Annotated in this window: 54 protein-coding genes and 2 pseudogenes; 35 read left to right on the plus strand and 21 right to left on the minus strand. The window is 72.6% G+C overall.

What is annotated here, in order from left to right; all coding sequences use genetic code 11:
• Nucleotides 1-93: 93 nt before the first annotated feature.
• The 4 genes and pseudogenes from ABZ721_RS08465 to ABZ721_RS08480 all read right to left on the minus strand — a co-directional run bounded on the left by ABZ721_RS08465 (nucleotide 94) and on the right by ABZ721_RS08480 (nucleotide 3,144).
• The gene (locus ABZ721_RS08465; RefSeq protein WP_358787835.1) at nucleotides 94-777 is read right to left on the minus strand and encodes a pyridoxamine 5'-phosphate oxidase family protein; all 684 of its coding nucleotides are present in this window, start codon (nucleotides 775-777) and stop codon (nucleotides 94-96) included.
• Nucleotides 778-1,878: 1,101 nt separating this feature from the next.
• Complete coding sequence (locus tag ABZ721_RS08470) at nucleotides 1,879-2,049, minus strand: hypothetical protein (protein ID WP_358787836.1); 171 nt, start codon at nucleotides 2,047-2,049, stop codon at nucleotides 1,879-1,881.
• Between the two features lie 61 nt (nucleotides 2,050-2,110).
• Nucleotides 2,111-2,593, minus strand: a pseudogene (locus ABZ721_RS08475) (hypothetical protein); the annotation flags it as partial.
• The gene (locus tag ABZ721_RS08480; RefSeq protein ID WP_358787837.1) at nucleotides 2,476-3,144 is read right to left on the minus strand and encodes a Type 1 glutamine amidotransferase-like domain-containing protein; all 669 of its coding nucleotides are present in this window, start codon (nucleotides 3,142-3,144) and stop codon (nucleotides 2,476-2,478) included. The pseudogene ABZ721_RS08475 and the gene ABZ721_RS08480, both read right to left, overlap by 118 nt.
• Before the next feature lie 527 nt (nucleotides 3,145-3,671).
• On the opposite strand from ABZ721_RS08480, the gene ABZ721_RS08485 reads away from it, so the two are divergent.
• From ABZ721_RS08485 to ABZ721_RS08495, 3 genes and pseudogenes are all read left to right on the plus strand, one after another.
• Entirely contained in the window at nucleotides 3,672-4,022 is a 351-nt protein-coding gene (locus ABZ721_RS08485) for a PRC-barrel domain containing protein (RefSeq protein WP_358787838.1), read from the plus strand.
• Nucleotides 4,023-4,347: 325 nt separating this feature from the next.
• Nucleotides 4,348-4,449: pseudogene (locus ABZ721_RS08490) on the plus strand (MerR family transcriptional regulator); the annotation flags it as partial.
• Between the two features lie 97 nt (nucleotides 4,450-4,546).
• Nucleotides 4,547-4,888: a hypothetical protein gene (locus ABZ721_RS08495; protein WP_358787839.1), complete on the plus strand. Its 342-nt coding sequence runs from the start codon at nucleotides 4,547-4,549 to the stop codon at nucleotides 4,886-4,888.
• A 465-nt stretch (nucleotides 4,889-5,353) separates the two neighbouring features.
• Here ABZ721_RS08495 and ABZ721_RS08500 read toward each other — a convergent pair whose 3' ends face one another.
• The gene (locus tag ABZ721_RS08500; protein ID WP_358787840.1) at nucleotides 5,354-5,632 is read right to left on the minus strand and encodes a hypothetical protein; all 279 of its coding nucleotides are present in this window, start codon (nucleotides 5,630-5,632) and stop codon (nucleotides 5,354-5,356) included.
• A gap of 56 nt (nucleotides 5,633-5,688) precedes the next feature.
• Complete coding sequence (locus ABZ721_RS08505) at nucleotides 5,689-6,459, minus strand: PspA/IM30 family protein (RefSeq protein ID WP_358787841.1); 771 nt, start codon at nucleotides 6,457-6,459, stop codon at nucleotides 5,689-5,691.
• A 194-nt stretch (nucleotides 6,460-6,653) separates the two neighbouring features.
• Here ABZ721_RS08505 and ABZ721_RS08510 point away from each other — a divergent pair, with 194 nt between their 5' ends.
• The 3 genes from ABZ721_RS08510 to ABZ721_RS08520 all read left to right on the plus strand — a co-directional run bounded on the left by ABZ721_RS08510 (nucleotide 6,654) and on the right by ABZ721_RS08520 (nucleotide 9,259).
• Nucleotides 6,654-7,241, plus strand: a complete 588-nt coding sequence (locus ABZ721_RS08510) for a DUF3043 domain-containing protein (RefSeq protein WP_358787842.1) — start codon at nucleotides 6,654-6,656, stop codon at nucleotides 7,239-7,241.
• A gap of 86 nt (nucleotides 7,242-7,327) precedes the next feature.
• Nucleotides 7,328-8,029 carry a methyltransferase domain-containing protein gene (locus ABZ721_RS08515; RefSeq protein ID WP_358787843.1) on the plus strand — a complete coding sequence of 234 codons (702 nt, stop codon included), beginning with the start codon at nucleotides 7,328-7,330 and terminating at the stop codon, nucleotides 8,027-8,029.
• 144 nt (nucleotides 8,030-8,173) lie between these two features.
• Entirely contained in the window at nucleotides 8,174-9,259 is a 1,086-nt protein-coding gene (locus ABZ721_RS08520; RefSeq protein WP_358787844.1) for a trypsin-like peptidase domain-containing protein, read from the plus strand.
• A gap of 107 nt (nucleotides 9,260-9,366) precedes the next feature.
• Here ABZ721_RS08520 and ABZ721_RS08525 read toward each other — a convergent pair whose 3' ends face one another.
• Entirely contained in the window at nucleotides 9,367-9,576 is a 210-nt protein-coding gene (locus ABZ721_RS08525; RefSeq protein WP_358787845.1) for a hypothetical protein, read from the minus strand.
• Nucleotides 9,577-9,694: 118 nt separating this feature from the next.
• Between ABZ721_RS08525 and ABZ721_RS08530 the strand changes: the two genes are divergently transcribed.
• The 8 genes from ABZ721_RS08530 to ABZ721_RS08565 all read left to right on the plus strand — a co-directional run bounded on the left by ABZ721_RS08530 (nucleotide 9,695) and on the right by ABZ721_RS08565 (nucleotide 18,373).
• Entirely contained in the window at nucleotides 9,695-10,900 is a 1,206-nt protein-coding gene (locus ABZ721_RS08530) for a bifunctional adenosylcobinamide kinase/adenosylcobinamide-phosphate guanylyltransferase (protein ID WP_358787846.1), read from the plus strand.
• A 246-nt stretch (nucleotides 10,901-11,146) separates the two neighbouring features.
• Nucleotides 11,147-12,283 (plus strand): nicotinate-nucleotide--dimethylbenzimidazole phosphoribosyltransferase, encoded by a 1,137-nt coding sequence (gene cobT, locus ABZ721_RS08535; RefSeq protein WP_358787847.1) that lies wholly within the window; start codon nucleotides 11,147-11,149, stop codon nucleotides 12,281-12,283.
• A gap of 130 nt (nucleotides 12,284-12,413) precedes the next feature.
• Nucleotides 12,414-14,270 carry a phosphatidylglycerol lysyltransferase domain-containing protein gene (locus ABZ721_RS08540; protein WP_358787848.1) on the plus strand — a complete coding sequence of 619 codons (1,857 nt, stop codon included), beginning with the start codon at nucleotides 12,414-12,416 and terminating at the stop codon, nucleotides 14,268-14,270.
• A complete protein-coding gene (locus tag ABZ721_RS08545; protein ID WP_358787849.1) occupies nucleotides 14,267-14,956 on the plus strand; it encodes a hypothetical protein in 690 nt (229 codons plus the stop codon). Before ABZ721_RS08540 ends, ABZ721_RS08545 begins: the two co-directional genes overlap by 4 nt.
• A 9-nt stretch (nucleotides 14,957-14,965) precedes the next feature.
• A complete protein-coding gene (locus ABZ721_RS08550; protein ID WP_358787850.1) occupies nucleotides 14,966-15,793 on the plus strand; it encodes an adenosylcobinamide-GDP ribazoletransferase in 828 nt (275 codons plus the stop codon).
• Nucleotides 15,794-15,994: 201 nt separating this feature from the next.
• The gene (locus ABZ721_RS08555) at nucleotides 15,995-16,399 is read left to right on the plus strand and encodes a hypothetical protein (RefSeq protein ID WP_358787851.1); all 405 of its coding nucleotides are present in this window, start codon (nucleotides 15,995-15,997) and stop codon (nucleotides 16,397-16,399) included.
• Between the two features lie 106 nt (nucleotides 16,400-16,505).
• Nucleotides 16,506-17,381 (plus strand): hypothetical protein, encoded by an 876-nt coding sequence (locus tag ABZ721_RS08560; RefSeq protein ID WP_358787852.1) that lies wholly within the window; start codon nucleotides 16,506-16,508, stop codon nucleotides 17,379-17,381.
• Nucleotides 17,382-17,494: 113 nt separating this feature from the next.
• Nucleotides 17,495-18,373, plus strand: a complete 879-nt coding sequence (locus ABZ721_RS08565) for a helix-turn-helix domain-containing protein (protein WP_358787853.1) — start codon at nucleotides 17,495-17,497, stop codon at nucleotides 18,371-18,373.
• A gap of 138 nt (nucleotides 18,374-18,511) precedes the next feature.
• Here ABZ721_RS08565 and ABZ721_RS08570 read toward each other — a convergent pair whose 3' ends face one another.
• Nucleotides 18,512-18,949, minus strand: a complete 438-nt coding sequence (locus ABZ721_RS08570) for an ATP-binding protein (RefSeq protein ID WP_358787854.1) — start codon at nucleotides 18,947-18,949, stop codon at nucleotides 18,512-18,514.
• A gap of 146 nt (nucleotides 18,950-19,095) precedes the next feature.
• Here ABZ721_RS08570 and ABZ721_RS08575 point away from each other — a divergent pair, with 146 nt between their 5' ends.
• From ABZ721_RS08575 to ABZ721_RS08600, 6 genes are all read left to right on the plus strand, one after another.
• On the plus strand, nucleotides 19,096-19,947 hold the full coding sequence (locus ABZ721_RS08575) for a helix-turn-helix transcriptional regulator (protein ID WP_358787855.1): 852 nt from the start codon (nucleotides 19,096-19,098) through the stop codon (nucleotides 19,945-19,947).
• Nucleotides 19,948-19,959: 12 nt separating this feature from the next.
• Nucleotides 19,960-20,157, plus strand: coding sequence for a DUF397 domain-containing protein (locus tag ABZ721_RS08580; RefSeq protein WP_358787856.1), 198 nt, complete (start codon nucleotides 19,960-19,962; stop codon nucleotides 20,155-20,157).
• Between the two features lie 126 nt (nucleotides 20,158-20,283).
• The gene (locus ABZ721_RS08585; protein ID WP_358787857.1) at nucleotides 20,284-21,798 is read left to right on the plus strand and encodes a leucyl aminopeptidase; all 1,515 of its coding nucleotides are present in this window, start codon (nucleotides 20,284-20,286) and stop codon (nucleotides 21,796-21,798) included.
• Between the two features lie 353 nt (nucleotides 21,799-22,151).
• Nucleotides 22,152-23,540 (plus strand): dihydrolipoyl dehydrogenase, encoded by a 1,389-nt coding sequence (gene lpdA, locus ABZ721_RS08590; RefSeq protein WP_358787858.1) that lies wholly within the window; start codon nucleotides 22,152-22,154, stop codon nucleotides 23,538-23,540.
• A gap of 49 nt (nucleotides 23,541-23,589) precedes the next feature.
• Nucleotides 23,590-25,407 carry a 2-oxoglutarate dehydrogenase, E2 component, dihydrolipoamide succinyltransferase gene (sucB, locus tag ABZ721_RS08595; RefSeq protein WP_358787859.1) on the plus strand — a complete coding sequence of 606 codons (1,818 nt, stop codon included), beginning with the start codon at nucleotides 23,590-23,592 and terminating at the stop codon, nucleotides 25,405-25,407.
• Between the two features lie 153 nt (nucleotides 25,408-25,560).
• Nucleotides 25,561-26,670, plus strand: a complete 1,110-nt coding sequence (locus ABZ721_RS08600) for a WYL domain-containing protein (protein WP_358787860.1) — start codon at nucleotides 25,561-25,563, stop codon at nucleotides 26,668-26,670.
• Nucleotides 26,671-26,725: 55 nt separating this feature from the next.
• Here ABZ721_RS08600 and ABZ721_RS08605 read toward each other — a convergent pair whose 3' ends face one another.
• A complete protein-coding gene (locus tag ABZ721_RS08605) occupies nucleotides 26,726-27,703 on the minus strand; it encodes an SDR family oxidoreductase (RefSeq protein WP_358787861.1) in 978 nt (325 codons plus the stop codon).
• An 83-nt stretch (nucleotides 27,704-27,786) separates the two neighbouring features.
• On the opposite strand from ABZ721_RS08605, the gene ABZ721_RS08610 reads away from it, so the two are divergent.
• A complete protein-coding gene (locus ABZ721_RS08610) occupies nucleotides 27,787-28,782 on the plus strand; it encodes a GNAT family N-acetyltransferase (protein WP_358787862.1) in 996 nt (331 codons plus the stop codon).
• Between the two features lie 143 nt (nucleotides 28,783-28,925).
• Complete coding sequence (locus tag ABZ721_RS08615) at nucleotides 28,926-29,438, plus strand: DUF4240 domain-containing protein (protein WP_358788015.1); 513 nt, start codon at nucleotides 28,926-28,928, stop codon at nucleotides 29,436-29,438.
• A 129-nt stretch (nucleotides 29,439-29,567) separates the two neighbouring features.
• On the opposite strand, the gene ABZ721_RS08620 is transcribed toward ABZ721_RS08615, so the two are convergent.
• Entirely contained in the window at nucleotides 29,568-30,068 is a 501-nt protein-coding gene (locus ABZ721_RS08620; RefSeq protein ID WP_358787863.1) for a GNAT family N-acetyltransferase, read from the minus strand.
• Nucleotides 30,069-30,134: 66 nt separating this feature from the next.
• Here ABZ721_RS08620 and ABZ721_RS08625 point away from each other — a divergent pair, with 66 nt between their 5' ends.
• Together ABZ721_RS08625 and ABZ721_RS08630 are read left to right on the plus strand one after the other, a co-directional pair.
• Nucleotides 30,135-31,037, plus strand: coding sequence for a TIGR01777 family oxidoreductase (locus tag ABZ721_RS08625; RefSeq protein ID WP_358787864.1), 903 nt, complete (start codon nucleotides 30,135-30,137; stop codon nucleotides 31,035-31,037).
• A 199-nt stretch (nucleotides 31,038-31,236) separates the two neighbouring features.
• A complete protein-coding gene (locus ABZ721_RS08630) occupies nucleotides 31,237-32,589 on the plus strand; it encodes an NAD(P)/FAD-dependent oxidoreductase (RefSeq protein ID WP_358787865.1) in 1,353 nt (450 codons plus the stop codon).
• 115 nt (nucleotides 32,590-32,704) lie between these two features.
• On the opposite strand, the gene ABZ721_RS08635 is transcribed toward ABZ721_RS08630, so the two are convergent.
• The gene (locus tag ABZ721_RS08635) at nucleotides 32,705-34,237 is read right to left on the minus strand and encodes a regulator (protein ID WP_358787866.1); all 1,533 of its coding nucleotides are present in this window, start codon (nucleotides 34,235-34,237) and stop codon (nucleotides 32,705-32,707) included.
• A gap of 316 nt (nucleotides 34,238-34,553) precedes the next feature.
• Between ABZ721_RS08635 and lipB the strand changes: the two genes are divergently transcribed.
• The 4 genes from lipB (at nucleotide 34,554) to ABZ721_RS08655 (ending at nucleotide 37,695) form a co-directional block, all read left to right on the plus strand.
• Nucleotides 34,554-35,333: a lipoyl(octanoyl) transferase LipB gene (gene lipB, locus ABZ721_RS08640; RefSeq protein ID WP_358787867.1), complete on the plus strand. Its 780-nt coding sequence runs from the start codon at nucleotides 34,554-34,556 to the stop codon at nucleotides 35,331-35,333.
• 149 nt (nucleotides 35,334-35,482) lie between these two features.
• Complete coding sequence (lipA, locus tag ABZ721_RS08645; protein ID WP_358787868.1) at nucleotides 35,483-36,460, plus strand: lipoyl synthase; 978 nt, start codon at nucleotides 35,483-35,485, stop codon at nucleotides 36,458-36,460.
• A 243-nt stretch (nucleotides 36,461-36,703) separates the two neighbouring features.
• Complete coding sequence (locus ABZ721_RS08650) at nucleotides 36,704-36,946, plus strand: hypothetical protein (RefSeq protein ID WP_358787869.1); 243 nt, start codon at nucleotides 36,704-36,706, stop codon at nucleotides 36,944-36,946.
• A 68-nt stretch (nucleotides 36,947-37,014) separates the two neighbouring features.
• On the plus strand, nucleotides 37,015-37,695 hold the full coding sequence (locus tag ABZ721_RS08655; RefSeq protein WP_358788016.1) for a DUF4191 domain-containing protein: 681 nt from the start codon (nucleotides 37,015-37,017) through the stop codon (nucleotides 37,693-37,695).
• A 127-nt stretch (nucleotides 37,696-37,822) separates the two neighbouring features.
• On the opposite strand, the gene ABZ721_RS08660 is transcribed toward ABZ721_RS08655, so the two are convergent.
• A complete protein-coding gene (locus ABZ721_RS08660; RefSeq protein ID WP_358787870.1) occupies nucleotides 37,823-38,290 on the minus strand; it encodes an RDD family protein in 468 nt (155 codons plus the stop codon).
• A 213-nt stretch (nucleotides 38,291-38,503) separates the two neighbouring features.
• Between ABZ721_RS08660 and glnA the strand changes: the two genes are divergently transcribed.
• Complete coding sequence (gene glnA, locus ABZ721_RS08665) at nucleotides 38,504-39,913, plus strand: type I glutamate--ammonia ligase (protein WP_358787871.1); 1,410 nt, start codon at nucleotides 38,504-38,506, stop codon at nucleotides 39,911-39,913.
• 56 nt (nucleotides 39,914-39,969) lie between these two features.
• On the opposite strand, the gene ABZ721_RS08670 is transcribed toward glnA, so the two are convergent.
• On the minus strand, nucleotides 39,970-40,968 hold the full coding sequence (locus tag ABZ721_RS08670) for a DUF5937 family protein (protein ID WP_358787872.1): 999 nt from the start codon (nucleotides 40,966-40,968) through the stop codon (nucleotides 39,970-39,972).
• 66 nt (nucleotides 40,969-41,034) lie between these two features.
• On the opposite strand from ABZ721_RS08670, the gene ABZ721_RS08675 reads away from it, so the two are divergent.
• A complete protein-coding gene (locus ABZ721_RS08675) occupies nucleotides 41,035-42,279 on the plus strand; it encodes an MFS transporter (RefSeq protein WP_358787873.1) in 1,245 nt (414 codons plus the stop codon).
• Between the two features lie 4 nt (nucleotides 42,280-42,283).
• Here the strand turns inward: ABZ721_RS08675 and ABZ721_RS08680 are convergent, their stop codons facing one another.
• The 3 genes from ABZ721_RS08680 to ABZ721_RS08690 form a co-directional block, all read right to left on the minus strand.
• On the minus strand, nucleotides 42,284-43,573 hold the full coding sequence (locus ABZ721_RS08680; RefSeq protein ID WP_358787874.1) for a HAMP domain-containing sensor histidine kinase: 1,290 nt from the start codon (nucleotides 43,571-43,573) through the stop codon (nucleotides 42,284-42,286).
• Complete coding sequence (locus ABZ721_RS08685; protein ID WP_358787875.1) at nucleotides 43,570-44,313, minus strand: hypothetical protein; 744 nt, start codon at nucleotides 44,311-44,313, stop codon at nucleotides 43,570-43,572. The genes ABZ721_RS08680 and ABZ721_RS08685 overlap by 4 nt, the downstream gene beginning before the upstream one ends.
• 187 nt (nucleotides 44,314-44,500) lie before the next feature.
• Nucleotides 44,501-45,334 (minus strand): helix-turn-helix domain-containing protein, encoded by an 834-nt coding sequence (locus ABZ721_RS08690; protein WP_358787876.1) that lies wholly within the window; start codon nucleotides 45,332-45,334, stop codon nucleotides 44,501-44,503.
• 65 nt (nucleotides 45,335-45,399) lie between these two features.
• On the opposite strand from ABZ721_RS08690, the gene ABZ721_RS08695 reads away from it, so the two are divergent.
• Nucleotides 45,400-46,407, plus strand: coding sequence for a DMT family transporter (locus ABZ721_RS08695; RefSeq protein WP_358787877.1), 1,008 nt, complete (start codon nucleotides 45,400-45,402; stop codon nucleotides 46,405-46,407).
• Nucleotides 46,408-46,476: 69 nt separating this feature from the next.
• Here ABZ721_RS08695 and ABZ721_RS08700 read toward each other — a convergent pair whose 3' ends face one another.
• Nucleotides 46,477-47,502 (minus strand): NADPH:quinone reductase, encoded by a 1,026-nt coding sequence (locus ABZ721_RS08700; protein ID WP_358787878.1) that lies wholly within the window; start codon nucleotides 47,500-47,502, stop codon nucleotides 46,477-46,479.
• 279 nt (nucleotides 47,503-47,781) lie between these two features.
• On the opposite strand from ABZ721_RS08700, the gene ABZ721_RS08705 reads away from it, so the two are divergent.
• Both ABZ721_RS08705 and ABZ721_RS08710 read left to right on the plus strand, forming a co-directional pair.
• Nucleotides 47,782-48,096 (plus strand): antibiotic biosynthesis monooxygenase family protein, encoded by a 315-nt coding sequence (locus ABZ721_RS08705; protein ID WP_358787879.1) that lies wholly within the window; start codon nucleotides 47,782-47,784, stop codon nucleotides 48,094-48,096.
• Nucleotides 48,093-48,578: a group II truncated hemoglobin gene (locus tag ABZ721_RS08710; protein ID WP_358787880.1), complete on the plus strand. Its 486-nt coding sequence runs from the start codon at nucleotides 48,093-48,095 to the stop codon at nucleotides 48,576-48,578. Before ABZ721_RS08705 ends, ABZ721_RS08710 begins: the two co-directional genes overlap by 4 nt.
• A gap of 33 nt (nucleotides 48,579-48,611) precedes the next feature.
• On the opposite strand, the gene ABZ721_RS08715 is transcribed toward ABZ721_RS08710, so the two are convergent.
• The 3 genes from ABZ721_RS08715 to ABZ721_RS08725 form a co-directional block, all read right to left on the minus strand.
• On the minus strand, nucleotides 48,612-48,992 hold the full coding sequence (locus tag ABZ721_RS08715) for a hypothetical protein (protein WP_358787881.1): 381 nt from the start codon (nucleotides 48,990-48,992) through the stop codon (nucleotides 48,612-48,614).
• A 112-nt stretch (nucleotides 48,993-49,104) separates the two neighbouring features.
• Entirely contained in the window at nucleotides 49,105-49,992 is an 888-nt protein-coding gene (locus tag ABZ721_RS08720) for a Gfo/Idh/MocA family oxidoreductase (RefSeq protein WP_358787882.1), read from the minus strand.
• The gene (locus ABZ721_RS08725) at nucleotides 49,989-50,348 is read right to left on the minus strand and encodes a 5-carboxymethyl-2-hydroxymuconate Delta-isomerase (protein ID WP_358787883.1); all 360 of its coding nucleotides are present in this window, start codon (nucleotides 50,346-50,348) and stop codon (nucleotides 49,989-49,991) included. The genes ABZ721_RS08720 and ABZ721_RS08725 overlap by 4 nt, the downstream gene beginning before the upstream one ends.
• Before the next feature lie 30 nt (nucleotides 50,349-50,378).
• Between ABZ721_RS08725 and ABZ721_RS08730 the strand changes: the two genes are divergently transcribed.
• Nucleotides 50,379-51,002: a rhomboid-like protein gene (locus ABZ721_RS08730; protein WP_358787884.1), complete on the plus strand. Its 624-nt coding sequence runs from the start codon at nucleotides 50,379-50,381 to the stop codon at nucleotides 51,000-51,002.
• A gap of 132 nt (nucleotides 51,003-51,134) precedes the next feature.
• Nucleotides 51,135-52,154 carry a glutamine synthetase gene (glnII, locus tag ABZ721_RS08735; protein WP_358787885.1) on the plus strand — a complete coding sequence of 340 codons (1,020 nt, stop codon included), beginning with the start codon at nucleotides 51,135-51,137 and terminating at the stop codon, nucleotides 52,152-52,154.
• A gap of 102 nt (nucleotides 52,155-52,256) precedes the next feature.
• Here glnII and ABZ721_RS08740 read toward each other — a convergent pair whose 3' ends face one another.
• The gene (locus tag ABZ721_RS08740; protein ID WP_358787886.1) at nucleotides 52,257-54,461 is read right to left on the minus strand and encodes an MMPL family transporter; all 2,205 of its coding nucleotides are present in this window, start codon (nucleotides 54,459-54,461) and stop codon (nucleotides 52,257-52,259) included.
• Nucleotides 54,462-54,683: the final 222 nt, after the last annotated feature.

The raw sequence follows: 54,683 nt of genomic DNA on the forward strand, positions 1-54,683 counted from the left end.
CGGCTGGCTGGACCGCCGCACGTACGACCTGTCGGACCCGGCGGGGCTGGGGCTGGCGGCGTACGGCGTCATCGACCACGCGGCCCGGTTCACCTAGCCCATGACGATCCGGCGCCCGGTGATCCGGTCCGGTGCGATGCGCACCCACACGGCGCGCTCCCCACCGGCCCAGGGGCCGCTGTGGGCCCGCGCGATGAGGTGCTGGACGGTGTCCGGGTCCGCGACGCGCTCGGCATCACCGACCAGCAGCACGCTCCATCCCTGGCTCATCGCCTCGTCAAGATGATCCACTTCGAAGGGAACCCGGGTGCCGATCGACAGCGCGGGCGCGGATCCATCAGCGGTTCTGAAGTACAGCGCCCCGTCCACCATCTGGTAATTGACCGGGACGATCGCGGGACCGCTGCCTGCGGTCACGGCAATCCGGCCCACCCCGTGGGTCGACAGCCGTTCCCAGCACTCCGCGGGCGCCATCTCCACCAAGACAGCCTGGCGGGCCGCCTTCCCGAGACCGGGCGGCAGGTCTGTCCCGCCCCCGCGCAGCGCGTACACGGTGGTCTGCAGCGCGTCGGCGAGGCTCAGCAGGAGGACCGCGCTGGGCACGGCCGTCGGCTGCTGTTCCAGGTAGGTCAGATAGGGCGTGGCCATCCCGGCCATCTCGGCCACCTGGTCGAGTGTGAGACCGAGTTCCTCACGGCGCAACGTCACCCGTCGCCCCATGCTTCCGACGGGCTGGGGGCGGGCCGAGGCGGCGTCGGATTTCGTCTGCGGGTTCATGGCCCCACGCTTTCCTGGTGCTGTTGAGGGGTGCTGCGGGCCCAGCGGCTGCTGGGGCCCTGCGGGCCGGCCCCGCTGCGGGGGGCCACGGTCCGGGCCGACTGCGCCGCACCGGGGCCGCGTGCAGTGCAGTTGGCCGTCGATGCGGTCCTGCCGTGACGGCAGGAGGACCGTTGCCCCGGTGCGGTGTTGGCCGAACCAGCGTCGGCCGGCCGGGTCGACCGGGAGCGCGGAGGTCCCAAAGGCGCAGCGGCCCCACAGCAGACACCGCCCGTCGGGCTTGCCGGTCTGCTCATCCTCGCCCGGACGGTGCCGATCCGTGCAGGGGCCGAACGTCCTCGAAGGGGGGCAGGGCGGCCCGGGTCGGGACAGGCCGCAACGACGGCACAGGGGGGGACGTGCCGGAATGATCCGTCAGGGTGCGCCTCGCGGTGCCTGCTGCCCTGCGCAGCGGGCAGCAGGGCTATCGGGCAGCAGGCGGGGTGACGCAGGGCAGGATGCGCCGAGCCGAGCCGCAGGGACCGGGTGGTCCTGCCGGCGGCGCGGCGTGCAGCAGTACGGCGGTCACCGGGTGCCGCGACGCCTGCTGATCCCTCGACGCGTGCACGTCGGCGGAGTGGGTCCCGCGCCCGGCGAAGAAGGCCGCCGCCCGACTCACGCTCCAGTAGGCCGCGCTGGAACGCGTCATCGGCCGGGTGGGAGGGCAACCTGCGGCCGTTCTTCCGGTCGTCGCGCAGGAGAGGGGCTTCGGGTCCTCGGCTCACCCCGGGGTGCGGGCCTCTCGAGCTTGCGGGTCGGGTCGGCGTTGCTGGGGGCGGTAGCGGGGGCGAAGTGACCCGTGGTGCTCATCCCGGCCGGCGAGTCGGCGCAGGTGAGCGGCCCCTGACGCTGCTGGGCGGGCGTTGACCGCCACGCCGGAGCGCGATGTGCTTCTCGGCCGGGAGCGCGCGCGGCCCGGCGGCGAACTGAGAGTGGGCGCCTTCGACGCCGCCCGGCACCGCGCCGCCGGGGACGGGCAGGACGGGTGGGCAGCGAACCGTGCGCGCAGGCAGAAGAGGCCAGCGCGGCGCAGCGTGCCCATGCCCGCCGGGCCTGTGTCGGTCAGCCGGGTGCGGTGGCGAGGGGTCCCTGCTCGACGAAGCGGAGCAGGAGACGGGCGACGGTGCGGGCGTCGCCGTGCGGCCAGGTTGCGGGGGAGTCCTCGACGCCGTGCACGAGGCACTGCCGGGTGACGGCCACGATGGCGTGGCCGGCGTTGTTGAGGGTGAGCACGGTGGCGGCTGTCGCCCGGGTCCGGGTGGCGTTCGAGGAGGCCGGAGCGCTCCAAGCGGTCGGCGTGCCGGCTGACGGTGGTGCGGTCCCGCCCGACCTCGCGGCTGAGGTCGGCGGCGCTGCACGGGCCGGTGCGGGCCAAGGCGCTGAGGACCGGGTGGGTTCCGTCCACATCACCCAGCTCTGAGGTCTGAGGCGGGGGCGCGACGGGTCCATGGGGGACAGAAACGGTGCGCCGGCCCCCACACGGAGGGAAAACCAGTCCCTCCCTCACCTGCGTGGGGGCAGGCCGAACAACCTCCACTGCCCGTTGCGCCCAGCGGCGCGGCCCTCCGTCCGCGCGAGGATGGATCCGCGGCGCGGCTGGTGCGGGGCTGGCGCAGGCGATCGCAGCCCTCGATGACCAGAGGGGCCCCATGGCGCGGCCTAACGCTCGAAGAGCTTCCAGTGCCCTTCGGAGACGACCTCGAGGGCACCGTCCACCACTGTGAGGGCCGTGTCGTCGTCGAGCGCGTAGCCCGGCACGGGCACGCGCGCGGCCCATGTTTCGGCGTCGGCCATGGTGTTGTCCGGGCACAAGGGGTTGTCCAGATGCGGGAAGATCGAGAAGTCGATCAGGCCCAGTGCGCTGTCGCCGCCAGCGGCCGGCTTCCAGCCCACGAACTCTTCGCCGACGTGGGGGGCCATCACCATGCTGCCGGCGCTCAGCCCGACATAGACCGTCTCGCTGAGGGACGGAAGCAGATCCGCCAGGCCGGACTCCCGCATCCAGTGGTGCAGATACAGCACGTCGCCGCCGCACACCAGCAGGGCGTCGGTCTCCTGGACCAAAGGGACCCATTGCTCGCGGTCGATACTGGGCAGGGCCGTCAGCTCCAGCATGCCGACGGATTTCCACCCCAACTCGACCAGGGGCGTGGAGGTCTGCCCGGCGATCTGCTGCCACGTCGCGACCGCGGTCCGGGGCAGCATGCCGTACATCCCGGTGGGGATGCACAGGGCGGTCGATTCGGCGATGGGCTTGCCCAGGAGGTCGACGAGGGTGTCGCGGATGCTCTGGTTGCTGACGCCGCCGGAGGTGAGGAGAAGCTTCATCGCGCCTTCCTTGTCCATCGAGAGCCGGGACCGGCCATAGCGAGCGGTGGACGCCGTCGACCGCTCTACGGGTCTTCGGCGGACGAGTCAATCACGGCCCACTGACAGAGCGACCCGGGCACGGCCTGCGGGGCATGACAGCTCATCACCACGGGCGGCTGCGACGCGGTTGGGTGGAGGGTGGAGCCGCCATGCCCCCGAAGTCGGTGGGCGAGCGTTCGTCATCGGCCTCTTCGGTGGGTCTTCCTCCGACGGGGGAGGGCCTGCGCGCTCTCCTGTGCTCGTGCGGCAGCCGCGGAGCCGGCGCGTCTGTGCCAGGCCGTGGTGCTCGCCGAGAGTGCGGGACTGGCGGGGTAGCGGGGCATGTGGCTGCCAGTCGAGTGAACTGCTGCCGCCTGCTGGGCCCTGGGGGTGGGGCGGGTGTGTGCGGTCCGGTGTGCGGGGCAGGCGTCCCTGTGAGAGCAATCGCCGGGGGTTCCTGAAAGGGTTTTCCTCGGTGGCACGGGACGACGACGGAGGGCTTTCTGGTGAGTGACAGCATGTGGGGATACCCGGAAACTGCTGGGCACCTGGCGGACATGGATTTGACGGGCTTTACGGTCGAAGCGGTCGACGGAAGCATCGGCAAGGTCGACAAGCACTCCGACGAGGTCGGCTCCGCGTACATTGTGGTTGACACCGGCGTCTGGATCTTCGGCAAGCACGTCCTGCTGCCGGCCGGCACGATCCGGTCCATCGAGATCGATGAGCGGAAGGTCTATGTCTCCCGGACCAAGGACGAGATCAAAAACTCGCCGGAGTTCGACAAGGACAAGCACGCCGGCGACCTGAGCTATCACCAGCAGGTCGAGGGGTATTACGGCACCCACCGCGGCTGACCGCCAGCACGGCCACCCCATAGCGCCCCGCTCACCCAGGGAATTTCTCCCGGACAGGCGGGGCGCTGCCGTGTCACGGGGTCGGGGTCGCTCCAGGTTGGGGTCGTGTGGCGGCCCGAGTGCAGACGACCAGACGTGTGTTGAACTAGCTCGACCGCTCGGACGAAGCCGCGGAGATGGTGGTGGGCCACGGCAGGGGTTCAACTGAAGGCGGGTGTGCTCCCGGAGGTAGGCCCGGGCCCGCGCCTCGGCGGTCACGACCCGGCAACGGCGCGGCCTCGCAGGTTGCACCAAGAAGGATCCGCCCTGCCGGACGTTCGACCAAGGCCGCGCCGCCGAAGGTACCGGCACCAACGCCGCGTTCCTGCGCGCGACCGGTGAAGCCCGCCGGATGACCTCGCTGCGGTCCGAACGCGGTCACCGCCGACAGCCGCACGCGTGCGGCATGGTTTCGGTACCACCGGCCGTACGGGCGATTTCACCAACCGCCTGACCCGAGGGCGCAGAAAGCGTTCTTCTGTGGGATGGAGCCACGAGCGACTGCCCAAGTCGCCGAGTTCTTTCAGAAGTACCTGGACGCTGTAAATCAGGTCAGTGCGCAGACCCCGTTCGAGGTCCGAACGGAGTTCCTCAGCACCGAACTTGACGAAGCCCTGACCGTCTGGGGATCCGAGCACCAGGTGGACCCGGTGTTGCGCGAGCAGAAGCTCCCCAAGGCCTGGTCAACAACGGACGGTGACAGCGCCGCAACCCACATGAAGGTCATCATTACCGAAAGGTGGGAGGACGGCACCAGTCGAGACGTCTGGTACCAAGTGCGCCTCTCCGATCTGGTCATCGACGGCCTCACGGACCCGACCGTCTGAGTCGAGGTCCCTGAGCTCGAACCCCACGCCGCCCTGGAAGCGCTCGGAGCCAGGGCGGCGTCCCGCGGTCGCGGGTCAGAAGCGGGGTGATGGGTTGAAATGCGCATGATTTCGTTGAATGGGGAGGAGTACGCAAAAGTCCAATACTGACGGGCCCCGGGCGGGATACGCTCTGCTCTCCCCTTTCTCGGTCGCGGGCCGCTCACGGCGCCCGCGCAGGCCGAGCCGCCCGCCGAGGCGGAGAGGAGGTGAACATCATGAAGAAGGACATCATTCACGGCGGCCTGCTCGAGGGCGACGAGGAGAGCCGCGAGTCCGGCATCGCCATCATCATCGACCTCCGCTCCGCGCAGGAGTCGGTCGGCGAGGGCAAGTAGCGCACGGTGGCGGGGCGCGCCCCCCCCCGCGGGGGCGCCCCCCCCGCCCGTTCACGGCGGTACGAGGTGCGAGGTGCGGCCGCCCGGCTCAGCCCGGGATGAGCCCGTCGTCGCCGAGCATCTCCCGGACCTCGTCCAGCGAGGCGTCGGGCGACGGAAGGATCAGCTCCGACGGCTCGAGCGAGGCGTCGGGAAGCGGTTCGCCCAGTTCCCTCACGGCGTCGAGCAGGGCTCCCAGCGTCGTGCGGAAGCCCTCCTCGTCGCCGTTCTCCATCTCGGCGAGCAGTTCGTCGTCCAGCACGTTGAGGCGGGTGAGATGGCTGTCGGCCACCTTCACCTGCCCCTCCCCCATGATCCTGACGATCATGACGGCGCCTCCTCGTCGGTTCGGCTACGGCCCGGCAGTGGTGCTGCGCTGCTAATTTACTGCTTGTCCATCCGCGGCCGGTCCTCGGGCTGCTTGCCGCCCTCGATGGCCTGCTGCGGGGTGCCGCCGGCCAGCTCGGCCTTCATCCGGGCCAGCTCCAGCTCGACGTCCGTACCACCGGACAGCCGGTCCAGCTCGGCCTGGATGTCGTCCTTCTGCAGGCCGCTCTGGTCGTCCAGGGCGCCGGACGCCATCAGCTCGTCCAGGGCACCGGCCCGGGCGCGCAGCTGCTCCGTCTTGTCCTCGGCACGCTGGATCGCCATGCCGACGTCGCCCATCTCCTCGGAGATGCCGGAGAACGCCTCGCCGATCTTGGTCTGTGCCTGGGCCGCGGTGTACGTGGCCTTGATGGTCTCCTTCTTGGTGCGGAAGGCGTCCACCTTGGCCTGCAGCCGCTGCGACGCGAGGGTGAGCTTCTCCTCCTCGCCCTGCAACGTCTGGTGCTGCGTCTCCAGGTCCGTGACCTGCTGCTGCAGCGCCGCCCGGCGCGACAGCGCCTCGCGGGCCAGATCCTCGCGACCCAGCGCCAGCGCCTTGCGGCCCTGGTCCTCGTAGGTCGACGACTTCTTCTGCAGCTCGTTCAGCTGCAGCTCCAGGCGCTTGCGCGAGGTGGCGACATCGGCGACACCCCGGCGTACCTTCTGCAGCAGTTCCAGCTGCTTCTGGTACGAGTAGTCAAGCGTCTCGCGCGGGTCCTCGGCCCTGTCCAGAGCCTTATTGGCCTTCGCGCGGAAAATCAGTCCCATCCGCTTCATGACACCGCTCATGGGCCTCGCGCGCCCCCTTCTCGGACAACAGCTCCAGCACCTCTACAGACCCCACAGTACGGGCCCTGGTTCCATTACCGCACTGTTCCGGGGCGGATGCGCTCCTCCCTAGGGACGATCACGGTTCGGTGACCTCAGGCCCAAGGAGTAGGTGAGGGCTGGGGTTCCCGCTCCGGGGCACGTAACCTGGAGTCGTGTTCCGACGCCGTTCCCCAGATGAGCAGGCCTCAACCACCACGGTGCTTGAGGACCAGCCCCGCGACCCGCAGGCTCCCAAGGGTCGCCCCACGCCCAAGCGCAACGAGGCCCAGGGCCAGCGCCGCACCCGTGCCACCGTGCCGACCGACCGCAAGGCCGCCGGCAAGCAGGCCCGGGAGGCGCGCCGTGCCGAGATGGCCAAGCAGCGCGAAGCGCTGGCAGGTGGCGACGAGCGCTACCTGCCGGTCCGAGACAAGGGCCCGGTGCGCAAGTTCGTCCGGGACTACGTCGACTCGCGCTACCGCGTCGCGGAGTTCTTCCTCCCGCTCGCGGTCGTCATCCTCGTCATGAGCATGATCCAGAGCACGCAGCTGCGAAACCTCTCGCTGCTGCTGTGGATGGTCGTGATCGTGCTGATCGTGGTCGACTCCGTCATCACGACGGTGCTGCTGCGCAAGCAGCTGCGGAAGCGCTTCCCGGACAAGAACCTGCGCGGCGCGGTGGCGTACGCCCTGATGCGGACGCTCCAGATGCGCCGGCTGCGGCTGCCGAAGCCGATGGTCAAGCGCGGCGTGAAGCTCTGAGCACCGGCAGATCCGGCTTCGACGGCGGCGCGTCCGCCTGGCTCGACGGGCTGGGCGGCCTGCGCAACGTCGTCCGCCAGGAGCTGGTGGCGCGCCAACTGGACGAGCAGATAACGGCGCGCTTCGCCGTGGGCCGCCGGCTGCGGGTCCTCGACGTCGGCCCCGGCCAGGGCACCCAGGCGCTGCGGCTGGCCCGTGCCGGGCACCAGGTCACCGGCCTGGAGTCCGACCCGGCGATGCTCGACGCGCTGCGCACCGCGCTGGCCGTCGAGCCGGAGGGCATACGCGAGCGGGTCGCCCTGATCGCGGGCGACGGCCGCGAGACCGGGCGGCACTTCGGGCCCGGCAGCTTCGACCTCGTGCTCTGCCACGGGGTGCTGATGTACATGTCCGAGCCCGACACGATGCTCGCGGCGCTGGCCCGGGTGCTCGCGCCCGGCGGCCTGCTCTCGCTGCTCGTCCGCAACGGCGACGCGCTGGCCATGCGGCCGGGGCTGCTGGGCGACTGGCCCGGCGCGCTGACCGCCTTCGGCACCCAGACGTACACCAACCGGCTCGGCCTGGACGTGCGCGCCGACCGCCGCGAGGCGGTGACGGCGACCCTCAGCGGGCTCGGCACCCCGGTGGACGCCTGGTACGGGGTGCGGGTCCTCACCGACGCCGCGCCGGACGACGCGCCGATCCCGGCCGATCTCGAACCGCTGCTGGCCGCCGAGGAACAGGCCGGGCGGACGGACCCGTACCGCGCGGTGGCCGCCCTGCTGCACCTGTGCGGAGTACGGCACTAGGCCGGATCCCGGCAGGATCCAGCCGGGATCCGGGCCGGGCAGGGGCCGCATCCGGGTCTGATCCGGCTGGATCCAGGCCCGATCGGCCGCGGGATCAGCTCCTTCATTGCCCATAAAAGGGACACTTCTGTCATGAGTGGACCCATGACACGCCCCTTGGCCACGCGCCTGGCACGCCCCTGCGCCGCCGCCCTCTGCGCGGCCGCACTGCTGGTGGGATGCACCTCCGGCTCGGACGAGCCCTCCTCGTCCGCGACGGGCCGGTCCTCCCCGGCCTCGACCGCCGCCTCGGCGGCGCCCGTGGCCTCCGACCGGCTGCAGAGCGAGTACCAGAGCGTCGTGAAGAACGTGCTCCCGTCCGTCGTCCAGATCACCACGGACTCGGACCTGGGCTCCGGCGTCGTCTACGACGACCGGGGCCACATCGTCACCAACGCGCACGTCGTCGGCGACGCCAAGAAGTTCACCGTCACCCTGGTCACCGGCGGGAACCCGCTGGAGGCCGAGCTGGTCTCCTCCTACCCGGCGGAGGACCTCGCGGTGATCAAGCTCAGCGCCCCGCCCAAGGACCTGAGGCCCGCGAAGTTCGCGGACTCCGCGTCCGTCGAGGTCGGCCAGATCGTGCTGGCCATGGGCAATCCGCTGGGGCTGTCGGGCAGCGTCACCCAGGGCATCGTCTCTGCGGTCGGCCGGACCGTCAGCGAGGGCGCCGAAGGCGGCGGCACCGGGGCCACCATCGCGAACATGGTGCAGACCTCGGCCGCGATCAACCCCGGCAACAGCGGGGGCGCGCTGGTGAACCTCGACAGCAAGGTCATCGGCATCCCGACGCTCGCCGCCACCGACCCCCAGATGGGCGCGGGCGCGGCCCCCGGCATCGGCTTCGCGATCCCGGCCTCGACCGTCACGAAGATCGCCGACCAGATCATCAAGGACGGCAAGGTCACCGACTCCGGCCGCGCCGCCCTCGGCATCACCGCCCGCACGGTGGTCGGCGACGACCTCCAGCCGGCCGGCGTCGCCGTGGTGTCGGTGAGCGCCGGCGGGGCGGCCGCGAAGGCGGGCCTGAAGGCGGGCGACGTCATCACCCGGGTCGACTCGACGGCCATCTCGACGATGCAGTCCCTGACCGAGGCCCTGGCGGCGCACCAGCCGGGCGACAAGGTGAAGGTGACGTTCGAACGGAACGGCAGCTCGCAGACGGCGGAGGCCACGCTGGGCTCGATCTGACCGGCCGGCCCGGATCCGCGGACTGGATCCGCGGACTGGATCCGTGGACTGGATCCTGACGTGTGGGGGCGGCCACGCCCGTGGCTGCCCCCACACGTCGGAGGGATCTACTCCTCGCTGCCGTGCAGGCTCATCGGGCCGTAGATCTTGGTCTCGCCGTCGAACAGCACGACCTGGTCCGCGCCGCCCTCCGCCAGGTCCTTCCAGAGCTCACCGATCCAGGACTCGGCGTCCCCCTGGGTCGTGAACTCCTCCGGCTCCACCGCGGGCGCAACCTCGGTGCCGTCGGCCTTCTCGAACCGCCACGTCCACGCCATGTATTTCTCCTCGGTCCTCGGTCCACAGCTGCTGCTGTCCGTCGTGTACCTGTCCCGCAGGGTAACCGCATGGCGGACCCGGCGAGCCCGCCGTACGCGGACGCGAGACGATCTGGGGGTGGAACTGACACTGCTCGGCACCGGAGGCCCCGAGGGCCTGCCCCTTCCCGACTGCCCCTGCGCCTCCTGTGCGGGCGCCATCGGCGACCGCGGCGGGCCGCGCGCCGCGACCGCCGTCCTCGTGGACGGCGTGCTGCTGCTCGACCTCACCCCCGGCCTCGCCTTCGCGGCCGCCCGCTCCGGGCACTCCCTCGGCGGCGTGCGGCAGGCCCTGCTGTCGCACCCGCACGACGGGCCCGCGGTGGAGATCCCCGCCGGCCTGCCGACGCCGGGCCGGGTCCCGGACGGCCAGGAGCTGACGCTGCTGACCGGACACCGGGTGCGCGCGGTCGCCACGGACGCGCCCGGCACCGGCTACGAGGTCGAGGGGCCCGACGGGATGCGAGCCCTCTACCTGCCGCCGGGCTGCGCGCCCGCCGGGGTGCGGGAGGCGGCGGCCCCGTACAACGTCGTGCTGTTCGACGCGGTCGGCCGGCCCGACGCGCTGGCCCGGCTGCGCACCGCCGGCGCCGTCGGGCCGACCACCGACATCGTCGCGGTGCACCTCGACCACCACGCGCCGCCCGGCTCCGAGCTGCGGCGCCGGCTCGCCGCGCTGGGCGTGCGCGCCGTCCCCGACGGCACGACGCTGATCGCCGGCGACTACCACGACGTGCCGGACGTCCCCCGCCGCACGCTGGTGCTCGGCGGCGCCCGCTCCGGCAAGTCCGCCGAGGCGGAGCGGCGGCTCGCCGCGTTCTCCGACGTCCTGTACGTGGCCACCGGCGGCACCCGCGAGGGCGACCAGGAGTGGGCCCGCCGCGTCACCCTCCACCGCGACCGCCGCCCGGGCACCTGGACGACGCAGGAGACCTGCGACCTGGTGCCACTGCTCGCCGCGGACGGCCCCCCGCTCCTCATCGACTGCCTCGCGCTGTGGCTGACCTCCGCCATGGACTCCGTCGGCGCCTGGGACGACGCGAAGTGGTCGTCGGGCGGCGAGAGCGAACTGCACGCGCTGACGGCCGCCTTGACGGCCGCGTGGCGCGCCACCCGCCGCACGGTGGTCGCCGTCAGCAACGAGGTCGGCTCGGGCGTCGTCCCGGCCACGGCGTCGGGCCGCCGCTTCCGCGACGAACTCGGCCGTCTCAACACGGCCGTCGCCGGCGAGTCGGAACACGTCCTGCTGGTGGTGGCGGGGCAGGCACTGACGCTGCGCGGCTAGCGCCCCTCCGGGGCGGGGGCCGTGGAGACACCTGCGGGTTACCTCCGGAGGCCGGCCGACAAGCAGCCGCCGCCCGGCGCAGAGCTGCGCGGGCCCGCCGGGCCAAGGCGAGGGCCCCGCGCCGGACCTGCGGGCGTGCGCCCCCCGGCCGGAGGCCGCCCCACACCGGCAGCCGTCGAGCCCCGGGCCGGAGGCCGACCGGCGCCCGCTAACCCGGCCGGAGGCTCACCCGGTACCGTACGGCCAATGAGCGGCCTGAATCTTGATGACTTCGGCTCCCTGGTGGAGCGTCCCGACGCCGGTGTGCGGCGTGACGCGCAAGACCGGTGGCAGCGGCTGGTGAGCCCCGCGGGCGCTCTCGGCAAGCCGGCGGAGCTGGCGGAGTGGCTTTCCGCCGCTCAGGGCTGCGTTCCGGCGCGGCCGATCGCCCGGCCGCGGGTGCTGCTGTTCGCCGGGGACCACGGCGCGGCGAGCCTGGGCGTCTCGGCGCACGAGCCGGGCACGGCGGTGGCGCTGGTCCGGACGGTGCTCGACGGGGGCGCGCCCGTCAACGTGCTGGCCCGTCAGTTCGGCGCGCAGGTGCGCGTGATCGACATGGGCCTGGACTGCGATCCGGCCGAGCTGCCCGCCGACGTCACCGCGCACCGGGTGCGCCGCGGCTCCGGCCGGGTCGACGTGGAGGACGCCCTCACCGTCGAGGAGGCCGAACTCGCCTTCCGCGCGGGCATGGCCATCGCGGACGAGGAGGCCGACTCCGGCACCGACCTCGTCCTGCTCGGTGACATCAGCGTGGGCGGCACCACGCCCGCCGGCATCCTCGTGGCGGCGCTCTGCGGCACGGACGCCTCCGTGGTGACCGGCCGCGGCTCCGGCATCGACGACCTCGCGTGGATGCGCAAGTGCTCGGCGATCCGCGACGGGCTGCGGCGGGCCCGTCCGGTCCTGGGCGACCAGCTCGAACTGCTGGCGACCAGCGGTGGCGCGGACTTCGCCGCGATGACCGGCTTCCTGCTGCAGGCCGCCGTGCGCAAGCTGCCCGTCGTCCTCGACGGAGTCGTCACCGCGGCCTGCGCGCTGGTCGCGCAGCGCGTGGCGTTCCGGGCCCCCGACTGGTGGCTGGCGGGCCAGGCCAGCGGCGAGCCGGGCCAGGCCAAGGCCCTGGACCGGCTCTCCATCGAGCCGCTGCTCGACCACGGCGTGCGGGTCGGCCAGGGCACCGGCGCACTGCTGGCGCTGCCGCTGCTGCAGGTCGCGGGGGCGCTGGCGGCGGAGCTGCCGGACGTGTCCGGCGAACCGGTCGTGGAACGGGCCCCGGAGCCCGTCGGGGAACCCGTCGCCGTGGAGTCGGACGAACCGCCCGCGGATCCGATCGAAGCGCCGTAGAGCGAACCTCCCTGGAGCGACGCTCCGCCGACGTTCCGGCCGCCTTCGGGTGGCCGGAACGAGGCCCGGCCGAATCCGGGCGGCGCCCCTGCGGCGAGGATCCGGACATTCCGTCATAAGATCCAAAACTATGGGAACGGGCAGCGCGACACCGGGTCGAACACCGAAGACGCCGCAAACACCGCAGACACCGCAGGCATCGGAGACGTCCAAGACGCCGAAGGCGCCGGGCCGCACGCCGCAGGACGCGGAGAGCCGTCCGCACGTCTGGGGGCAGCGCTCCGCCGCCTACGCCGTCTGGTACCTGCGCACTGTCGCGTTCCTGGACTTCCTCGGCGCGGTGTGGGTCTCCTTCGGTGCCGACATCCGGCGGCACAACATCGAGGACCTCTTCACCCCGTACCTGCTGACGGCGGGCTTCACCACGGGCCTGTTCGCGCTCTTCTTCGCCATCACCATGCGGCGCCGCAAGCGCGCCGCATGGGTGCTCAACCTCGTGCTGAGCGGGCTGTTCCTGCTGGTGCTGGCCCTGTCGATGGGCTTGTACGAGGAATTCCGCGCGCACGTCCAGAACTGGATCACCCTGGGCCTGACCGCGTCCTTCGTCGCCGCCCTGCTCGTCGGCCGGCACGAGTTCCGGGCCAAGGGCGACCGCTCCAACCCGCTGCACGCCGTCCTGACCGCGATCGGCGGCCTCATCGTCGGCTCGCTGATCAGCGCACTCCTGGTGACGGCGACCAACCGGGAGGACGGCGCGGGCTTCTGGACCGCCTTCCGCTACGGGATCTCGCGCATGATCGCGCTCGACCCGAATGACGACAAGTTCGCGAACATCTCAACGCCCGGGTGGGTGGATGTCGTCATCAACGTCATGAGTGCGTTGCTCTTCCTGCTCGTGCTGTACGTGGCGTTCCGCTCGCCGCGCGGCCGGGCGCTGCTCGGCCCCGAGGACGAGGCCAGGCTGCGTGGGCTCCTGGACCGCCACGGCGACCGGGACTCGCTCGGCTACTTCGCGCTGCGCCGCGACAAGAGCGTCATCTGGTCGCCGAGCGGCAAGTCCGCGATCGCGTACCGCGTCGTCGGGGAGGTGTCGCTGGCGTCCGGCGACCCGATCGGCGACCCGGAGGCGTGGCCCGGCGCCATCGACGCCTGGCTCGCCGAGGCCCGCGAGCACGCCTGGGTGCCCGCCGTGATGGGCGCCAGCGAGGAAGCGGGCGTCATCTACGCCCGGCACGGCCTGGACGCCCTGGAGATCGGGGACGAGGCGATCGTCGAGACCGCCGAGTTCACCCTGGACGGGCGCGCCATGCGCACCGTGCGGCAGGCGTACAACCGCGTCAAGCGGACCGGGTACACCGTCCGGATCCGGCGTCATGACGACATCCCCGCCGAGGAGATGGACGCGATCCTGGAGCACGCCGACGCCTGGCGCGACGGGGAGACCGAGCGCGGCTTCTCGATGGCGCTCGGCCGGCTCGGCGACCCCGCCGACGGGCGCTGCGTGATGGTCGAGTGCCAGGACGGCGAGGGCGTGCCGCGCGCGGTGCTCAGCTTCGTCCCGTGGGGTCCGCAGGGGCTGTCGCTGGACCTGATGCGCCGGGACCGCGAGTCCGAGAACGGGCTGATCGAGTTCATGGTGATCGAGCTGATCCAGCGCGCCGACGAGGTCGGCGTGCGGCAGATCTCGCTCAACTTCGCGATGTTCCGCTCGGTCTTCGAGCGCGGCTCGAAGCTCGGCGCCGGGCCGGTGCTGCGGTTCTGGCGCTCCCTGCTGACGTTCTTCTCGCGCTGGTGGCAGATCGAGTCGCTGTACCGCGCCAACGCCAAGTACCGGCCCATCTGGGAGCCGCGCTACCTGCTGTTCGGCAAGAGCAGCGAGCTGCCGAGGATCGGCATCGCCAGCGCCCGCGCCGAGGGCTTCCTCGAAGCGCCGCGGCTGCCGTCCCCGCTGCGCCGACGCGACCGAGAGCGGACCGCCGCCAGGTGAGCCCGTTTTTCAAGCGGTTCCGCGATTTCGCGTACCTCGAATGGGGCGTTATATACCGAGACGTCACCTTTGCGCTGCGACGGAAGAAGCTGCGTGCGGTGCCGATGACGCTGAGCGCGTGCGCGCTGATCCTGGCGCTCCAGGTGATCCAGCACTCGGGGAGCACCGGCACCCAGTGGGTCAACCGGGTCGGCGGCGTCTACGCGACGCTCCCGTGGTGGAAGGCGCTGCTGCGCACTCCACTGTCGCTGTTCGTCCCCGACCCGTCCCTGCCGGTGTGGGGGCTGATCGCCCAGGTCGTCTTCATGTTCGGCATCGCCGAGATCACGGTGGGCAAGCGGCGCACCTTCGGCATCGGGCTGCTGGCGACGGTCGCCGGCACGTCGTTCGCCCGCTACTCACTGTGGGTCGGCCCCGACGGGTTCCTCGGGCTGCCGGTCTCCACCCTGGTCGTGCGCGACACGGGCCCCTCGGCGGCGGTCGTCGCGCTCGGCGTGTACGTGGCCTGCCGGTACCGGGCGTGGTGGACGGGCGGGGCGCTGATCGTCGCGATGCTCATCGAGGTCGTCTTCATCGTGAACCTCGCGGGCTTCGAGCATCTGACGGCGATCGTGGCGACGCTGGTGCTGTGCGGGATGGAAGGCCACTTCCGGCGGCGCAGGGAGGCCTTGGCCGGGGCGGGGTAGCCTCACGCGGTGACCGACTCCGACTCCGACCCCGGCCCCGCCTCCGACCTCGGCAAGCCCTCCCCGGCGGATGCCCTCCGCTTCGCCTTCGGCACCCTCACGGCGCTGCCGGTGACCGTGACCCGCTGGGACCGGCCCGCCGCGCGCGGCGGGATGCTGTGCGCGCCGGTCGTCGGCGCGGTGGTGGGCCTGTGTGCCGCCGGGGTCGGCGGAGTGCTGCTGCTCCTGAACGCCTCCCCGCTGCTGGCGGCCGTCGCCACCGCCGCCGTGCCCGCCGCCCTGACCCGCGGCCTGCACCTGGACGGCCTCGCCGACACCGCCGACGGACTCGGCAGCGCCAAGCCTGCCGAGGACGCGCTGCGGATCATGAAGCAGTCGGACATCGGCCCCTTCGGCGTCCTGACGCTGCTCTTCGTCCTCCTCACCCAGGTCGCCTGCCTGGCCGCCCTCTACGCCGACAGTTGGTCGCACGGCGCCGCGGGGGCCGCCGTCTCCGCCGTCACCGCCCGCACCGCCATGACCCTGGCCTGCCGCGACGGCGTCCCCCCGGCCCGCCCTGACGGCCTGGGCGCCGCGGTGGCGGGAGCCGTCCCGCTCCGCACGGCAGCCGTGGTCGCGGCCGCCACGCCGGCACTGGCAGCGGCGCTGGGAGCCCTCTTCGCTCTCCCGACCGCCCTCCACTTCGCCCTGTCCGCCCTCCTCGCCCTCAGCGCGGCCGAACTCCTCCTCCGCCACTGCCGCAGGCGCTTCGGCGGCATCACCGGCGACGTCTTCGGCGCGCTGTGCGAGACCGCGGCCACGGTGGCCCTGGTCGTCCTTTCCCTGGGCCTCCAGTAGCCCCGGAAAGTACCGGGAACCCCGAAAATCACCGCAGTCCCAGGAATCACGGTTTACGCGAGCGTCAATTCTGCACAGAATTCCAGCTCATAGAATGGGAGGCCGAAAGATCCTCTGCAATGCGAATTTCTTCAATAATCTCCGCGCCGCGGAACGGAGGGTGAAGGGGTTCCATTCAGCGCCCGGAAAGGAATCCCATCCATGCGCAAGTCCATCGTGGCCACGGGACTGGCCATCGCAGGTCTCGCGGGGGGCACGGTCTTCGCCATCGCGCCGACCGCCTCGGCGTCCGGACAGGCCTGTGTCACCAAATCGCTCTCCACCGGCTACCGGGCCCACGGCTCGACGGTCAACAAGTCGGGAAGCAGCAGTTGTAGTGACCTGAACCTGACCTACTCCAACGACTCGACCTCCACCATCGGCGACTCGTACGCCGGCTTCTACCTCAAGTCCGGCTCCTGGGTCCGCGGCTCGCGCGGCTACATCTGGGCGAACGACGGCAGCCACAGCCCCTGGATCGTCCTGCTCTCGGACGTCAACTCCGGTACCGCGATGGGCGTCGGCAGCTACTACGACGGCGGCGACAGCGTGACCGTCGCCCACTGACCCGCCCACCCGGCCGCCGCTGAGCGGCCACCCGCGGCCGGGCCCGCGCGACACCGGGCCCGGCCGCGGCACCCACCGGACCCGTACCCGGAGGAGGGACACCACGGTGAGCACGACGACCCCCGGCGGCTGCCGCCGACGCCGGTCCGCGCAGGCGGCAATATCCCTGGCCTGCGCCGTCCTCGTCCTGACGGCGGGCGGATGCACCACCACCGCCCGGAGCACCACGACGCCCGCGCCCTCCGGGACACCGGCGTCCGCGCCTCCCCCGGTGCGGACCACGCACGACATCCCGGCGGACCTCACCGCCCTGATCCTGCCCACGACCGGCGCGGAGTCCCGGGGCAGCCAGGGCCTCGACCTCTTCGCCCAGACCATCGGCTACACCGCCACCCGGGGCTGCGCCCGGTCCCGGAACGTCCCCATGCCGGAGATCGCCCCACCCCTGCTGACGCGCTTCCTCGACCTCCCCGATCTGCCGCTCATCCGGGACCACGGCCTGAGCACCGACGCCCCCGCCGACACCACCGCCTCCACGGCCCCGGAGGGGTCGGCGGCCGCGGCCGCCCAGGACCGGTGCGCCGCCGAGGGCGGCGCCGCCGCCCGGCGATTCCGTGCCGGGTACGCTTCCCTGCAGGGGCAGTGGTGGCGGGACATCACCGCGCTGCGCGACCGCCCGGCCGTCGTCCAGGCCTTTCGGTCCTTCTCCCAGTGCCTCGCCACCCACCAGGTGAAAGCCCAGGACGAGAACGCATTCTTCGACCTCGCCGACGCCAGCCCGCACGATCTCGCACTGGCCCGCATTTATGCGCAATGCATGGTCCCCGTCGAAGCCGTCCGCGAGCCCCTCCGCAAGGAACTCCGCACGTTTTTCGCAGCTCATCACTCCGGCGAGCTCAACACCATTCGCCACTCCTTGGTGCCGGGAATCAGGGAGTCCGAACGGACCTACGGAATCCGCATCGCATTTCCAGCCTCCTGACCCGATACACCCGCCACCTCCACCGAATCTGACCGAAAACCGTACCCCTGTTCACTTCCGCACCCCGCAGGATGAGGTTGACGCACCTTCGAGGGGCTACGGGGGAACGGGCTATGCAACATCTGGCGTGTCCGGAAGGCCGCTGGGAGGTCGCGACGGAGCGGCCGCACGCGCGACTGCGGCCGGGAGTGCAGCGGTACCGGGGATTCCGGCTGGACCTGGACCTGCCGCGGCAGCGGCTGGAGGTACCGGACGGCGCGGTGACGCTGCTGTTCTCCTTCGACCAGGAAGTGCGGGTGACGGAAGCCTCTACCCCGACCGCTCCCGGCCGCGCCCACCGCTCGATGCTCGTCGGCATGCGCACCACCGCCGGCCTCGGACGGCACGGCGGGAGGCTGTACGGCCTGGAGGTCATCCTGTCGCCGTGGAAGGCGTACTCGCTCTTCGGAATCCCGATGCACGAGCTGGCCGACACCATCACCGACCCCGTCGACCTGCTCGGCCCCCGCTTCCGCGACCTCGCCGAGGCACTCGCCTGCGCCCCCGGCTGGGCCCAGCGCTTCCGGCTGCTGGACGCCGCCTTCCTGCGCTGGTCGCTGGATGCCGTCCCCGCCTCGGAGCGCGTCCGCTACGCCTGGCGGGAACTGGCCAGAACCTCCGGCTCCCTGCCCATCGGTCAGCTCGTCACGACCACCGGCTGGGGCTGGCGCCAACTGGAGAACCGCTTCCGCGAGGAGATCGGCCTCACCCCCAAGGGCGCGGCGCGCGTCCTGCGGCTGCGCAAGGTACTGCGGCTGCTGTCCGAGAACCTGCCGGCGGCCTGCGTCGCCGCCGAGTGCGGCTTCAGCGACCAGGCGCACCTGAACCGCGAGTTCAAAGCGATGATCGGCCGCACCCCGCGCCAATTCGTCCTGGCCCGAGACCAGGACTTCGCGGGCCCGCCCACGGTGGACCGGGTGGACGGCCAGGTCACGAGCGTGGTCCTGACGTGACCCCAGGGACTGCGCCCACCGCAGCCAGGTCGGTCCTGCCGGGGCGTCCCTGAGCGGCGGCCGCCCGGTCCACGGCATCGCCCGCACCAGCGTGAAGCGGCGTTGTCTGCGTCCATGCCAGGAAATCCGCTTCGCCCGTCAGCGCGCCGCCAGTTCGAACCACATCATCTTCCCGGAGAGCCCGAAGGGCTCCTCCCGCAGGGCGTATCCGCCGCAGCGGTCCGCGAACAGGTCCAGCAGGAAGAGGCCGCGCCCGCCGTCGGCGTCGGGATCCGGCGCCAGCGCCGCCGGCAGCTCCGGGTTGCTGTCCCGGACCGCCACCCGCAGACGGTGCGGCTCCCAGTCCACCCGCAGCGAGGCGGGCCCCTGCGCGTAGCGGTACGCGTTCGTCGCCAGCTCGGAGGTCAACAGCGCCGCGGTGTCGACCAGTTCGCGTAAACCGTGCGCGACGAGAACGGCCCGGACGGTCGTCCTGGCGACACCGGGCGCCCTCGGGTCGTGCGGCAGTTGAAGGTGGTACTCCCACGCTCCGCTGGGGGTGAGATGGTCGGGGCATGGCGGTTGCACTGCGTACATGGGCTTCTCCGGGCCGAGGTGGAGTGGCGTGCGTCACACGCTAGAGCATTGAGTTAGATAGTTTCTACCGAACAGGGTGAATCCATCGGGCTGTAGACCCTCGGGGCCCAGAACGGCAGACTTGGCGTGATCGGAAAGAGGGGCCAATGCCGCCGAGGACAACGCCAACTGCGCGTCAGCAGCGCCTGGGTGCCGAGATGCGCAAGCTTCGGGAGAAGGCGGGGATGTCCGCCCGCGAGGCGGGGGCGCTGCTGGGCGGGGATCAGGCACGGATCAGCAACATCGAGACCGGCCGGGTCGGGCTCAGCGCGGACAGAGTCAGAACACTCGCCTGCAACTACGACTGCTCGGACGGTCGGCTCATCGAGGCGCTGGCCGGGATGACCAGTGAGCGCAAGCGCCAGTGGTGGGAGGAGTACCGGGGCCTCCTGCCGCCCGGCATGCTCGACATCGCCGAGCTGGAGCACTACGCGGTCGAACTGCGGACCGCACAGACCGTGAGCCTGCCCGGCCTGCTGCAGACCGTCGACCATGCCCGGGCCGTCTTCCGTGAGGCGGTGCCCGCCTTGCCGCCGCCCGAGATCGAGCACCGGCTCTCACATCGGATCAAACGGCAGGCCGTCCTCTTCCGGGACGACCCGGTCCCCTACACCGCGGTCATCCACGAGGCCGCCCTTCGGATGCAGTTCGGCGGCCGGGCGGCCACCCGAGAGCAACTGCTGCACATCCTGGACATGAGCGAGCGCGAAGGCGTCACCGTCACGGCGATTCCCTTCGCCGCCGGAGGCTTCCCCGGCTCCGGTCAGACGATCGCCTACGCGTCGGGGGCCGTCCCGCAGCTGGCCACCGTCCTGCTCGACCAGTCGCACGGCCCGGCGCTCCTGGACGCCGAGGCGCAGCTGACCAAGTACCGGGACATTCTGGACCGGCTGGACCGGGTCGCCCTCAAGCCCGGCGAGTCCCGGGACTTCATCCGTGAGATCGCCCAGAGCCTCTGAAAGGCAGAACCCTTGTCCCCGCTGGACTGGCAGAGATCCTCGCTCTGCGCCGAGAGCAGTAACTGCATAGAGCTGGCCGCGACCGGCCCCCGCGTAGCCATACGCGAAAGCACGGCACCCGAGGTGATCGTCACGACCACCCCCGCGCGTCTCCGCGCGTTCCTCGCGGAGGTCAAGGCGGGAGCCGACGGCGGGGCGCGTCAGGCGTAGGCTCGGGCGCGGCGCGGGCGGCGGGCCTGGCATGCCGCCCCGCGGGCGTGGCGGAATACCATGCGAGGGGCGCGGCCGGCCCACCCCTTGGCCGACACAATTCGACGGAACAGGACCACCCTCACCGTGACTGCACTGACACTCAGCACTTCCTCCGGCGCAGCGTTGCGCGCGGATGCCGTCGTCATCGGAGTGACCAAGGGCGCCAAGGGCCCCGAGGTCGCCGCCGGTGCGGAGGCCGTGGACGCGGCGTTCGACGGCAAGCTCGCCGCCACGCTGGAACTCCTCGGCGCCTCCGGCGGCGAGGGCGAGGTGACGAAGCTGCCGGCTCCGTCCGGCGTGAAGTCGGCGGTGGTGCTCGCTGTGGGTCTGGGTGCGACGCCCGCCGACGGTGCCGGGTACGACGCCGAGGCGCTGCGCCGGGCGGCCGGTGTCGCGGCCCGTGCGCTGAGCGGGACGAAGAAGGCGGCGTTCGCGCTGCCGGCCGCCGACGCGGCGGGCGTGGAGGCGGTGGCGACCGGCGCACTGCTGGGCGCGTACGCCTACTCGGCCTACCGGGTGGACAGCGCCTCCGGCAAGGGCCCGCTGGGCGAGGTCGCCCTCGTGGGCGCCAAGCCGCGCGACAAGGCGCACAAGGCCGCGGCCGAGCGGGCGACCGCGGTGGCCGAGGAGGTCAACCGGGCGCGTGACCTGATCAACATGCCGCCGAACGACCTGAACCCGAAGGCGTTCGCGGCCGCGGTCACGGCCGCCGGCAAGGAGCACGGCCTCAAGGTCGAGGTGCTCGATGAGAAGGCCCTGGTCAAGGGCGGTTTCGGCGGCATCATGGGCGTCGGCCGGGGCTCGGCGACCCCGCCGCGGCTGGTGAAGGTGGCCTACACCCACCCGAAGGCGAAGAAGACCGTCGCGCTGGTCGGCAAGGGCATCACGTACGACTCGGGCGGCATCTCCCTCAAGCCCCCGGGCCACAACGAGACGATGAAGTGCGACATGGCCGGCGCCGCCGCCGTGTTCGCCACCGTCGTGGCCGCCGCCAAGCTGGGCGTGCACGTCAACGTCACCGGCTGGCTGGCGCTGGCGGAGAACATGCCGGGCGGCAACGCGACGCGTCCCGGCGACGTGCTGAAGATGTACTCGGGCAAGACCGTCGAGGTGCTCAACACCGACGCCGAGGGCCGGCTGGTCCTGGCGGACGCGCTGGCGCGCGCCTCCGAGGAGCACCCGGACGCGATCGTCGACGTGGCGACGCTGACCGGCGCGATGGTGCTGGCGCTCGGCACCCGTACGTTCGCGATCATGTCGAACGACGACGGCTTCCGTTCCGCGCTGCACGAGACGGCGACGGAGTCGGGCGAGCAGGCGTGGCCGATGCCGATGCCGCCCGAGCTGCTCAAGGCGATGGACTCGCCGGTCGCGGACATCGCGAACATGGGCGAGCGGATGGGCGGCGGCCTGGTCGCCGGCCTCTTCCTGCAGGAGTTCGTGGGCGAGGGCATCACCTGGGCGCACCTGGACATCGCGGGCCCGGCGTTCAACGAGAGCGCGCCGTTCGGCTACACCCCGAAGGGCGGCGCCGGCACGGCGGTCCGCACGCTGGTGCGGCTGGTCGAGAAGGCCGCTTCGGGCGACGTTCTCCAGTAGGCGGACGACGGACTACCGGCCGGCGTCCTCCGGCCGGATTCCGGTACCCGTTCGTACGAACGTACGGCCCCGGGCTAGCACGCCCGGGGCCGTCCGCGCGACCGGGCAGGTGTTCGCCCTGAGCGAGATTCCAGCGCCCGGAGTGCCCCTTACGGGCCAGTAGCCTCCCATGATGCGGCTTAAGTCCGTCTCAGACCCCGGCCCGGTGGCCCGTCCGCCGCGAACAAGTGCGAAGATGTTGGTCGGCACGACAGGGCCCAGTTTTCAAAGTTTTCAGACATAGCGGCCGATAAACAGCCGCCGCCCGGTCACCACAGACCGGCTCCGGCGTACCCATGCATGGAGGACGTGACGTGGCGAACGACGCCAGCACCGTTTTCGACCTAGTGATCCTCGGCGGCGGCAGTGGCGGTTACGCCGCGGCGCTGCGCGCGGCGCAGCTGGGCCTGGACGTCGCCCTGATCGAGAAGAACAAGCTCGGTGGCACGTGCCTGCACAACGGCTGCATCCCCACAAAGGCTCTGCTGCACGCGGGCGAGATCGCCGACCAGGCTCGTGAGAGCGAGCAGTTCGGTGTCAAGACCACTTTCGACGGCATCGACATGGCCGGTGTCCACAAGTACAAGGACGACGTGATCGCGGGCCTGTACAAGGGCCTGCAGGGGCTGGTCGCCAGCCGCAAGATCACTTACGTCGCGGGCGAGGGCCGGGTGTCCTCCCCCACCACCGTCGATGTGAACGGCGAGCGCTACACCGGCCGCCACCTCCTGCTGGCGACCGGCTCCGTGCCGAAGTCGCTGCCGGGCCTGAACATCGACGGCGACCGCATCATCTCCTCGGACCACGCGCTGGTCCTGGACCGCGTCCCGAAGTCCGCGATCGTGCTGGGCGGCGGCGTCATCGGCGTCGAGTTCGCCTCCGCGTGGAAGTCCTTCGGCGCGGACATCACGATCATCGAGGGCCTGCCGCACCTGGCCCCGCTGGAGGACGAGAACAGCTCCAAGCTGCTCGAGCGCGCCTTCCGCAAGCGCGGCATCAAGTTCAACCTCGGCACCTTCTTCGACAAGGCCGAGTACACGGCCGACGGTGTGAAGGTGACCCTCGCCGACGGCAAGCAGTTCGAGGCCGAGATCCTGCTCGTGGCCGTCGGCCGCGGCCCCGTCTCGCAGGGCCTGGGCTACGAGGAGGCGGGTGTCGCGATCGACCGCGGCTACGTCACCGTCGACGAGTACATGCAGACCAACGTGCCCACGATCTCGGCCGTCGGTGACCTCGTCCCGACCCTCCAGCTCGCGCACGTCGGCTTCGCCGAGGGCATCCTGGTAGCAGAGCGGCTGGCCGGCCTCAAGGCCGTGCCGATCGACTACGACGGCGTTCCGCGCGTCACGTACTGCCACCCGGAGGTCGCCTCCGTCGGTATCACCGAGGCGAAGGCCAAGGAGCTGTACGGCGCCGACAAGGTCGTCACGCTGAAGTACAACCTCGCGGGCAACGGCAAGAGCAAGATCCTCAAGACCGCGGGCGAGATCAAGCTCGTCCAGGTCAGGGATGGCGCCGTCGTCGGCGTCCACATGGTCGGTGACCGTATGGGCGAGCAGGTCGGCGAAGCCCAGCTGATCTACAACTGGGAAGCGCTGCCGGCCGAGGTGGCCCAGCTCATCCACGCGCACCCGACGCAGAGCGAGGCGCTCGGCGAGGCCCACCTGGCCCTCGCGGGCAAGCCGCTGCACTCGCACGACTAAGCCCCTCAGCACGCACCCATCCGCACAGATCGTTAGGAGCAACCGCAACATGGCGGTTTCCGTAACCCTTCCGGCGCTCGGCGAGAGCGTGACCGAGGGCACCGTCACCCGTTGGCTCAAGGCCGAGGGTGAGCGCGTCGAGGCCGACGAGCCGCTGCTCGAGGTGTCGACCGACAAGGTCGACACCGAGATCCCGTCGCCCGCCTCCGGCATTCTGGCCTCCATCAAGGTGGCCGAGGACGAGACGGTCGAGGTCGGCGCAGAGCTGGCCATCATCGACGACGGCTCGGGCGCGCCCGCTGCCGCCGAGGCGCCGGCCCAGGCCCCCGCCGAGGTCCCCTCCACCGAGGCGTCCAGCCCGGCCGAGGCCCCCGCACCGGCACCGGTCGCCGAGGCCCCTGCCGCCGAGGCTCCCGCTGCCGAGGCGCCTGCCGCCGAAGCCCCCGCCGCCGCCTCGGGTTCGTCCGAGGGCACCCCGGTCCTGCTGCCCGCACTGGGCGAGTCGGTCACCGAGGGCACCGTCACCCGTTGGCTCAAGGCGGTCGGCGAGACCGTCGAGGCCGATGAGCCGCTGCTCGAGGTCTCCACCGACAAGGTCGACACCGAGATCCCGGCCCCGACCGGTGGTGTCCTCCTGGAGATCCTCATCAACGAGGACGAGACCGCCGAGGTCGGCACCAAGCTCGCCGTCATCGGCGCCGCCGGCTCCGCTCCGGCCGCTGCCCCGGCCGCCGCCGCCCCGGCTCCGGCCGCCGCTCCGGCCCCCGCCGCCCCGGCACCGGCTCCGGCCCCCGCCGCGCCGGCCGCGGCCCCGGCTCCGGCCGCCCCGGCCCCGCAGGCCCAGGCACCGGCTCCGGCCGCGCCCGCCGCCCCGGCTCCGGCACCCGCCGCTCCCGCCCAGGCCCCGGCCGCCGCTCCGGCACCGGCCACCTCGGGTGACGACGGCGCGTACGTGACCCCGCTGGTCCGCAAGCTCGCCTCCGAGAACAGCGTGGACCTGTCCTCGGTCAAGGGCACCGGCGTCGGTGGCCGCATCCGCAAGCAGGACGTCATCGCCGCCGCGGAGGCCGCCAAGGCCGCCGCAGCGAGCGCCGCCGCCCCCGCCGCCGCCGCGTCCGCTCCGAAGGCCGCCCCCGTGGCGTCCCCGCTGCGCGGCCAGACGGTCAAGATGACCCGCATGCGCAAGGTCATCGGCGACAACATGATGAAGGCGCTGCACAGCCAGGCGCAGCTCACCAGCGTGGTCGAGGTGGACATCACCAAGATCATGCAGATGCGCAACAAGGCCAAGGACGCGTTCGCGCAGCGCGAGGGCGTCAAGCTCTCGCCGATGCCGTTCTTCGTCAAGGCCGCGGCCCAGGCGCTGAAGGCCCACCCGGTCGTCAACGCCCGGATCAACGAGGACGAGGGCACCATCACCTACTTCGACTCCGAGAACATCGGGATCGCGGTGGACTCCGAGAAGGGTCTGATGACTCCGGTCATCAAGGGTGCGGGCGACCTCAACATCGCGGGGATCTCGAAGCGGACCGCGGAGCTGGCCGGCAAGGTCCGGGCGAGCAAGATCAGCCCGGACGAGCTGTCCGGCGCCACGTTCACGATCAGCAACACCGGCTCGCGCGGTGCGCTGTTCGACACGGTGATCGTGCCCCCGAACCAGGCCGCCATCCTGGGCATCGGCGCGACCGTCAAGCGTCCGGTGGTCATCGAGACCGCCGAGGGCACCGTCATCGGCGTCCGCGACATGACGTACCTGGCGCTCTCCTACGACCACCGCCTGGTGGACGGCGCCGACGCGGCCCGTTACCTGACGGCCGTCAAGGAGATCCTGGAGGCTGCCGAGTTCGAGACCGAGATCGGCCTCTGAGACTCCGGCCGCCTTCGACCGCGTCCCTGACGCGGTAGGGCCATCGCAGTGCGACGCCCCCGTCCCGGTTCTCCGGGCCGGGGGCGTCGGCGTTGCGCGGGGCGGGTCGTACGGGGTTGTACGCGATGGGCTGTACAGGACGGGAGGCACCACATGCGGGCCGCGCGGCTGATCCACCTCGTGCTGCTGCTCCAGAACCGCGGCTCGATGCGGGCCGCCGAGCTGGCGGAGGCGCTGGAGGTCTCGGAGCGCACCGTCGCCCGGGACGTGCTGGCCCTGTCGGAGGCGGGCGTGCCGGTGTACGCCGAGCGCGGCAGGGCCGGCGGCTACCGGCTCGTCGGCGGGTACCGGACGCGCCTGACGGGGCTGGGACGGAACGAGGCGGAGGCGCTGTTCCTGTCCGGGGTGCCGGGGGCGCTGCGCGACATGGGGCTGGAGGACACCGGGTCCGCCGCCCGGCTCAAAGTCACGGCGGCCCTGCTGCCCGAGCTGCGGGACGCCTCGCACTCCGCCGCCCAGCGCTTCCACCTGGACGCGCCCGGCTGGTACCAGGAGCCGGAGACGCCCCCGCTGCTGCCCGCCCTCGCCGACGCCGTCTGGGACGACCGCGTCGTGTCCGCCCGCTACCGGCGGGGCGAGCGGGAGGTGGAGCGGGAGCTGGAACCGTACGGCCTGGTCCTGAAAGGCGGCATCTGGTACCTGGCGGCGCGGACGCGACCGGCCGGGCAGTACCGGGTCTACCGCGTGGACCGCTTCACGGCTGTGGAGCCGGGGTCGACGGAGCCGGGGTCGACGGAGCCGGGGTGGGGGGCGGGGTCCGGGGCGGGGGCGGGGTCGGCGGAGTCCGGCTCCCCCGGTGGCCGCTTCGAGCGCGACCCCGGCTTCGACCTGCCCGGGTTCTGGGCACGGCGCGCCGCCGAGTTCGCCCGCGCGATCCTGCGCGACGAGGTGGTCGTACGGCTCACGGAGGCGGGCGCGCGGCGGCTGCCGGCCGTGGTCGACCGGGCCGCCGCGCAGGCGGCGCTGGACGCGGCCGGCCCGCCCGACGGGCGGACCGGCGTCACCGTCACCCTCCCGGTGGAGTCACTCGACGTCGCCTTCACACAGCTGCTCGCACTCGGCCCCGAGGCGGAGGTCCTCGCGCCGGACGGGCTGCGCGAGCGCTTCGCGGAGGCGGCCCGGACGATGGCGGCGCGGTACGCCGAGCGGGAGCCGCCGGACGACGGTGATACGCCGGACGACGGCGATCCGCAGGGGCCCTGACGAACGCCCTCCTACCGGGCGCCCACCTCCCGGGCGCCCACCTCCCGCGCGCCTCCTACCGGTACTCCTCCACCGGCGCGTCCTTCGCGCCGGACGCCACCTCCGCCAGGTAGCGCCAGGCGTCCGGGCGCGAGCCGTCCGTGTCCGTGAACCCGTACACCTGGGCGAGCTGGCCACTCGACAGCGACTGGCCGTTCCAGCGCGCCACGTCCGGGTCCGTGGCCAGCGCCGTGACAGCCCGGCCGATGAAGGCCGGGGACTCCGCGATGACGAAGTGCGGGCTGACCTTCGCCCCGTCGCGCCAGTTCTCCTCGGTCACCCCGAACGTGTCGAGCATCTGCTCGGAGCGCAGGAAGCCCGGGGTGAGGGAGACGGCGGTGCAGCCGTACTCCTCCAGCTCCTTCCCCAGTCCGAACGCGATGCGGATCGGGACGTTCTTGGTGACGTCGAAGAACAGGCTGTTGCGGTACTCCTTGTTGGTCTCGGCCGTGCCGTCGGTGATCTCCACCACCAGGCCGCCGCGGTTGCGGATCAGCAGCGGCAGCGCGCAGTGGCTGGTGATCAGGTGGCTGTCGACGCCGAGGCGCAGCATCCGCAGGCCCTTCGCCAGGTCGATGTCCCACATCTTGGTGTCGAAGTCGATGTAGGCCTCGCCGCCCCAGGTGTCGTTCACCAGGACGTCGAGCCGCCCGTGGTCGCGGTCGATCCGGTCGACGAGCGCGCGGACCTGCTCGGGGTCCAGGTGGTCGGTCGGCACCGCGATGCCGGTGCCGCCGGCCGCGTCGATCAGCTCCGCGGTCTCCTCGATGGTCTCGGGGCGGTTCACCTCGCTGCGGCGCTCGCGCGTCGTGCGGCCGGTCGCGTAGACCACGGCGCCCGCCCGGCCGAGTTCGACGGCCATGGCCCTCCCGGCGCCTCGGGTGGCTCCGGCGACGAGGACGACCTTGCCGTCGAGCCTGCCCTCGGGCGCGCCGGGGAGCCCGCCCGTCGGAGAGCCCCCGAACCCGTCATCGTCATTCTGCTTGTCGGCCATGCCGGACCTCCTGTAGTGGTACGTACTGCACGACCGTCGCAGCCATACCCGACACCCTGTGTCAGGTTTCCTCCGGAGGCATCTTGCCGCTCCACATAGACCTGCTGACCGACCCCACCGGCGCGCAGCTGCACGACTGGTACCAGGTGCTGGCCGCGGCCCTCGGCCACGACCTGCCCGGCGATCCGGTGCCCTCGCCCGAGGACGTGTACGCGCAGCTCGCGACGCCGAGCGCGTACAGCCGCAAGCTGCTGTGGCTGGCGCGGAACACGGCGGGAGCGCCGGTGGGAACCGCCGCGCTGCGGCTGTTCGACGAGCCGGGGCGCACCCACCTCGCCTCCCTGGAGCTGTACTCGCACCCCGCCCACCGCCGGCTCGGCGCCGGCTCCCGGCTGCTGGGCACCGCCGTGGGGGCGGCGCGGGACGACGGGCGGCGCAGCCTGATCACCAGGACCACGGTCGGCACCCCCGGGGACCGCTTCCTCGCCACCCGAGCCTTCACCCCGGTGCTGAAGCTCACCTGGCGGCGGCTGCGCTTCGACAGCATGGACGCCGCCGCGATCGGCGCGGCCGCCGCCGAGCCGCACCCGGGCTACCGGCTGGAGAGTTGGGAGGGCGTCGCCCCGGACGCCCTGGTCGATGCCTTCGCGCTGGCCAGGCAGTCCATGGACGACATGCCGACCGGCGGGATGGACCTCGGCCACGTGCCGTGGACCGCCGAGCGGGTCCGGTCCGTCGCCGAGGTCTTCGCCAAGCGCGGCGAACAGCTGATCACCGTGGCCGCCATCAGCGAGGCGGACGGTTCAGTGGCCGGTTACACCGAGCTGGTCGTGCCGGCCGACAGCGGCGGGCGGGCGCTGCAGCACGACACGGCCGTCGTCCCGCGCCACCGCGGGCACGGCCTCGGGCGCTGGATGAAGGCGTCGATGATCCAGCGGGTCGCGGCCGGGCAGCCCGCGGTGACGGAGATCGAGACCGACAACGCCGACGACAACCGGCACATGGTCGCGATCAACGCGGGGCTCGGTTTCGTGCCGGTGCGGCAGACCGTGGAGTACCAGCTGAGCCTGACGGAATAAGTCCTTCCGTCGCGTTCCGCGACCGCTTGGGGGACGCTCTGCGACGTCATCCGGCCAATGAGGCCAAACGTGCGTAACGACACGGGCGCATACGGGGCACTCCGCGTGCGTCCGGCCCCGGCAACCGGGAAGCTGGACGCGTGATGGACGAGACGGAGTTCTGGGAGATCATCGACAGCACCCGCGCGGCCGCGGACGGTGATCCGGAGGAACAGGCCGATCTGCTGATCGAGCGGCTCGCGCTGCTCGATCCGGACTCGGTGACGGACTTCGCGCGGCATTTCGAGACCCGCTTCGCGCGGGCCTTCCGCTGGGACGTGTGGAGCGCCGCGGACATCATGCTGGGCGGCGCGGACGACGAGGCGTTCGACTTCTTCCGCTGCTGGCTGATCGGCCAGGGCCGGCACGTCTTCGAGGGCGCCCTGCACAGCCCCGACGACCTGGCCTTCCTCGTCGCGGACTTCGACCCGGAGGTCGACGGCGACGCCGAGGAGCTGGGTTACGCGGCGGACGAGGCGTACGAGCAGCTCACCGGGGTGCGGCTGCCCGACCTGGAGCTGCCGCGGCCCGGGGACCCGGAGGGCGAGCAGATCGACATGGACGACACGGATCTCCTGGCGGACCGTTTCCCCAAGCTGTGGGCCCGCTTCGCCTGAGGCGCCCGGCCGGGCCGGCGTGACGGTCCGACTGACCGGGCCGGCGTGCCTGACCGGTCGGTCGGACCGGCCGGGCGCGCCCGGCGCGGCTGACACGTGAGCACGCGGCTCACGCGGGCTGACGCGTGCTCACGCTGCGGCGAGGTCCAGCGGCCGGCCCATCAGCACGTCGTCCACGTACGTGCCCTCCAGCAGGAACTCGCCCGGCAGCACGCCCTCGACGGTGAACCCCATCGACTCGTAGAGCCGCCGCGCCGGGGCGTTGTGGCCGAGCACCCGCAGGGTCATGCGGGTCGCGCCCTGCCGGCCCGCCTCCCGCAGCGCCTCGTCCATCAGCCGGCGGGCGACACCCCGGCCGCGGGCCCAGGTGTCCACGGCGAGCCCCTGGATCTGGCGGACGTGCGCGTTGCACGGCAGCGGGGTGGGCGACACGATCCGCACGTAGCCCGCCAACCGCCCGTCGACCTGGGCGACCAGGATCCCCTCGGGGGTGTGCCGCTCGTCGAAGAACGGCTTGTCGGCGTCGGGCCGCGGCAGCACCGCGTGCAGGAAGGACCAGGTGCGGATATCGATCCCGACGAGGTCCGCCTCGTCGGCGTAGCTCGCCGAACGGACTATCACATCTGACATACCGGCAACTCTGCCACGTACGCCTCCCGGCCCACCTGCCCCCCGTCAGGTTCCTCCGCAGGCAGAATGGGGGGCATGCGTATCGCAGTCACCGGCGCGTCTGGTCTCATCGGCTCCGCCCTCTCCCGTTCCCTCCGCACCGACGGCCACGACATCGTCCGCCTGGTCCGGCGCGAACCCGCCGGCCCGGACGAGGTGCGCTGGGACCCCGCGCGCGAGTTCGTCGACACCAAGGGGCTGACGGGCTGCGACGCGGTCGTCCACCTCGCCGGGGCGGGTGTCGGCGACCACCGCTGGACCGCCGCGTACAAGAAGGAGATCCACGACAGCCGCGTCCTCGGCACCACCGCGATCGCCCGGGCCGTGGCGTCCCTCGACACCCCGCCCAAGGTCCTCGTCTGCGGCACCGCGATCGGGTACTACGGCGACACCGGCGACCGGGCGGTGGACGAGGACGCGCCGGGCGGCGACAACTTCCTCGCCGGGGTGGTCCGGGACTGGGAGGCCGCCGCGGAGCCCGCGGCGGCGGCCGGCGTCCGGACCGCGTTCGCCCGCACCGGGCTCGTCGTCTCCAGCAAGGGCGGCGCCTGGGGGCGGCTGTTCCCGCTCTTCAACGCCGGTCTCGGCGGCCGGCTGGGCGACGGGCGGCAGTACTGGAGCTTCATCTCCCTGCACGACGAGATCGCCGCGTTCCGCCACATCATCGACACCGAGACCCTCTCGGGACCGGTGAACCTGACGGCGCCCGAGCCCCTCACCAACCGTGAGGTGACCGCGGCGATGGGCCGCGTCATGCGCCGCCCGACCCTCGCCACCGCCCCCGCGTTCGCCCTGCGCATCGCGCTCGGCGAGTTCGCCGAGGACGTGCTGATGAGCCAGCGCGTGCTGCCGCGGCGGCTGCTCGACTCGGGCTTCACGTTCGCCTTCCCGGGCATCGAGGAGAGCATCAGGGCGGCGCGCGGGCGCTGAACGGCCGCGCGGGGCACCGGAGGAGCCCGCGCAGCCGTGGGGCCGCGGGGGCGCTTATCGGCCGCTTCGCGGGCACTCAGTGCCGAAAGGCTGAATCGCACCCTGCACCCAGTGCATCAGCCACCGGTGATGAGGGCATGACCCCTACCAGCGCCAGCTGACGCGAGCGGGGAACGAAGCCAACCTCCGGAGGGGCATCGTGCTCTCAACAGCACGGCAAGCGGACGTCGTCGTGATCGGGGCCGGACTCGCAGGTCTCGCAGCGGCACACCATCTGACCAGCGCGGGGCTCACCGTGACGGTGCTGGAGGCGGGGTCACGGGTGGGTGGCCGAATGGCCACCGACACCGTGGACGGCTTCCGGCTCGACCACGGGCCGCAGCTGCTCAACATGTCCAATCCCGACCTCCGGCACACCCCGGGGCTCCAGGGACTGCAGCTGCGGCCGTTCGCCCCCGGCGCCCTCGTGCGGGCCGGCGGCCGCGGCTACCGCGTCGGTGACAGTCGCGGCACACGGGCCCGCGCGGTGTTCTCCGCGGCGCGCACCCCGCTGGGCGACACCCTCGACCGGGCGGGCCTCGGCACCGCGCTCAACCGGCTGGCCGCCACGTCCGCCGCGCGCCTGCTCGCCCGCCCCGAGACCACCGCGGACGCCGCCCTCGCCGCGCGCGGCTTCGCGCCGCGCCTGGTCGACGGCTTCCTGCGCCCGCTGCTCGAGGCCCTGCTCTGCGACCCGGACCTCACCACCTCCAGCCGCTGCGCCGACCTCGTGCTGCGCGGCTTCGCCCGCGGCGGCACCTGTCTGCCCGCCGCCGGCGCCGCCACCGTCCCGCAACGCCTCGCCGCCGCACTGCCGCCGGACACCGTGCGGCTCGGTGTCCGGGCCACCGCCGTCTCCGTCAACGCCGTCGCCACCGTCGCCGCGGAAGGCGCCGACGGCGCTGACCGCCTCGGGGGCGGGAGCGGGGGCAGGGAGGGCCAACTGCCGTGCCGGGCGGTGGTGGTGGCCACCGGCGCCCGCGCCGCGGGCGAACTCCTGCCGGGGCTGCGGGTGCCCGCCTTCCACCCCGTCACGGTCGTCCACCACGCCGCGCCCCGGTCGCCGCTGCGCGAGCCCCTCCTGGTCCTGGACGCCGACCGGCACGGGCCCGTCTCGCACACGCTGCCGGCCAGCGAACTCGACCCCTCCCGCGCCCCGTCGGGCCGCGCCCTCGTGACGTCCGTCCTCCTCGGCCCCCAGGAGAACGGCGGCGCCGACGACATCGCCGTCCGCAAGCACCTGGCGGAGCTGTACGAGACCTCGACGGACGACTGGGAGCCGCTGGCGGCCCACCACGACCCCGAGGCGGTCCCGGTGATGACCGCCCCGCACGACGTACGGCGCCCGGTGCGGCTGCTGAGCGGCCTCTACGTCTGCGGCGACCACCGCGACACCAGCACCGTCCAGGGCGCGCTCGTCTCCGGCCGCCGCGCCGCCGGCCACCTCCTGGCGGACTTCGGCTACCGCCCGGCGGCAACCGTCATCCCCCAGCAGGAGGAGGACGCGGCCTGACGCCGGGTGCACGGGAGTTCCTGCCCCGGGAGTTCCTGCCCCGGGAACCAGGGTCCGGGGCATGAACTCCGTTGTTCAGCAGGTGAGTTGGTGCGCGCGAGTTCCGCGCGGGAGTTCAGCCGACGGCCAGCCCCAGCGCCGCCGCCCGCTCGAAGAACCCGCGCCCGGGCCCGCTCTCCCGGAACGGCTCCAGTCGTCTCGCGAAGTCCCGTACGTACTCCACCGCCCGCAGGGAGCGCATCTCGGTCGCCTGCTGCATCGCCTCGCCCGCCAGCACGCACGCCAGGTCCACCTCCCCCAGCCCCAGCCGCGCCGTCGCCAGCACCGTGCGGCAGAACACCCGGCTGCGCGCGTACGCCGGCCCTCGCAGTTGGAGCGAGCGCTCGGCGTACTGCGCCGAGGCCCGGTACTGCTGCAGGTCCCGGTGGCAGTGGCCGAACTCGTCCGCGAGCTGCGCCTCGTCGAAGAACCGTGCCCAGTGCGGGACCTCGTCCCCCGCCCGGGCCGCCTCCAGCGAGCGCTCCGCGCGCGCGAGCGCCGCCGAGCAGGCCCGCATCTCGCCGAGCAGGCCGTGCCCGCGCGCCTCCGCGGCGTGCAGCAGGGCCTGCACGACGGGGGGCGCGCTCGTGCCGACCCCCTGCTGCGCGACCCGCGCCAGCTGGACCGCCTCGCGTCCGTGCGCGAGGTACACGGCCTGGCGGCTCATCGTGACGAGGACGTAGCCGCCGTAGACGCGGTCGCCCGACGCCTGGGCGAGGCGCAGGGCCTGGACGAAGTAGCGCTGGGCGAGGCCGTGGGCGCCGATGTCGTAGGAGGTCCAGCCGGCCAGCCGCGTCAGGTCGGCGACGGCGCCGAACAGCCGTCGGCCGAGGACCTCGCCGTACGTGCCGCGCAGCATCGGCTCGGCCTCGTGCTCCAGGTAGCGGACGAGCGCCTGGCGGGCGTGGCCGCCGCCGTAGGTGTTGTCGAGGGAGCGGAAGAGGTCCCCGACCGAGCGCAGCGCGGCGATGTCGCCCATGGTGACGCGCTGGCGGGGGACGGCGGCGCGGCCCGGCCCGTGGCCGCGCGTCTGCGCGGGGATCCGGGCCGGCCGGGCCGCGCGCTCGGGTTCGGACGCCGCCGTTCCGGCGCCGGTCGCCGCCCCTCCCCCGTGCGGCCCTCCCCCGTGCGTGCCTGCCGCGTGCGCGCCTCCCCCGTGCGCCACGCGTTCGTCGGGGCGCCCGATGAGCCAGTCGCGGCTGGGCACCACCAGCCCGGCCGGCGTGAACGCGATCTTGCGCAGCTCGGCCTGGCTGCCGGTGTCCTTGCGCCACAGCCCGCTGATGATGTCGATCGCCTCCTCAGGCCCCGCGGCGAACTCCAGGCCCGCGTAGACCGGCGCGCAGGCGTCGAGTCCGATGTCCTGGGCGGAGAGCCGGCGCCCCAGCCGCCGGGTGAAGACCTCGGCGATGAGCGCGGGCGTGGTGCCGCGTGGCTGCTGGCCGCGCAGCCAGCGCGTCACGGAGGTCTTGTCGTAGCGCAGGTCCAGGCCGTGCTCGATACCGAGCTGATCGACCCGGCGGGCGAGCCCCGCGTTGGAGAAGCCGGCCTCCGAGATCAGGGTGGCGAGCTGGCGGTTGGGGGAACGCTGCGGGGATCGGTCCGTCATCGGCGGTGCGGTCCACTTCCTTGGAGGAACGGAAATGCGTGAATGTAACGACCTGTAGTGCCGCGCTCACCGCCTGAGCCGCAGGTTCCCCCGAATGGGTGACAGTCCGTCCCATTGACGGGTAAACGCCTGCCTTCCGGTCGCCGACCGTGGTATCGACCCGGCCCCGCCGAGGGCTGCCGCCGTCCGAGCCCTGCCCCGGCTCGACCCCCGCTGCCGTCCCGGCTCGACTCCCGCTGCCGTCCCGGCTCCGTCCCTCCCCCGGCCCGGTCGTACAGTTGCAGGGGCGCCAACGAGGCGACTACGAGGAGCTGACGTGACTGACCTGCACTTCGTCCACCTGGGCTTCGGGGCGGACGCCGTCGAGTACCAGGAGGCGTGGCAGGAGCAGCGCCGGGTGCACGCCGCGCGCTTCGAGGACGAGATCCCCGACACCTGCCTTCTGCTGGAGCACCCGCCGGTCTACACCGCGGGCCGCCGCACCGCCGACAACGAGCGCCCGCTGGACGGCACGCCGGTCGTCGACGTCGACCGCGGCGGCAAGATCACCTGGCATGGCCCGGGGCAGCTCGTCGGCTACCCCATCCTCAAGCTGCCGCGCCCGGTCGACGTCGTCGCGCACGTGCGCCGGCTGGAGGACGCGCTGATCGCGACCTGCGCCGAGTTCGGCCTGGAGACCACCCGCATCGAGGGCCGCAGCGGCGTCTGGGTGCTGGGCGACCCTGTCGAGCAGCGCCCGACGGGCGGCCTGACGCTCGACTTCGACCCGCGCTTGGGCGACGAGGAGTTCGACGCCCGGCTGAACGGGCCCGAGTACGCCCCGTCCAACGCCGGCCAGCGCCGGGAGGACCGGAAGCTCGCGGCCATCGGCATCCGCGTCGCCAAGGGCGTGACGATGCACGGCTTCGCGATCAACTGCGACCCCGACAACACCTGGTTCGACCGCATCGTGCCCTGCGGCATCCGCGACGCCGGGGTGACCTCGCTCTCCAACGAGCTGGGCCGCGACATCTCCGTCACCGACGTCGTGCCGGTGGTCGAGAAGCACCTGCGGGCGGTGCTGGAATCCGCGGCGCCGCTGCCGCGGGCCGTGTAGGGAACGGGCCGCGGGCCGTCACCCCCTTGGGGGAATGCCCCCATGAGGCCGATGGTTGGCTCTGTTCGTACAGGTACAAACAACGGGCGTACCCTGGGGTTCGCCGAAGATTCGAAGACACGCTGCTGGTGGAAGGGGAGTACCGGACGATGTCCGCTGTCGCACCCGACGGACGCAAGATGCTGCGCCTGGAAGTCCGGAACGCTCAGACCCCCATCGAGCGCAAACCCGAGTGGATCAAGACCCGGGCGAAGATGGGCCCCGAGTACACGAAGATGCAGGCGCTCGTGAAGAGCGAAGGCCTGCACACCGTGTGCCAGGAGGCCGGCTGTCCCAACATCTACGAATGCTGGGAGGACCGCGAGGCCACCTTCCTCATCGGCGGCGACCAGTGCACCCGGCGCTGTGACTTCTGCCAGATCGACACCGGCAAGCCGGCCGCGCTGGACCGCGACGAGCCGCGCCGCGTCGGCGAGTCCGTCGTGACGATGAACCTGAACTACGCCACCATCACCGGCGTCGCGCGCGACGACCTGGAGGACGGCGGAGCCTGGCTCTACGCGGAGACCGTGCGCCAGATCCACGCGCAGACCGCCGAGCGGGCCGAGGGCCACACCAAGGTCGAGCTGCTGATCCCGGACTTCAACGCGGTCCCCGAGCAGCTCGCCGAGGTCTTCTCGTCCCGGCCCGAGGTGCTCGCGCACAACGTCGAGACGGTGCCGCGCATCTTCAAGCGGATCCGCCCGGGCTTCCGCTACGAGCGCTCCCTCGAAGTGATCACCAAGGCCCGCGAGGCCGGGCTGGTCACCAAGTCCAACCTGATCCTGGGCATGGGCGAGGAGCGTTCCGAGGTCAGCCAGGCGCTGCGCGACCTGCACGACGCCGGCTGCGAGCTGATCACCATCACCCAGTACCTGCGGCCCTCGCCGCGGCACCACCCCGTCGAGCGCTGGGTGAAGCCGCACGAGTTCGTGGAGCTCAAGGACGAGGCCGACCAGATCGGCTACGCCGGTGTCATGTCCGGGCCGCTGGTCCGTTCGTCGTACCGCGCGGGCCGGCTCTTCCAGCAGGCGATGGACCGCCGCCGCGAAACGGGTGAGCACTCGGTGGCGGCACAGGCCGTCTGACGCTGCTGCCCGGCGGTGGGAAACCTGTCGGGCCATGTGAAACCCCTCACGGTGACGCGGGGCGCTCGCGCGCCGCGTCACCGGCCCTCACCAGGCGTGCGGCGCGGCGAACCGGAATCAGGGGCGGTTCCGAGGTTTCATGCGAGATTGACCGTGCGGTCACAGGCTGGTAACACAGTGTGGCGAGCCTGGTTCACGCACATCCATGCGATTCCGAGCCGTACTGAGTCCTGAGGGGGACCCATGCAGGTCGAGTCCGCACAGCGCCGGCAGAGCACCCTCCACCCGACCGTCACCGTCACCGGAGCCCTGCGTGCCATGGAGGCGCTGCTGCTCGGCGGAGGGCAGCAGACCGCCCGCCGCAACGCCTGGTCGGCCGTGGTCGAGGACCGCCGCCGGGCCAAGGATCGGCGCGAGGTGCAGCACGTGATCGAGGCGCTGAGCGCGCCCGCCACCGGCCGCCACATGGGGCCGGATTCCTTCTGACGGCCCGGTCGGCCCCTTGGGGGCCACCGATGCGCCCACCGGCGCGCGGGCCACGTATCCTGTGCCGCATGGCGAGGAAGGAAACATCCGAGAACCCTGGGCGTCTTTCACAGATCGTTCAGACCTACAAGATGACCAGGCGGGCCGACTCCAAGGTCGGGCTCGTCGTTGCGGCTGTGGGAATCGTCACCTTCGGTGTCATCCTCGCCCTCGGCTTCTTGATCGACCACCCCATCTACGCGGGCATCCTGGGCTTGCTGTTCGCGTTCCTCGCGATGGCCATCGTCTTCGGCCGCCGCGCCGAGAAGGCAGCCTTCGGGCAGCTGGAGGGCCAGGTGGGTGCCGCCGCGGCGGTGCTGGACAACGTGGGCCGCGGCTGGACCGTGACCCCGGCGGTCGCGATGAACAAGAGCCAGGACGTGGTGCACCGCGCGGTGGGCAAGGCCGGCGTGGTGCTGGTCGGCGAGGGCAACCCGAACCGGGTGAAGGCCCTGCTCGGCGCCGAGAAGAAGAAGGTGGCGCGCGTCGTGTTCGACGTGCCGATCACCGACATCATCGTCGGCAACGAAGAGGGCCAGGTCCCGCTCAAGAAGGTGCGCACGACGCTGCTCAAGCTGCCGCGCGTGCTGGCCGGGCCGAAGGTCACCGAGGTCAACGACCGGCTGCGGTCGCTCGGCACGCTGATGAGCAACATGCCGATCCCGAAGGGTCCGATGCCGAAGGGCATGCGGATGCCGAAGGGCCGCTGACGTCCGCACCACCACTGATCGCAACGCCCTCGCGGGCCGGGAAGCCGGTTCGCGAGGGCGTTATTCGTTCCCGCGGCACTGGACCGGGCCCTCGTGCCGGATCCGGTCGCCGGATCCGGACCTCGCGCTAGATCCGGACCTCGACCGACCGGGCGGCCTTGTCGTGCAGCCCGCGGCCGTCGCGGTCCCAGATCAGGGCCGGGACCACCAGCAGGAGCAGGACCGTACGGAGCACCACGGGGCCGATGCGGAGCCGTCCGCCGCCCAGCGTGACGACCCGCAGGCCGAGCAGCCGCTTGCCGGGGGTGCTGCCGACGGTGGCGAGGGTCAGGACGCTCAGGACGCCGAAGAGCGCCAGCGTCCAGGGATTGGACGCGTGGACGTCACGGTGGGCGATCAGGCCGTATGCGATCACCAGGCACAGCATCCAGTCGACGAAGACCGCGACGAACCGCCGGCCGACGCCGCCCAGCGAACCCGGCCCTTCCTTCGGCAGCCCCAGGCGTTCGCCCCGGTAGCCGAAATCCGTGCCCATCTGCTCGGCCGCCGCGCGCGGTCCGGAGAGCCACGACCCGAGTGCATCCCTGTTGTCCACCCGTCCACCGTACTGTGCCGTCCCGGCTCACCCGTACGGTCCCTTCGGCTCCGCCGCGCGGCGCCCACGACCTACCGGTTAACCTCGACGAAACAAATGGGTCATGCTTGGGAAATCCCCGATCCCTATGGTCGGGGCCAGCGTGCGCCATCGCACTGGCCGCGCCTCGTGTTGCCATCCCGGACTCTTCGAGCCGGGTCTAGGAGGAGTTGGATGTTCCAGAACGCCGACGACGTCAAGAAGTTCATCGCAGACGAGGACGTCAAGTTCATCGACGTCCGCTTCTGCGACCTGCCCGGAGTCATGCAGCACTTCACGGTCCCGGTCAGCACCTTCGACCCGACCGAGACGCTGATGTTCGACGGGTCGTCGATCCGCGGCTTCCAGGCCATCCACGAGTCCGACATGGCGCTCGTCCCCGACCTCACCACGTCGCGCCTGGACGCGTTCCGCAAGGACAAGACGCTCAACATCAACTTCTTCATCCACGACCCGATCACCGGCGAGCAGTACAGCCGTGACCCGCGGAACGTGGCGAAGAAGGCCGAGGCGTACCTCGCGTCGTCCGGCATCGCCGACACCGCGTACTTCGGCCCCGAGGCCGAGTTCTACGTCTTCGACAGCGTGCGCTTCGCGACCACCGCCAACGAGTCGTACTACCACATCGACTCCGAGGCCGGCGCCTGGAACACCGGCTCCGAGGACAACAACCGCGGCTACAAGGTCCGCTACAAGGGCGGGTACTTCCCGATCCCGCCGGTCGACCACTTCGCCGACCTCCGTGCCGAGATCTCCCTGGAGCTGGAAGCGTCCGGCCTGCAGGTCGAGCGCCAGCACCACGAGGTGGGCACGGCCGGCCAGGCCGAGATCAACTACAAGTTCAACACGCTGCTCGCCGCGGCCGACGACCTCATGCTCTTCAAGTACATCGTGAAGAACGTCGCCTGGCGCAACGGCAAGACCGCGACCTTCATGCCGAAGCCGATCTTCGGTGACAACGGCTCGGGCATGCACGTCCACCAGTCCCTGTGGACCGAGGGCGTGCCGCTGTTCTACGACGAGCAGGGCTACGCGGGCCTCTCGGACACCGCCCGGTACTACATCGGCGGCATCCTCAAGCACGCCCCGTCGCTGCTCGCCTTCACCAACCCGACGGTGAACTCGTACCACCGCCTGGTGCCCGGCTTCGAGGCCCCGGTCAACCTGGTCTACTCCCAGCGCAACCGGTCCGCCGCGATCCGCATCCCGATCACGGGCGCCAACCCGAAGGCCAAGCGCATCGAGTTCCGCGCGCCGGACCCGTCGTCCAACCCGTACCTGGCGTTCTCGGCGCTCCTGATGGCCGGCCTGGACGGCATCAAGAACAAGATCGAGCCGGCCGAGCCGGTCGACAAGGACCTCTACGAGCTCGCCCCCGAAGAGCACGCGGGCGTCCCCCAGGTCCCGACCTCGCTCCCGGCCGTCCTCGAGGCCCTCGAGAACGACCACGAGTACCTGCAGGCCGGCGGTGTCTTCACCAGCGACCTGATCGAGACCTGGATCGACTACAAGCGCACCCAGGAGATCGCCCCGATCGCCCTGCGCCCGCACCCGCACGAGTTCGAGATGTACTTCGACCTCTAAACGGTCCGGTCCGCGTACCTGAGCCCGGGTGCCCTCCTCACGGAGGGCACCCGGGCTCAGTCGTCGGTGGGGGTGGTGGCGGTGAGGGCTTCGCCCAGGGGGGTTCGGTAGTAGAGGACCGAGCGGCCCGAGCGGGCCCGGTGCAGGAGGCCGGCCTTGCGGAGGACGGTCAGGTGGTCGCCGACCGCTCCGGGGGCGAGGCGGAGGCTCTGGGCGAGCTGGGTGGTGCTCGCGGGCTGGTCCAGGGCGGCCAGCAGGCGGGAGCGGGAGCGGCCGAGGAGGTCGGCGAGGGCGTCCGGTTCGACGGCGTCGGGGGTCTCCCACAGGGCGGCCGTGCCGCGGGCGGGGTAGATGACCGCCTTCGGCCAGGGGTCGTCGAGGTAGGTGGCCAGGTGGGGCCAGACGAAGACCGACGGGATGAGCAGCAGTCCCTCGCCCGCGAGGGTGGTGACGCTGTCCCTCGCCAAGGTCCTGCTGCGGATGTCGATGCCGTCGGCGCGCCAGCGCAGGTCCGGGTGGAGGTCTTCGAGGGTGGCCGCCCAGCCCGAGCGGCCGAGGCGGCCGACCCGGTGGACGACGTCGCGCTCGCAGATGGCGCGCAGTTGCGGCCAGTCGCGGGCGAGCAGTTCGTGCCAGGCCTGGTCCAGGGCGTCGGCGACCCGCTCGACGACGTGGTCGCCGCGCAGCGCCGCCAGCACGCGCGGGTCGCGGGACGGGCGGGCGGCGAGGCACTGTTCGGCCTCCTCGTGGGCCTGGGACAGGCTCGTGGCGCGGATCGCCGCGATGTCGTCGTCCCAGGTCTGGTCGAGGCCGCGGGGCGGCAGCGCGACGAAGTTGGCGCCGAAGGTGCGGGTGTGGAGGGCGAGTGCCACGTCCAGGTCGGTCTCGCGGCGCAGCCGCTGGAAGACCGGCATCAGCCGGGCCGACCAGGCGGGCGGCAGCCGCTGGCGGGTGCGGCCCTCCAGGTGGCCGAGGAGGTTGCACAGCTCGAAGGCCGGGGAGAGCGCGAACCGGCTGCGCAGCAGGTCGTCGGTGCCGAACTCGAATCGCCGCATGGGCGCAGCTTACGTCCCTGGACGTAGGAGTCGTCCGGGAGGGGACCGGGGAACAGGCTCGTGCCCATGACGTTCCACGCTGCTCCGCCCCGGCGGACCACCTACCGGGAAGTGCTGTCCGACCAGCGCTTCCGGCTGCTCTTCGGCACCCGGGCGATCACGATCACCGCCGACTCGCTGCGGATCCTGACCCTGTCGGTGCTGATCTTCGCGACCACCGGCTCCCCGCTCATGGGCGCCCTCACGTTCGGCATCGGGTTCCTGCCGCAGCTCGCCGGCTCGATGCTGCTCGGCTCGCTCGCCGACCGGGTCCGGCCGCGGCGGCTCATCGCCGCGGGGTACCTGCTGGAGTTCGCCGCGGCCGTCGCGATGGCGCTCGCGCACCTGCCGGTCGTCTGCATCCTGGTGCTCGTCGCCGTCGTGGCCTTCCTGACACCCGTCTTCCAGGGCGCCTCCAACCGCCTCGTCGCCGAGACGCTGACCGGCGACGCGTACGTGCTGGGGCGGTCGCTGTCCAGCATGTCGTCGTCCGCCGCCCAGTTGCTCGGGCTGGCGGGCGGCGGCATCGCCGTGACGTTCCTGGGCTCGCGGCACGCGCTGCTGCTGAGCGCGGGCGCGTACCTCGTCGCGGCGGTCGCCGTACGGCTGCGGCTGCCCGACCTGCCCGCCCCCCAGCGGAAGGCGGAGTCCGGGTCGCTGATGCGGCACAGCTGGGCGGGCAACCGGGCGCTGTTCGCCGACAGCCGGGTGCGCAAGCTGCTGCTCGCACAGTGGCTGCCGTCCGCCTTCGCGGCCAGCGCCGAGAGCCTGGTCGTGCCGTACGCCGGGCGGCGCGGGTTCCCCGACGGGACCGCCGGACTGCTGCTCGCCTGCCTGCCGGTCGGCATGCTCGTCGGCAACCTGGTCGTCGGACGCTTCGTGCGGCCCGCGACCCGCGAGCGCCTGGTCGCCGTGCTCGTCGCCGTCCTGGGTCTGCCGCTGCTCGGCTTCGCGCTCGGCCCGCCGTGGCCGCTCTGCGCGGTCCTGCTGCTGGTGACGGGCACCGGGTTCGCGTACAGCCTGGGGTTGCAGCGCTCGTTCCTCGACGCGCTCCCGGAGGCCAGCCGCGGGCAGGCGTTCGGGCTGCTCACGTCCGGGATGATGACCGTTCAGGGAGTGGGTCCCGCGCTCTTCGGGGCGGCGGCCGAGGTGGTGTCCGTGGGGGCGGCCATCTCGTGCGCCGGGATCGCGTCGCTGTGCATGGCGGGCTATCTGGCGCGGGGGGTCCCCGGCGCACGGCCGGTGCCTGCGGAGGCCGCCGAGACCGGATGAGCCCTCAGGACAGCGGGCCCGCGCCCGGCTCCGCGGGCTCCTCCGGCGTCGGGAGGACGAGCGTGGAGAGCGCGCCGCCGTCCGCCGCGTTGGTGAAGCGCAGCTCGGCCCCGATCGTGCGGGCCTGGCCGACGGCGATCGTCAGGCCCAGGCCGTGGCCCTTGTTGCCGTTGCTGGTGGGCTCGGTGCGGAACCGCTGCGGGCCGTGGTCGAGCAGGTAGCCGGGGTAGCCGTCGCCGTGGTCCCGGACGGTGATGGCGGGGCCGTCGACGGTCAGGACCACCGGGGGGCGGCCGTGCCGGTGGGCGTTGCCGATCAGGTTGCCGAGGACGCGTTCGAGACGCCGCTGGTCGGTGACGAGGCAGACGTCGCGGACGACGCGGACCTCGGCCGCCAGCCCCGACGCGGCGACCGCCCGCTCGGCCAGCAGCCCCAGGAAGTGGGCGTCCGGCTCGACCCGCTCGGTGCGGGAGTCGAGCCGGGAGATCTCCAGCAGGTCCTCGGTGAGCCGGCGCAGCGCCTGGACCCGGTCCTGGACCAGCTCGGTGGGACGGCCGGGCGGCAGCAGCTCGGCCGACGCGTGCAGCCCGGCCAGCGGCGTGCGCAGCTCGTGGGCGACGTCGGCGGTGAAGCGCTGCTCGCTCTGCAGCCGGCGCTGGAGGGACGCGGCCATGGCGTCCAGGGCCGCCGAGACGGCGGCGACCTCGTCCTGGGCGCTGGCCGGGCCGGTGGTGCGGGGATCGGCCACCCGGGCGTCGAGGTCGCCCGCGCTGATCCGGCGGGCGACGGCCGCGGTCCTGTGCAGCCGCCGCGTGACCCGGGAGACGGCGAAGACGCCGATCAGCAGGGTGCCGCCGATGGCCAGGGCGGACGACAGGATGATCGCCCGGTCCAGCCCCCTGATGCTCTCCGCGCTGCGGGTGTAGTCGAGCGGCACGGCCAGCGCCTTGCCGCCCGCGGGGCCGGCCGCCCACATCGTGCGGCGGCCGTTGAAGTCACCGAACATCGTGCCGCGCTCCCCGCGCAGCGCCAGCTCCCGCAGCCGGTCGGGGAGGTCCGGTGGGTTCAGCGCCGTGCCACGGCGCAGCGGGTCGCCCGCGATGTACGCCTGGGTCGCGGTGTCCAGCCTGCTCAGGGCGGCGGTACGGGCCTGGTGGACGGTCTGCCGGGTGACCATGACGTGCACGAGCGTGCCGAGCACCACCGCGACGACGCAGCACATCGCCGTGATGAAGACGGCGGCCTTCCAGTAGAGCGTCGCCGTCCAGGCCGGCAGCCGCCCGCGCCGCCTCACCGGGACCGCTTCCACGAGGAGTCGGCGTCGCCGCCGTCGAATCCGTAGCCGTGGCGCCGGCCGTGGCCGGGCGGCGGGGTGGCGCGCCGGTAGTCGTCGCTCTGGATGGCCATGGCCCGCGCCTGCGGGTCCCAGGCGTAGACCGTGCGCTGCTCGTACCCCTCGGACGGGGTCGGCTCCTGGACGATGAGGTCACCGCCCGCCACCTGCACGGACATGGGTTTCGTGACGGTCGCCAGGACGCGGGTCAGCACCCCGTCGTTCAGCGTGTAGCAGCGCAGCGCGAGGAAGCCGTCGACCATGTCGACGCCGAGGACGGCCTCGGCCTTCCCGTCGCCCGTCAGGTCGTAGTACTCGGGCCTGCGGATCGGGCACCCGGAGCGCCCGGCGGCACCCTCCGGGCAGGCGGCGGCCTTCGCGGCGGTCTCCTGGTCGAGCGCGTCCGTTCCGGTGCGCGCGTCCGGGGCGGCGGCCATCTCGGCCTGGATGACGGCGACCGGGTCCACCTTCCTGATGTCCCCCGAGACCACCTTGGGTATGCCGGGCACCGGCACGGCCCGTTCGTTCTCCGGCTCCCCGGGCTCCTCGGTGGCGGGCGGCCGGTTGGGCCAGAGCTTGGCGGGCGCGGACGCCATGGGCGTCGGCCCGGCGCTCTCGGCGTCGTTCGTCGCGGAGCATCCGGTCATCAGCACGGCGGCGCCCGTCCCCAGCAGGGCGAGCACGGTGCGGACGGCGGCCAAGTCTCTCCCTGCGGCGGATCGGGGACGGGGCGGGGACGGATCGGGCCCTGGATCCCGTCGGGGATCCCGGTGGCCCAGGTCTATTGTCCGACAGCCTCGTCGCGCGGGCCCGGCGCACGGATGTGCCGGTGGTCACGCGGCCCCGGCAGGGGCCTCCCCGTGCCGCGCCTCAGGCCCTTTCCAGCGCCTACGCGGCTTCCAGCAGGTCAGGCGCGATGCCCAGCGTCCGGTGCAGCTCGTCCAGGCCCAGCGGGGTGACGCGGACGGCACGGCGGGTGCCGATGCGGGTGGCCCAGCCCCGGTCGAGGACGAGCCGGCACAGCTCGGCCCCTGCCGTGCCCGCCAGGTGCGGGCGCCGTTCCGTCCAGTCCAGGCAGGACCGGGCGAGGGGCCGGCGGGAGGACGCGGCAGCCCCGCGGGAACCGGAGCCGACGCCGGAGCCGGAGCTAGAACCGGAACCGGAGCCAGAGCCCGAGCCGGAACCGGAGCCCGAGCCGGAGCCGGAGCCGGAGCCGGACAGGTCGTATCCCGAGAGGTCGGCGCCGAGGCCGGTGAGCCACTCCAGGCCGGGCGCGGTGAGGGCGAAGCCCGCGTCCTGGCTCAGCAGCCCGCGCCCGGTCATCGCGTCGGTGATCGCGACCCCGAGCCGTCCGGCCAGGTGGTCGTAGCAGGTGCGGCCCCTGGCCAGCGCCTGGCCCGCGGAGTGGGCGCGCAGCCCGCCGCCGGCCGGCTTCGCCGGGGCGACGTGGGCCGCCAGGTCCTCGATCATGCGCGCGGTGTCGGGGTCGGCGAGCCGGACGTAGCGGTGCCTGCCCTGCCGCTCCCGCACCAGCAGGCCGCCGTCGACGAGCCGGGTGAGGTGCTCGCTGATGGTCGACGGCGCGACCCCGCAGTGCCGGGCGAGTTCGCCGGACGTCCAGGCGCGGCGGTCGAGCAAGGCCAGGCAGACGGAGGCGCGGGTCTCGTCGGCGAGCAGCGCGGCCAGGGCCGCCAGGGTGGTGGGTGTGCGCGGACCGGTCATGGGGCCCATCATCGCCCCGCGACACTTCGGCGGGCACCGAAGTGTCCGGCCCCTACTTTTCCGGCATGGACATCATGAAAGCGCGACGGGGACAGGGCCGGGGACAGCTCGGGGGCGGGCAGCGGTGGTGGGACGCGCTCGTGCTGCTCGCCGTCATCTGGGGCAGCAGCTTCCTGCTGATGAAGGTGGGCGTGGGCGTCCTGCCGCCCGCCTACGTGACGCTGGTGCGGCTGGCCGTCGGCGCCGTGACGCTGCTGGTGTGGCTGCGGGCCACCGGGGCCCGGCTGCCGCGCGGCGCCAGGGTGTGGGGCCACCTGGCGGTCACCGGGGCGCTGGTGAACGTCGCGCCGTTCACGCTCTTCGCCTGGGGCGAGCAGCGGGTCTCCTCGGTCGTCGCCGGGATCTTCAACGCCGCGACGCCGCTGCTGACGATGGTGGTGGTCTCCGTGGCCCTGCCCGGGGAACGGCCGGGGGCGCGCCGGCTGCTGGGGATGCCGATCGGCTTCGCGGGCGTCCTGGTGGTCCTCGGGGTGTGGCGCGGCGCCGACGGTTCGGACCTGGCGGGCCAGCTGGCCTGCCTCGCGGCGGCCGGCTGCTACGCCGTGGGCTTCCCCTACGCGCAGCGCTTCCTGGCCGGGCGCCCCGAGTCCACCGTCTCGCTCTCCGCCGCCCAGGTCGTGGTGGCGACGGCGGAGGCCGCCGTCCTGGCGCCGCTCGTCTCCGGCGGGCTGCCGTCCACCGGCCCCGACGGATGGTCGCCGTCCGCCGTCGTCGCCCTGCTGCTGCTCGGCGTGCTGGGCACGGGCGTGGCGTACCTGCTCAACTACCGCGTCATCCGCCGCGCGGGAGCGGTGGCCGCGTCCACCGTCACGTACCTGATGCCGCTGGTCGCGGTGGTGGCCGGGGCGGTGCTGCTCGGTGAGGGCATGACGTGGAACCAGCCGGTGGGGGCGCTCGTCGTGCTGCTCGGCGTGGCCGTGGGGCGGCGGGGCACGCCGAGCGGGGCGGCGGCGCCGGGGGGCGGCGGCACGTCCCCGCACCTCCGCCCCGCCGCCACCGCGTCCGGCCGCTGAGCCGTGGGCGCTACCGGTGCCACCGGTGCTGTCGGAGCCCCGGCCGCGTCCCGGCGGCAGGCCTGCCGCTCAGTCCGCGATCACGTCGATGAGAACCTTGCCGACCGCGTTGTGCTCCACCGCCGCGTGGGCGTCGCCCGTCTTCTCCAGCGGGAAGCGGTGCAGCGGCAGTCCTGCGGCCTCGCCGACGCGCAGCGCGCCGGCGGCGACGGCGGCCGACACGTCGGCGACGGCGTTCGCCTTCGCCCGCTCGGGGACGGTGTAGACGAGGACGCCCTGCCAGCGCAGGTTGGGCACCATCGCCTGGCGGATCGGGACGGTGATCTCGTCGCCGCCGTTGTTGGCGTAGAACGCGACGACCGCGTTCGGCGCGGCGACGGCGTGGTCGATGGGGGCGTTCACGGCGGGGGCGACCTCGACGATGATGTCGACGCCCTCCGGCACCAGGGACCGGATCGTCGCCGCGGCGTCCTGGGCGCGGTAGTCGACGACGTGGTGCGCGCCCGCGGCGCGGGCGAGTCCGGCCTTCTCCGGGCTGCTGACCGTCGTCACCACCGTGGCGCCGGCCCAGCGCGCCAGCTGGATCGCCGCGTTGCCGACCGCGCCCGCGCCGCCCGCGACCAGCACCGTGCGGCCGTCGAGGGAGCCGGGGGCGAGGCGGTCGGGGCCGCCGTCCGCGACCGTGAGGGTGCGGTGCGCGGTCAGCGCCGGGATGCCGAGGCTCGCACCGAGGTCGAACGACGCCTCGTCGGGCAGCGGCACCGCCTGCCGTTCGGGGAGCACCACGTACTCCTGGGCGGTGCCGTCGGCGCGCTGCCAGGCCGCCTCCCAGATCCACACCCGCTGCCCGACGCGCTCGGGCGCGACGCCCTCGCCGACCGCGTCGATCACCCCCGCGCCGTCCTGGTTCGGCACCTGCTCGGCGCCGCCGCCCGGGCCTCCGGTGGCGCCCTGGCGCGACTTCCAGTCCGTGGGGTTGACGCCCGAGACGTGCACCCTGACCCGGACCTCCCCCGGTCCGGGCGCCGGGATCGGCCGCTCGGTCAGGGACAGGACGTCCGGGCCGCCGGTGGTGGTGTGAACGATTGCCTTCATTGCCGTCATACCCCGGTACAAGTCACGGGGCCTGCGGCTTCTTCCCGCGACCCGGCCGAGACCCGGCCGCCGGGGGCGGATTCCGGCCATCCGCTTGATCCGCCGACCGCGAACGGCCGGGGTTTCCGGGCCCCGGCGAGTGATCCTGGCCGAAGATCCCGTCAGGAAGATCCCGTCGAGGCGATCCCGGCGGGACGATCCTGCGGGGCGATCCCGATCCCGTTCCGATCCCGTCGAGGGGTCGCTGGGAACCGAGCGAAGAGCGAAGAAGGATGCACGATGACCGTCGAATACATCCGCTACCGCATCACCGATCCCGGGCGCCGTCCCGAATTCGAGAAGGCCTACGCGACCGCCGCCGAGCAGTTGGAGCTCGCGCCGCAGTGTCTGGGCTACGAGCTCACGCACGGCGTCGAGGAGCCGGACCGCTACATCCTGCGCATCGACTGGACGTCGGTGGAGGAGCACGAGCAGGGCTTCCGCGGCGGGCCGCAGTTCCCGCCGTTCCTGGCCGCGATCCGCCCGTACATCGGCGACATCGAGGAGATGAAGCACTACGAGCGCACCTCCGTGGTCTCCGGGGACCGGGCATGAGCGCCGGCACGGCCGCACCGGGCGGCCCGGACGAGGCGGCGGAGCGCGGCAGTTTCTATGAGGCGGTGGGCGGGATCGACGGCCTGCGCCGGCTGACCGAGTCCTTCTACGTGGTGGTCCGCGCCGACCCGCTGCTCGCGCCGGTCTTCGCGCGCTTCACCCCGACGCACGTGGAGCACGTCGCGGTGTGGATGTCCGAGGTCTTCGGCGGGCCCGCCGGCTACACCGCCGAACTGGGCGGCCACCCCGGGCTGATCCGCAACCATCTGGGGCTGTCCATCACGGAGGAACAGCGGGCGCGCTGGGCCGAGTTGATGATCGCCACGGCCGCGAAGGAACTGCCCGACGACGAGCTGCTGCAGCGGCGCTTCGCCGAGTACATCGAGTGGGGGACGCGGATCGCGCGGTCGGTCTCGCAGCCGGGCGTCGAACCGGGCAGCCCGGGCCCGGTGCCGCAGTGGGGCTGGAACGGGCTGGTCTGACGGCTGCCGGTACCGGTGCCCGCCGCGCGCCGGCTACGGGAGCACCACCGCGAGGTCGTCGGCCCCGGGCTCCGGCAGGCCGACGGCTCCCGCGCCCGGGGTGATGCGGGGCCGCCGCGGCGAGCGGTCGCCGGCCGCGCCGCCGTGCCCGCGGTGGATCAGCAGTCCATGGACGGGGTCGGGTGCGGCGTCGAGCGCGGCCACCGTGCCGGGCAGCGCGCGCCAGGACTCCCACTGGTGTTCCTCGCGGAAGCGGACCTCGAACACGACGCCCCAGGAGTGGGCGTACCACTCCCAGCTCAACGCGCCGTTGGTGACCGCCGATTCGATGAGCGACTCCGCGTGGGCGTCGCGCCACCGCGCGGCGGTGTTCCTGGCGTTGAGGATCTCGATCGACCACCAGTCCGCAGCCATGCTCCGACGATAGACACGCGGGAGACGGAGGGCTAGGGCCGGGCGGGTGCCGGGGTGGGGTCGGCGGGGGGCCGGGCGGGTCGGAACAACCCGTCCGGCGCCCCCGCCCGGCTCAGCTCTTGCCGAGCGCGTCCTCCACCGAGGCCAGCGTCTGCGTGACGCGCAGCGCGAAGCGCGCGTCGCAGGCGTGGGGTTCCCCGGTGCGGGCCGCGGTGATCAGGGCGTCGACGGCATTCCGCAGCGCCTCCACCGCGCCCTCGCCGGCTTCCGGAGCCGTCACCACACCGCGCTCGCCGCGCAGTTCGACGGTGACTCCGGCGGCCGGTTCCGGTGCCGTCAGGCTGAGGGTGGCGGTGCTGGCCGCCCCGCCCGCGTGGCGCAGCACCACGTGGACCGTGTCGCCGCTGCCGCGGACGGCCGCGACGTCGGTGACGTCGCCGAATACCGGCAGGAGCACCGACAGGGCGTGCGGCCCCACGTCCCACAGGCCGCCCTTCTCGCGGCGCCACGGGGAGGCCGCGAACGGGCTGTCGCCGCCGGCGAAGACCGAGCCGAGCCAGTCGGCGCGGCCGGTGAACCAGCCGCCCGCGGCGGCTTGCTCGTCGATCCACTTCCCCGTCGTCCGGTCGAAGCGGGTGGTGAAGAAGACGACCGACGCGACCCCGGCCGCCTCCGCGGCCTCGACGACCGCGCGGGCCTCGCCGACGGTCGCCGCGAGCGGCTTGTCGAGCAGCAGGTGGCGGCCGGCCGCGGCGGCGCGGGCGGCCAGCGGCGCCTGGACGTCCGGCGGCAGCGCGATCGCCACCGCGTCCACGTCCGCGATCAGGGCGTCCACGTCGTCGTAGGCGCGGGTGCCGAAGCGGGCCGCGAGTGCGGCCGCCGCCTCGGGCCTGCGGCCCCACACGCCGGTGAACTCGACGTCGGGGTGGCCGCTCAGGGCGGGCGCGTGGGCGATCTCGGCCCAGGGGCCGGTGCCCAGCAGTCCTACGCGGAACGTCATGAGGTGTGCCGCACGTAGCTGGCGCGGTCGAGGTCACGGATCTCGACGGAGGTGTGGACGGTCAGGCCGGGCGTCTCGGCGGTGTGCTCGCGGGCGAGCGCGAGGACGCCGGAGCTCAGCTCCTGCTTGGTCTCCGGCGTGCGGCCGTCCAGCAGCGCCACCTGGATGTGGATCATCGCCTCGCCGGGCCCGCCGTCCGAGATGACGATCTCGTCCAGTGGACGGAACCGGGTCTTGCAGCCGGACACCTGCGCGTCCGCGATCTTGGCGACGAGGGGGTGCAGGGCCTGTGCGAAGCCCTGGCGGTCGAAGGTGTCGGTGAGGGTGGCGGAGTAGTCCACGGCTATGTGCGGCATGTCCGCAGCGTACTCAGTGATGATGGACCGATGCCCCTCTTCGATCGCTCCGCCGATCTCCTCCGACGCGGACCCGGAGCCGTGCGCAGGACGCCCTGGGCGGCCTCGGCCTATGTCACCGCCGTGCAGTCCGGGGCGTACGCGCTGCGCCCGTTGCCGGAGCCGGACCGCGAGGCGGTGCTGCGCGCGCACTCCACCAATGTCGACAACCTGCGGGCCGGTCGCTGGCACACCCTCCTGACCAGTGCTTTTCTGGTCGATCGGCCGATAGATCCGGCGTATGGGGCGATACTGCTCGGCATTCTCGGCAGCGCCGAGACCGTCTGGGGGCCGCGCCGGACGGCCGCGGTGTTCGCATTCGGCCATCTCGGGGCGAGCCTGTTGGTATACGGCGGGCTGCGCGCGGCGGACCCCGCGGAGGAGACCAGGTCAGCGGTGGACGTCGGCGCCAGCTACGGCCTGAACGCGGTGGTCGGGGCCGCCGCGATCTCGCTCCCGAACCGCACCGCACGGGCAGTGGCCGCGGCGGCCGTGCTGGCGCTCGCCGTGCCACCCCTGGTGCGCAAGGGGCGCACGTTCACGGACGCCGGACATCTGGCGGCTCTGCTGCTCGGTCTGGGCGCAGGTCACGGCGGTGCGTTCACACGGGGTTAACACAAGGGACACAGCCGGGAAAAACGTTCTTGCCATGCTGCCAGCGGCTCGATCAACGGCGCTCGGCCAAGACCCCTCGTTCAGTGCACTACCGCACCCGCGAAGACAGTGGCTTGTTAAGGATGGCGCCCCGTGACCTACAAGGCTGAGTACATCTGGATCGACGGCACCTCGCCGACCGCCAAGCTTCGCTCCAAGACGAGGATCCTGGCCGACGGCGCCGAGCTCCCCACCTGGGGCTTCGACGGTTCCAGCACCAACCAGGCCGTGGGTCACGCGTCGGACCGCGTGCTCAAGCCGGTGTTCTCCTGCCCGGACCCGATCCGCGGCGGCGGCGATGTACTCGTCATGTGCGAGGTGCTCAACACCGACATGACGCCGCACGAGACCAACACCCGTGCGCTGCTCCGCCCGATCGCCGAGCAGTTCGCCGCTCAGGAGTCGATCTTCGGCATCGAGCAGGAGTACACCTTCTTCGACGGCTCCCGGCCGCTCGGCTTCCCCGTGGGCGGGTTCCCGGCCGCGCAGGGCGGCTACTACTGCGGCGTCGGCTCGGACGAGATCTTCGGCCGCGACATCGTCGAGAAGCACCTGGAGAACTGCCTCGCCGCGGGCCTCGCGATCTCCGGCATCAACGCCGAGGTCATGCCCGGCCAGTGGGAGTTCCAGGTCGGCCCGGTCTCGCCGCTTGAGGTCTCCGACCAGCTGTGGATCGCGCGCTGGCTGCTGTACCGCACCGCCGAGGACTTCAACGTCTCCGCCACCCTCGACCCGAAGCCGGTCAAGGGCGACTGGAACGGCGCGGGCGCGCACACCAACTTCTCCACCAAGGCCATGCGCGAGGGCTACGACGCGATCATCACCGCGTGCGAGTCCCTGGGCGAGGGCAGCAAGCCGCTCGACCACGTCAAGAACTACGGCGCCGGCATCGACGAGCGCCTGACCGGTCTGCACGAGACCGCCCCGTGGAACGAGTACAGCTACGGCGTCTCCGACCGCGGCGCCTCGGTCCGCATCCCGTGGCAGGTCGAGGTCGAGCAGAAGGGCTACATCGAGGACCGGCGTCCGAACGCGAACGTCGACCCGTACGTCGTGACCCGCCTGATCGTCGAGACCTGCTGCACCGCCCTGGAGAAGGCCGGACAGGTCTGATCCGCACGCGGCAACCAGCAGGACCCAGCGGTGAACGGCTGAGGGGCCCGTCGAGTCGACGGGCCCCTCGGGCGTTGCCGCCGCAGGTCGGCGGACGCGCTGTCAGCGGATGGTGAAGACCGTTTCCGACGCGTACGCGTCCCGGGCGGCGGGTGGGGCCGGGACCGCGCCCTCGCCGTGCGAGACCTTCGGCAGCCAGCGCAGCCAGCGCGGCAGGTACCAGTTGCGCTCGCCGAGCAGGACCATCACCGACGGGAGCAGCAGGACCCGCACCACGGTCGCGTCCAGGAAGACCGCCACGGCCAGGCCGACGCCCATCTGCTTCATGTCCTGCATCGACAGGGTGGCGAAGACCGCGAAGACGGCGACCATGATCGCGGCGGCGCTGGTGACCGCGCCCGCCGTGGAGCGCACCCCCTCGCGCACCGCCTCGGTGGTGCTCCTCCCCCGCTCCCGCGCCTCCTGGATCCGCGACACGACGAACACGTGGTAGTCCATCGACAGGCCGAACAGGACCACCAGGACGAACAGCGGCATCCACCCCTCGATCGCGCCGACCGACTCCGTGCCGACCAGGGACGCGCCCCAGCCGTGCTGGAAGACCGCGGTCATGACACCGAACGCGGCGCCCACGGAGAGCAGGTTGAGGAGGATGGAGGTGACCGCGACCGTCACCGAGCGGAAGCTGAACAGCATCAGCAGGAACGTCACGGCCGTGATGAAGGCGAAGACCGGGACGATGCCGCGCTTCAGCTGGGCGTTGAAGTCGACGGAGCCGGCCAGCTCGCCGGTGACGTAGGCGTGTTCGGCGACCGGGCCGAGCGTGCTCGGCACCAGGTCGTCGCGCAGGGTGGCCAGGGCGTGCTTCGAGGCGGCGTCGCTGCCGTTCCCCGCGAGCGGCACCTCGATCACGGCGATGTCCTGCGCCGCGTGGACCGCCGTGGTGACGCCCTTGCCGAACTCGTCCGACGCGGCGGCCCTCGCCGTGAAGCCGGCGATCGCGGCCCGGACGCCGGGCGCCTCGATGTCCTGGGCCTGCACGACGATCCGAGCCGGCGCGGGACCGCCGGGGAAGGCCGTGGTGATCTGCTCGAACGCGGTGCGCAGCGGGGCGTCCGCCGGGACCTGCCTGTCCATTCCGAGCGACTCGGTGTGCATGCCCAGCGCGGGGACGGCCAGCGCCAGCAGCACCCCGGCGCCCAGCACCGCGAAGGTCCTGGGAGCGGCGATGACCGGCCTCAGCACGGCGCCGGAGACGCGGCCCGCCGGGCGGCGGGCGCGCTTGCCGCGGCCGAAGCGCGGCAGCCGGCCGCGGTCCACCCGGTCACCGAGGAGCGACAGCAGGGCGGGCAGGACCGTGACCGAGCCGAGCATCGCGGTGAGCACGACGAGGATCGTCGCCATCGCGAAGCCCTTGAAGAGCAGCAGGCCGGACAGGAACATGCCCGCCATCGCGACCATGACCGTCAGCCCCGAGACGAGTACCGCCCGGCCGCTGGTGGCCGCGGCGATCCGCAGCGCGGTCTCCGCGTCGTGCCCGGCAGCCCGCTCGTCCCGCTCGCGGCGCAGGTAGAACAGGCAGTAGTCGACGCCGACGGCCAGGCCCATCAGCAGCATGACGGAGCCGGTGGACTCGAAGATGTGCAGTTTGTGGCTGCCGAGCGCCAGCAGGCCGCTCGCCCCGATGAACGCGGTGACGGCGAGTCCGACCGGGAGCAGGGCGGCGACCAGGGCGCCGAAGGCGATCAGGAGAATGCCCAGCGCCAGCGGCACGGCCGTCCACTCGGCCTTCGCGAAGTCCTTAGTGATCATGTCGCCGAGCCACTTGCCGGCGCTGGCGTCCCCGAACTCGTCGATCAGCACGTCCTGGTGGCCGTCGCGCACCTTCTGCACCGCGTCGAGCACCGGCTGGACGCGGTCACCCGCGTCCTCCGCCCTGCCCTTCATCTCGAAGCGGATCAGCGCGGAGCGGTTGTCCCGCGAGGGCAGCGCGGCCTGCACGGCGCCGACCTCGCCGGTGGCGCCGACGCCCTCGGCGACCGCCTTCGCCGCCGCCTTCCACTGCCCCGGCCCCTGGGAGCGGACCAGGACCATCTCGCCGGCCGGGTGTTCGAGTCCGTGCTCGGACAGGATCCGGTCCGCGGCGGCCGAGTCGCCCGCGCCGTTCTCGTACGTCTTCATCTCCGTCGTACCGACCATGCCGCCGATGGCCGAGGCCACCACCACGAACAGCAGCCAGCCGATGATCGCCGTTCTGCGGTGGCCCGCGCTCCACGCGCCGAGCCGTGCCGCGAGGCTGTCCTTCATCCCGTCACTCCCCCAAGGTTCCCGTAGGTTTCTCCGACCCCCTGAAGGTAGGAATCCGCGGCCGCCGGCCCCAGCCGTCCAGACCCCCGGCCCGGATGGTGGTGCCAGGTACACCATGCCGGGGGGTCACCCCCAGTGACCTGCGCGGACGTCGTCGGCAGACTGGGTGGTGCCAGGATGGCGACGCATACGGCGACGCCTGGCGGCGACCGAACGGGGAGG

This window comes from Streptomyces sp. NPDC006733 (assembly GCF_040636125.1).
Classification (GTDB): Bacteria; Actinomycetota; Actinomycetes; order Streptomycetales; family Streptomycetaceae; genus Actinacidiphila.

What these genes read in the sequence shown, in the direction of transcription:
- ABZ721_RS08465 (WP_358787835.1), bottom strand. Translation starts at nt 777, where the DNA reads ATGAACCCGCAGACGAAATCCGACGCCGCCTCGGCCCGCCCCCAGCCC.
- ABZ721_RS08480 (WP_358787837.1), bottom strand. Translation starts at nt 3,144, where the DNA reads ATGAAGCTTCTCCTCACCTCCGGCGGCGTCAGCAACCAGAGCATCCGC.
- ABZ721_RS08495 (WP_358787839.1), top strand. Translation starts at nt 4,547, where the DNA reads ATGGAGCCACGAGCGACTGCCCAAGTCGCCGAGTTCTTTCAGAAGTAC.
- ABZ721_RS08500 (WP_358787840.1), bottom strand. Translation starts at nt 5,632, where the DNA reads ATGATCGTCAGGATCATGGGGGAGGGGCAGGTGAAGGTGGCCGACAGC.
- ABZ721_RS08505 (WP_358787841.1), bottom strand. Translation starts at nt 6,459, where the DNA reads ATGAGCGGTGTCATGAAGCGGATGGGACTGATTTTCCGCGCGAAGGCC.
- ABZ721_RS08520 (WP_358787844.1), top strand. Translation starts at nt 8,174, where the DNA reads ATGACACGCCCCTTGGCCACGCGCCTGGCACGCCCCTGCGCCGCCGCC.
- ABZ721_RS08525 (WP_358787845.1), bottom strand. Translation starts at nt 9,576, where the DNA reads ATGGCGTGGACGTGGCGGTTCGAGAAGGCCGACGGCACCGAGGTTGCG.
- cobT (WP_358787847.1), top strand. Translation starts at nt 11,147, where the DNA reads ATGAGCGGCCTGAATCTTGATGACTTCGGCTCCCTGGTGGAGCGTCCC.
- ABZ721_RS08540 (WP_358787848.1), top strand. Translation starts at nt 12,414, where the DNA reads ATGGGAACGGGCAGCGCGACACCGGGTCGAACACCGAAGACGCCGCAA.
- ABZ721_RS08555 (WP_358787851.1), top strand. Translation starts at nt 15,995, where the DNA reads ATGCGCAAGTCCATCGTGGCCACGGGACTGGCCATCGCAGGTCTCGCG.
- ABZ721_RS08565 (WP_358787853.1), top strand. Translation starts at nt 17,495, where the DNA reads ATGCAACATCTGGCGTGTCCGGAAGGCCGCTGGGAGGTCGCGACGGAG.
- ABZ721_RS08570 (WP_358787854.1), bottom strand. Translation starts at nt 18,949, where the DNA reads ATGTACGCAGTGCAACCGCCATGCCCCGACCATCTCACCCCCAGCGGA.
- ABZ721_RS08575 (WP_358787855.1), top strand. Translation starts at nt 19,096, where the DNA reads ATGCCGCCGAGGACAACGCCAACTGCGCGTCAGCAGCGCCTGGGTGCC.
- sucB (WP_358787859.1), top strand. Translation starts at nt 23,590, where the DNA reads ATGGCGGTTTCCGTAACCCTTCCGGCGCTCGGCGAGAGCGTGACCGAG.
- ABZ721_RS08600 (WP_358787860.1), top strand. Translation starts at nt 25,561, where the DNA reads ATGCGGGCCGCGCGGCTGATCCACCTCGTGCTGCTGCTCCAGAACCGC.
- ABZ721_RS08605 (WP_358787861.1), bottom strand. Translation starts at nt 27,703, where the DNA reads ATGGCCGACAAGCAGAATGACGATGACGGGTTCGGGGGCTCTCCGACG.
- ABZ721_RS08615 (WP_358788015.1), top strand. Translation starts at nt 28,926, where the DNA reads ATGGACGAGACGGAGTTCTGGGAGATCATCGACAGCACCCGCGCGGCC.
- ABZ721_RS08620 (WP_358787863.1), bottom strand. Translation starts at nt 30,068, where the DNA reads ATGTCAGATGTGATAGTCCGTTCGGCGAGCTACGCCGACGAGGCGGAC.
- ABZ721_RS08625 (WP_358787864.1), top strand. Translation starts at nt 30,135, where the DNA reads ATGGGGGGCATGCGTATCGCAGTCACCGGCGCGTCTGGTCTCATCGGC.
- ABZ721_RS08635 (WP_358787866.1), bottom strand. Translation starts at nt 34,237, where the DNA reads ATGACGGACCGATCCCCGCAGCGTTCCCCCAACCGCCAGCTCGCCACC.
- lipA (WP_358787868.1), top strand. Translation starts at nt 35,483, where the DNA reads ATGTCCGCTGTCGCACCCGACGGACGCAAGATGCTGCGCCTGGAAGTC.
- ABZ721_RS08650 (WP_358787869.1), top strand. Translation starts at nt 36,704, where the DNA reads ATGCAGGTCGAGTCCGCACAGCGCCGGCAGAGCACCCTCCACCCGACC.
- ABZ721_RS08655 (WP_358788016.1), top strand. Translation starts at nt 37,015, where the DNA reads ATGGCGAGGAAGGAAACATCCGAGAACCCTGGGCGTCTTTCACAGATC.
- glnA (WP_358787871.1), top strand. Translation starts at nt 38,504, where the DNA reads ATGTTCCAGAACGCCGACGACGTCAAGAAGTTCATCGCAGACGAGGAC.
- ABZ721_RS08670 (WP_358787872.1), bottom strand. Translation starts at nt 40,968, where the DNA reads ATGCGGCGATTCGAGTTCGGCACCGACGACCTGCTGCGCAGCCGGTTC.
- ABZ721_RS08675 (WP_358787873.1), top strand. Translation starts at nt 41,035, where the DNA reads ATGACGTTCCACGCTGCTCCGCCCCGGCGGACCACCTACCGGGAAGTG.
- ABZ721_RS08690 (WP_358787876.1), bottom strand. Translation starts at nt 45,334, where the DNA reads ATGACCGGTCCGCGCACACCCACCACCCTGGCGGCCCTGGCCGCGCTG.
- ABZ721_RS08695 (WP_358787877.1), top strand. Translation starts at nt 45,400, where the DNA reads ATGGACATCATGAAAGCGCGACGGGGACAGGGCCGGGGACAGCTCGGG.
- ABZ721_RS08700 (WP_358787878.1), bottom strand. Translation starts at nt 47,502, where the DNA reads ATGAAGGCAATCGTTCACACCACCACCGGCGGCCCGGACGTCCTGTCC.
- ABZ721_RS08705 (WP_358787879.1), top strand. Translation starts at nt 47,782, where the DNA reads ATGACCGTCGAATACATCCGCTACCGCATCACCGATCCCGGGCGCCGT.
- ABZ721_RS08710 (WP_358787880.1), top strand. Translation starts at nt 48,093, where the DNA reads ATGAGCGCCGGCACGGCCGCACCGGGCGGCCCGGACGAGGCGGCGGAG.
- ABZ721_RS08715 (WP_358787881.1), bottom strand. Translation starts at nt 48,992, where the DNA reads ATGGCTGCGGACTGGTGGTCGATCGAGATCCTCAACGCCAGGAACACC.
- ABZ721_RS08720 (WP_358787882.1), bottom strand. Translation starts at nt 49,992, where the DNA reads ATGACGTTCCGCGTAGGACTGCTGGGCACCGGCCCCTGGGCCGAGATC.
- ABZ721_RS08725 (WP_358787883.1), bottom strand. Translation starts at nt 50,348, where the DNA reads ATGCCGCACATAGCCGTGGACTACTCCGCCACCCTCACCGACACCTTC.
- ABZ721_RS08730 (WP_358787884.1), top strand. Translation starts at nt 50,379, where the DNA reads ATGCCCCTCTTCGATCGCTCCGCCGATCTCCTCCGACGCGGACCCGGA.
- ABZ721_RS08740 (WP_358787886.1), bottom strand. Translation starts at nt 54,461, where the DNA reads ATGAAGGACAGCCTCGCGGCACGGCTCGGCGCGTGGAGCGCGGGCCAC.